Raw genomic sequence first — 56208 nt, forward strand, 5'->3', positions numbered from 1 at the left:
CGCCATGCTGCGTGACGGCACCATTTACCAACCCAAGTCAGCCCTTAACGCTTGACGAAGGACATAGGGGCACCCCCATCCCAGTGCTCGCACCCACGACATGGTCGATGCGAACCGTATGGGTTCCGGATGCAATGCCAGTAAGACGGCCCGCAAGGAAACGGTCTTGGTGAATTTCGATGACTTTCGCCGATGGGCAGGATTTATTGGCACATTTCGAGTCAAGTTGGCCGATTTCGAGTCAGCACCTTGTCGACTACTCACACGAAGACGCTGAAACCAACCCGCGCCGTGGTGGCTCCTCGAAACCAACGAAGCGCGCACGCGTGGCGCACCCCGTCCCAATCAACCCAAGAATCTCCCGCCTATGCTGGCTCCGAAAGCCATGTACTGGGCGTTGATTCACACGGCGCCCAGCGCTAGGTGACCCGCTGATGGACGCCGAGCTGTACCGAGGGTATTCGATTTGGGGACATGCCATCCGGCAGGGCGACGGATATGCTGCCAGCGGCACCGTCACGCGAAACAACAAGCTCGTTGAAACCTCGGGCGTGCTCGGCAGTTTTGAGACTGAGAATGAAGCTGAACTCGCTGGCCTCAGATGGTGCCGAGCGTGGGTGGACAGCCACGGTTGAAAGGGCATCCATCTCTGCGCGCGGGCGCCCCGCAAATCCTCTTCAGCTATGCACGCCTCCGGCGTTTAGCGTTAAACGATGAGCGCCAGTACCCGGGCTTCTCGAATAGCCGGAGTGGACTGAGCCGGTATCGCAACGACGTCATCGCAAACATCGCAAACAGCTACGAGAATTCCTGTCGCGAAGCCCTTGCCGTCGCTGAACGGAACGTCTCGGCGAACGAAAGTTGTGCCAACCAGTTTGCCGCAACGCGAGCAGATTGCTGTGCTCTTATTGCCTGCCTGAAAGCGTCCTGCGCTCATTGCGTTCCGAATCACTGGTGGTCGCGCTTTTCCTTTCGGCTCAGCCGAGCCTGCGCGGACGCAGTTGCCCGAGACTTGCCGAGCTCAACAGCCTCACGCACGTCCATCTCAAGTGCCCCCCTGTCTTTTTCTGGGGACGCCAGCTCGGTGAGAGCACCATCCCGTCCTATGAGCCATAAAGCCGTCGCGTAAAGACCGATACCAACGCCCGGTTCACCGGCCTCTATGCGCATCAGAGTCGGAACGGTCACTCCCAGTCGGGCCGCCCAGGAAGCGAGCGATTCCCTTCTGCGCAGACGGGCGACAGCCAGGTCCGCCCCTAGTCGCTCGAGGGCAGCGACGGTGGCGGGTGGCATCTGCGCTATTGCGCGAGGCATCTTCGGCATAAATTCTTTTTACGTGCGAAGCAGTGTCTCGTGCAAATCTTCTTTATGATTTGCGTCTTCCACTCATCGGCCAGGCGTCCGCGCCGCTCCGTTTTGTTGCGTCTTTGTCGCCCCACGACGTCGCTCATACATCTCGTCGCGCAACAGCTGCTTGAACTTCAATCCAAGTTCGAATGACGACATCGTCCGAGTATCAACATACTGTCGCGGCGTCAGCGCGCCAATGACTTGCATAAGACCGAGGTCCATAGCGTCCGCAAGAATGAGTTCGAGCGTCGGGTGCGCTCTGTTGGTCGAGTTTCTGCGCGACGTCTTGGTTCGCATCGTTCCTCCGATACCGGCGTGCACACTTTCAAGCATGCAGTGCGGCCGACCACAGTTGATTAGGCAAATCTCTCGTGTAGTCTGCGCCGCAGCAGCTCGACCACAGCTGGGTCTCCCAGCGCATACTCCGACTGACAATGCACAAGGCGCTCTCTACAACTCTCGAATCCGTCGTTGCGGTCATCAATCGCAATCCATTCGAGAGCGTCGCGTCCTTGTCGTCGAACATAGTCGAGGACTTGTGCGCCCCTCGACAGCATCGGCCAGAGTTGCTCGTCGAACTCACACCCCTCATACGTGGCACCGACCACTCTTGCGCGCAGCGAGGGTGACGGCAACTGCGAGCACGTATAGTCGACGCCAAATCGGAATGACCAGTCCGAGGAAAGGACGACCGCCACATTCGGATAAGAACTCAAAAGCCCATCTAGTACCGGCAGGTACTCAAACAATTCGATGTGCCCCGGCGCACTGCTAACGATGCGGCGTCCGGCTACATACGAGTTCCCCCGGTGCAGCACACCGTCGATGTCGAGAAAGAGAATCTGACGCGTCATCGTCAGTGACCGTTGTGACGGTATATCGCAGGCTGGCGAGAAATCCGCAGTGTCGGGCAGTCGCCTCCCATTACCGCCTGCCAATGGGAAAATTGAGGAAGCATCGCGCGTAGTAGTCGCAACGCAATGTACCAGATTCCATCAGTGTCTCTGCACTCGATAGGGCCTATTTCACCTATGGCGGCGTCGGCGTCCCAAACGGTTGCCGAAACCAGGCAGTCTTCATAGGTAACGCTCATCCAGGCTGCTGATGTAGCAGGGCTAGCCGAGTTCTTGGTAACCCAGTCGATAAAAATGGTCATCGAACTCCGAGGCTGCACACGTGGCTCGAGATGGGGGTAGTCGAGCCTTGCAGCGAATGCGAGGCTCGCGAGCATCGCAGACAGGCAACGGTGCGCCTCTGAAGACTCGCTCGCTGCAGCTCCCAGCACGCTCGCTTGGCCTTCAATCATAGACAGCAGCGCAAGCGATTCCGCCGGGCACTCTGATTCGCCTGCGTATGCGCGGGCACACCACAATATCGGAGCGTCAAGTGGCTCCATTATCAATCGCTTCCTGCCCCTGGAATGCGCAACCTCTCCGTGTCCGTGTTGAACATTCGAAAGTTCCGCTGCCTGCTATGCGCCAGGTAGCTTTGTACACGCCGCATCCACGGATTTCCCGAGGTCGCTCGCATAACGTCGTCAGTAGAGGCGGGACTTCTGGCTGCGTCACCGTATTCCTCCAGAAGCACTCGCAGGCGGTCGGCCGCTTCGTCGTCAAAACCTGCGTCCACACTGACGTCGATGCGCCTTCTCGCCGTCTCTTCGCTGAACTCGAAATCCGTCGACGCGACAACAACGTACTCGACGGACCTGGAACCCATGAATGTCAATATGGCGTCCTCTTTCGTTCCGCCCAAGACCCTCACCGAGTTCACGATGCGCTGCGCGAACGGTGCGCATTCATGCCGGACAAACTCGGGGTCGTAGAGCAGTGGCCAGTCGTTTGCAATGACGACGAGAGCTCCAGGGAACGGCTCGATTGTCCGTGTGAACAAGCGCGCGTCCGATTCGAGTGAACGCCTAGCCGCAGGCTCGTTTTCGCGAGTCGTTATGGACGGATGTCGGTCAATCGCGCCCAAGACACCGCTGACGCAGAAAAATATTAGAACCATCTGAGCCTCAAGTACTGATGGTAGTAGTCGGCCCACTACCGGAAAGCGTCAAACTCTCTCGACTGACCAGCAGGTCATGCCGAGACCACGGGCTTATCAATTGCGCGCGCCCCTTCGGTGGCCTCGCTTCACTGCGCCGCAAAACTCGCCCAAAAGTATTGCTAAGGAGCGCTTGGACCGTAGCCAACATGGTCTTCGAACGGACATCATCGGCGCCTGAGTGTAGATGTAAACGCAGTAGATGTAAACACGGTAGAGGCTGAAGGAGTAGACGGTCGTACGGGGTTCGGCCAATCTCCAGCAATGGACGAAATTGATAAGAAGGAAATCGACCTCTGGCTTCGTCGGAGGCTTGCAGAGAACGTTCGCCGCATGCGTATGGCAAAAAAATTGTCGCAGGAGCGCCTTAGCGAGCTCTGCGGCTTCCATCGCACCTACGTCAGCCAAGTCGAGCGCTCGGTCACGAACATTAGTGTGGATAACTTGCAGCGAATTGCTGAAGCTCTGGAAGTGGACCCGTCCGCTCTGCTGAAGGCTCGGGTCGTTCGTACCCACCAGGCGGAGTCAGCACCCAAATAGGGCGGGCGGGCCGCCCCGTTTCTCGGCAACACGCTTAGTAGCCATGCCGCCGAAGACTAGTGGATTCGCTCGATGGCTCTAGGGCCATCATTGCGCCCAGCCAACTTCTCTGATTACGAACCCCGCAGCGTGAAGCGCAAGCTCAGCGTCTTCGTTCAACACTTCCCGCAATCCGTACCGTTCACGCTCATTCTCCTTCCCACGAGGATGAAGAAGGTTGATTGTTTCAAGTGCGGCGCGGACGAGGCGTTGGTTTTTATCCCCGAAATGCTCTCGGATTGCGCTTATACATGGGCCAAGGTCATCCTCGAGTTTTTTCTTGTTCCCAGTAAGGTGAAACAACCATCGATTGCCAAGAACTGCCCCGAGATTTCGACATTGGTCCATAACGGACGTCGGCGAATCGCGATAAGCGACATTCATTACCCGTTGGTAGGCCTCCGTTACCGATTTCTCGTTCTCCTGGGGAATTTTGGTCAGGTCGAGAGCAGGCAGGAGACCAAAAGGCGATTCGGCTCTCAGAGTTACAACCACGTCTTGGTTGACGGTCACCTCTGTCTGCAAAATCCGCCAAAGCGAGTACCCGCCGACACCGTCGATGGCGAGTTGCTGCCCTTCCCCTCGTTCCGGCCGATTCAAAAGCCGAGTGCAATGTATAAAAACACTCATTTCCTTTCTAACCCTTCCATCAGTTCGTCCTACAGCAAAATCTGAAGATGCGAATGGGTGAGCATTTACTGTTACCGACTCCCACGAGATGTTGCTGAATGACTGGAATACACGTCCTCGCCGGACCCTAGATACCGGGTCAAACGAATCCTCTCTAAATATCCACCGAAACGGGTCGGCACTCACTCCCGCCCGTATCGCTATCCGCGTGACCAAGCCTAATTCGTCCGGGCCGGCAATTTCGACCTTTCGGATTATCCCCGTGTGCACAACTTGGCTGCCCACATCACAAGGATGTGGACAGCCGCCCTTCGGGCGGTCCCCAAGTTGCACACACTCGAACCTGACGCGCCGTCTTACAGACGGCTTGCCCAACTTAAATTTATTTTTTCGTTCGATACCTCCGTTTTCGGCCAACCTCGAGGTACACCTACAAAAAGGGGATACCGGCCAAGAACAGCGGCTGACAACATGTGAGCTCTTAAGATGCCAGAAAGCTAACTGCCCGAATTCGACCGGCATGTGCTGGAAATGCTGCGCGAGCCGCTGGAAGTCGGCCGCATCACGATCTCGCGTGCGGCGCAGCAGGCCGACTTCCCCGCCGCGTGCCAGCTCATCGCCGCGATGAATCCGTGCCCGTGCGGCTGGCACGGCGATCCGTCCGGCCGCTGCCGCTGCACACCCGACGTCGCGGCGCGCTATCTACGCAAGCTGTCGGGGCCGCTGCTCGACCGTATCGACATCCAGATCGACCTGCCCGCGCTGTCGCCAGCCGAACTCGCGTCGCGCGCGACCGCGCCCGGCGAACCGAGCGCCGCGGTCGCCGCACGGGTCGCGCAGGCGCGTGCGCTGCAACTCGGCCGGCAGGGCAAGACGAACCACATGCTGAGCGGCCGCGAGACCGACGACCTGTGCCGGCCGACCGATGACGGCGAGCGGCTGCTGCGCGAGGCCGGCGAGCGCTTCGGCTGGTCGGCGCGAGCGTATTTCCGCGTGCTGAAGGTCGCGCGGACGATCGCCGACCTGGCCGGCGACCCGTTGCCGACAGCCGCACAGATCGCCGAGGCGATCCGCTACCGGCGTGCGCTCACGGCGCTTTGACCGCGCTCGGAGGACAAAATACGACTGTCAAGACTTGACTTATGCACAATTTCACGAATCCGTCCCCGAATCACCATGCGCGAGCAGCCTTTCATCTCGAAATTCGCATCCCTTTGTTTTCATTGATCTTTCCCAAATGGAGCGCGGGCGGTCAAATGCGCCGGAAGGCCGTCCGGCGCGGCTTTGCGGGAGATTCGGTCAACTTTTCAACAAAGTTATCCACATGCGCTGTGGATAGCCGAAAAATCCCCGCAAAATCCGGCGATTAGCGTCGAAAGCTGCGAATGAACCTTCAATTGTCACAGCGGGTCCGAGCGCCCTCGGCGGCCGCTGTCAGTCGAGTTTGAACGAGCCGAAAAACTGGTCGAGCTGTTCCTGCGCGAGCGGCCCGTCGGCGATCGCGACAGCCTGGTACGCATGCCGGCCGCGCGCCACGAGCCGCGCGACGATCGTCTTGTGCGAGTGGTCGCCGCCGCTGGCCGCACCCGCGATGCGCAGCTCGAGCCCGTTCACCGCGCCGCCGGTAGCGAGCGGCACCGGCACCGACGCCGTCTGCGGCACGCCGTCGAGATTGCGCGACAGGCCGGACCGCAGGAACTCGAGCGCCGCGCGGTGCGTGTCGTCGCGGTCGTCGGGCAGCGTCAGCGTGCCGACCGCGAACACCGCGCCGTCGACGTGCGCGGCCTGCATCCGCATCGGCATCGACGCGCCGCCGACCGCCACCGGCTGGTCCTCGACGGTCGGCTTCGCCGGCAGGTCGATCGTGTAGCCGGCGTCGTTGTGCAGCGTACGCCAGTCATATGACGGCGAGCACGCGGCCAGCGCCGCGCTCACGCACGCGAGCGCGGCGAAGTGTCGCAGCGGACGGAAAAGGGGGCGCAACGAATCGATGACTTCCTTCGGCATGGCAATGATGGGGACAGGCAAAATGCCCATTATCCGCCGAAGCTGACACCCGGGATGTGTGGCGGCCGCCGGTGCGTGCGCCGCATTCGCGCTAAAATAACCGCCGAATTTCGATGTCCTTTGCATCGATCCGCGTCATCGACCGACTCCGAGAGCACCGCAGATGAACACCACGCCTCCCGCCCAGCGCCGCACCGGCCCCGTCCGCTATATCGTCGCGGCCGTCGTCGTCGCGGCCATCGCCGTTGCCGGCTTCTTCGCGTTCAACGGCAAGTCCACCGTGCCGGACGCCACGTTCACGCTGCTGTCGGGCCAGAAGGTGTCGACAGCCGGCGATCTGAAGGGCAAGGTCTACCTCGTCAATTTCTGGGCGACGAGCTGTGCCACCTGCATGCAGGAAATGCCGCAGATGGTCGATACCTACAATCGCTTCAAGGGCCAGGGGCTGGAATTCGTCGCGGTCGCGATGAACTACGATCCGCCGATGTACGTCGCGAACTACGCGCAGACGCGCCAGTTGCCGTTCAAGGTTGCGCTCGACGACGGCAGCGTCGCAAAGCAGTTCGGCAACGTGCAGCTCACGCCGACGACCTTCGTCGTCGACAAGGACGGCAAGATCCTGAAGCGCTACGTCGGCGCCCCGCAATTCGCGGAACTCGACGCGCTGCTCAAGAAGGCGCTCGACGGCAACGCGGCCTGAGCGCCGCACGCAAGACTCGCCGGGCCGCCCCCCGCGCCCTGCTCAGCACCACGGACCGCACGACCGGCCAACCCGGTTCCGCGGTCCGTTTCATTTTCAGCGCTCGGTTTCGCCTTTCGCCGACAACCCGTAGCGCTTCATCTTCTCGTACAGCGTCGCCTTGCCGACATGCAGCCGGTCGGCCGTCGCGGCGACCGCGCCGCCCGTCTGGTTCAGCGCCTCGGCGATCACCGCGCGCTCGAACTGCTCGATGCGCTCCTTCAGCGTCTGGTCGCTCTCGGCATCGTCGCCGCTCGCACCGGCTTCCTGCGGCATGTCGGCGACGCCGAGCACGAAGCGGTCGGCCGCGTTGCGCAGCTCGCGCACGTTGCCGGGCCAGTCGCGCTGCATCAGGCTCGCGCGCTGCCGGTCGGTCAGCACGGGGGCCGGCCGCCCGTAACGCACGGCCGCGTCGAGCATGAAGTGCTCGAACAGCGGCACGATGTCCTCGCGGCGCTCGGCGAGCGGCGGTAGCGCGATCGTCACGACGTTGAGCCGGTACAGCAGGTCGCGCCGGAACGTGCCGGCCGCGACGAGTTCGCTCATGTCGCCTTTCGCGGCCGCGACCACGCGGCAGTTCACGCGGATCGGCTGGTTCGAGCCGAGCCGCTCGAGCACGCCGTCCTGCAGCACGCGCAGCAGCTTCACCTGCAGCGCGAGCGGCATGCTTTCGATTTCGTCGAGGAACAGCGTGCCGCCGGACGCATATTCGAGCTTGCCGACGCGGCGCTTCGCGGCGCCGGTGAACGCGCCGGGCTCGTAACCGAACATCTCCGACTCGAACATCGGCTCGGGCAGCGCGCCGCAGTTCACCGCGATGAACGGCTTGTCACGACGCGGCGACAGCTCGTGCAGGCTGCGCGCGATCAGCTCCTTGCCGGCGCCCGTGTCGCCGTTGATCAGCACGGATGCGTCGGTCGGCGCGACGTTCGCGATCAGCTTGCGCACCTGTTCGATCGCCGGGCTGCGGCCGATGATGCGCGGCGCGACGATGTTCTGCCCGGCGAGCTCGCGCCGCAGCGCATGGTTCTCGAGCACGAGTTCGCGTCGCTCCAGCGCACGGCGCACCGTCTCGATCAGCCGCTCGGCCGCGAACGGCTTTTCGATGAAGTCGTACGCGCCGTCGCGCATCGCCTGCACGGCCATCGAGATGTCGCCGTGGCCGGTAACGAGGATCACCGGCACGTCGGGCACGCGCTCGCGGCACTGCGCGAGCAGGTCCAGCCCGCTCGCGCCGGGCAGCCGGATGTCGCTGACGATCACGCCGGCGGTTTCCGCGACGATCGCCTTGTCGGCCGCTTCGGCCGACTCGAACCCGACGACGTCGAAGCCCGCGAGCTGGAGGCTCTGCACGCTCGCCCGGCGAACGAGCGCATCGTCTTCGATATAGATCACTTGCAGCCGGTTGGCCATCGTAGTCACTTGCTCCTGGCGGGCCGCGCGGCGACGTTGCGCGCGGCTCTCGTTGATGCCGGTCGTGCGGCAGAACGGGTCTGCGGCGGGCCCTAGTGCGAGCCCGCCGGCTCGGACATGGAGTCCGGATGATGCGTGCGCGCGCGCCGCAGCGTCAAGACGAACGACGCGCCGCCGGACGGCGCGTTGCGCGCGGTCAGCGCGCCGCCCGCGTCGCTCGCGATCGACGACGAGATCGCAAGGCCGAGCCCGAGCCCGCGCCCCATTTCCTTGGTCGTGAAGAAGGGTTCGAACAGCCGCGGCAGCAGGTCGGGGGCAATGCCTGAACCGTTATCGCGCACCTCGACCGAGAGCGTCGCGACCGACACCGCGATCGTCACTTCGATCGCCGGTGCCGCGACGCCCGCGACCGCGTCGAGCGCGTTGCCGAGCAGGTTGATCAGCACCTGTTCGAGGCGCAGGTCCTCGCAGCGGGCGACGAGTTCCGGATAATCGCGCGCCAGGTCGAGCGACGCGTCCTGCGCGGGCGACACGGTCGCATCCTGCAGCGTCAGCGTGAGCGTGACGCCGCGCAGCCGGTCGCCGAGCAGCGCCAGCACGCTGCGCAGCGCGCGCACGACGAGTGCCTGTTCGTTGCGCGGCTTCGCGCGGCCGACGAACAGCTTCAGCTGGTTGGTGATCTTGCCCATCCGCTCGGTCAGCGCGGCGATCGCCTCGAGATTCTCGCGCGCGGCCGCCTGCTCGCCGCGATCGAGCAGCACGCGCGTGTTGTCCGAAAAGCTGCGCAATGCCGCGAGCGGCTGGTTCAGTTCGTGCGTGATGCCGGCCGCCATCTGGCCGAGCGCGGCGAGCTTGCTCGCCTGGATCAGTTCGTCGTGCGCGGCGCGCAATTCCTGTTCCGCGCGGATCCGGTCGCCGACTTCCTTCTGCAATTGCGCGTTCGCTTCCGACAGGTCGGCCGTGCGTTCCTCGACGCGCCGGTTCAGCTCCGCATACGCCTGCTGCAGCAGCGCACGCCCACGGATCATCTCGCGCACGCGTGCGCGGCGCATGCGCCAGTAGAACGCGAGCAACGCGACCGACACGAAGCCGAAGCCCGTGACGATCGTCGCGTTGCGCGCGTCGGCGTCGATGGGCGCGATCGGCGCGAGCGTGACGAGCAGCCAGTCGGGCTCGCCGATCCGCCGCTTGCTGGCGAGGAAGCGCGGCGCGCGCAGGCCGGGACCGAGACGCACGATCTCCGCATCGGCGCCGAGCACCTGCTCGACGCGCAGCGGCAGCGGCGTGACGGGCAGCTGCGCGTACTGGCGCGTCTCGTAAATCGACGCGGCGACGGGCCCCGTCAGCGGATGCAGCGTGTGGTATTTCCATGCGGGCACGGACGACAGGAACACGACGCCGTGATCGTCCGCGACGACGAGCGGCTCGGACGCATCGGCGCCCTGGAACCATTCGAGATTGAGCTTCACGACGACGACGCCCGCGATCCTGCCGTCGCGCCACACCGGCTGCGAAATGTAGTAGCCGGGATCACGCGAGATCGTGCCGATCGCAAAGAAGCGGCCGACCCGGCCGTTCATCGCGTCGATGAAATACGGTCGAAACTGATATCCGATCCCGACGAAGCTGTCGGGCGCGCGCCAGTTGCTGGCGGCGACGCATAGGCCGTCCGCGCCGATCACGTAGGTGACGGTCGCGTGTGCGTGTTCGTTGAGGTCTTCGAGATAGCGGTTCGCGCGCGCGGTGAAATCGGCGCGCTTCGGCTCGCCGAGCAGGTCCAGCACGTACGGATGGCTGCCGAGCAGATAAGGCAGCGATTCGTAGCGGTCGAGCGTGCTCTTGAGCGCGTTGGTGGTGCGGTCGACGCGCACCGCGGCGTTGCGCTGCAGCTCGGCGACGCCGCGCTGCCACGTGATGGTCCACGTCAGCGCGCATGCCGCCGCGAGCGCGGCGGCAAGCACGACGAGAATGAGCAGGCGGCGCTTCACGGACGTGACTTCCTGGCGATGCGGATCGCCTATTGTGTCATAGGGCTCCTCGCCGCCGCGCGGCGGGCCGCCTGCGGGCGGTGCCGCCGCCTGCTCCATCATGATGTCAGACGCCGGCCGTCTCGGTCGTCTTGACCTCGCCGCCGCCCTGCAGCGCCTGGCGCAGCTTGTTGCGGTCGAGCTCCTTCTCCCACGCCGACACGACGACGGTCGCGACACCGTTACCGACGATGTTGGTCAGCGCGCGGCATTCGCTCATGAAGCGGTCGATGCCGAGGATCAGCACCATGCCCGACAGCGGGATCGTCGGCACGACGGCGAGCGTCGCGGCGAGCGTGATGAAGCCCGCGCCCGTGACGCCGCTCGCGCCCTTCGACGTCAGCATCGCGACCGCGAGCAGCGTGAGCTGCTGCATCCACGTCAGTTCGATGTTGGTCGCCTGCGCGATGAACAGCACGGCCATCGTCATGTAGATGTTGGTGCCGTCGAGGTTGAACGAATAGCCGGTCGGCACGACGAGGCCGACGACCGAACGCGAGCAGCCGGCCTTTTCCAGCTTTTCCATCAACTGCGGCAGCGCGGCTTCCGACGAGCTCGTGCCGAGCACGATCAGCAGCTCTTCCTTGATGTAGGACACGAAGCGGATGATCGAGAAGCCGGTGGCGCGCGCGATCGCGCCGAGCACGACCAGCACGAACACGACCGACGTCAGGTAGAACGTGCCGATCAGCTTGAGCAGCGGCACCAGCGAGCCGACGCCGTACTTGCCGATCGTGAACGCCATCGCGCCGAACGCGCCGATCGGCGCCAGCTTCGTGACGATGTGCACGATGCCGAACAGCACGCGCGTAAGGCCGTCGATGAAGTCGGTCACGACCTTGCCGCGCTCGCCGAGGTGCGCGAGCACGCTGCCGAACAGCAGCGCGATCAGCAGGATCTGCAGGATTTCGCCCTGCGCGAACGCATCGACCATCGTGTTCGGGATGATGTGCATCAGGAAGTCGACCGTCGACTGTCCGTGCGCCTTCGCCGCGTACGATGCGACGGCCTTGCCGTCGAGCGTCGCCGGATCGATGTTGAAGCCGACGCCCGGACGCAGGATGTGCGTGGCCGCGAGGCCGAGCAGCAGCGCGAAGGTCGACACGATCTCGAAGTACAGCAGCGCCTTGCCGCCGACGCGGCCGACCTTCTTCATGTCCTCCATGCCGGCGATGCCGGTAACGACCGTACAGAAGATGATCGGACCGATCACCATCTTGATCAGCTTGATGAAGCCGTCGCCGAGCGGTTTCATGTCCGTGGCGAGCGCCGGGTAGAAGTGGCCGAGGATCACGCCGACGATGATGGCGAAGATCACCTGCACATAGAGCACTTTGTAGAAGGGTTTCTTCTTCACGATGGTTCCTGCTGAAGTAGATGAGCCGGTGGAAACGGCGTCACGCGCGCGGACGAATGTCACAGGGGAAGATTCACTCGCCCGCGCGGCTGCCGTGCCGCAACAAGCGATGCCTCACGACGTCCGGAGGGGATGGAAGGCAGTGGTCATCGATTGTCTCCTTGGTTTAATAGTCGGCCGGGGGGGATGGCCGTGCTCTTTATATCGCAAGGTCGATGCCAGGTTTCCGGAACCCCTCAAGCCATTGTTTTCATTGTATTTCTCATAATGCGGCAAGCAAGGAAATCCGGAATTCCGGATTTCCGGAAAATATCCGTCCGGCGATCCGGACGGATGGGCAATTTCATCCGACGAATCAGTGCTGGACGGCCCGGCTCGCCAGCACGCCCGTCTGCGCGTAGAACTCCTGCTGCGCGAACGCGTCGCGCTCGCGCCGCGCGCGCTCGCCGCGGTCCGCGAGCGAGCCGACGATGATCCCGACGAACGCGAGCGGCACCGACACGAGTGCCGGGTTGTCGAGGAACACCGGCGCATGCGCGTGGTGCAGCACGTCGACCCACACCGACTTCGACAGCACCGTGAGTGCCACTGCCGACGCGAGGCCGAGGCCGCCGCCGAGCACCGCGCCGCGCGTCGTCATCCCGCGCCAGAAGATCGACATCGCGAGCACCGGGAAATTGGCGCTGGCGGCCACCGCCGCGACGAGGCCGACCATGAACGCGACGTTGACGTGCTCGAACAGGATCGACAGCGCGATCGCGACCGCGGACAACCCGATCGTTGCCGCGCGCGAGATGCGCATCTCCAGCCGTTCATCGGGCTTGCCGCGCGCCCACATCTGCGCATACAGGTCGTGCGAGATCGTGGTCGCGCCGGCGAGCGTCAACCCGGCGACCACTGCGAGGATCGTCGCGAACGTGACCGCTGCGATGAACCCGTAGAACCAGTTTCCGCCGACCGCCTGCGCGAGCTTCACCGCGACCATGTTCGAGCCGCCGAGCAGGTCGTGCGTCAGGTTGAACGTGCCGTTCGCGCCGAGCCGGAAGAATTCCGGATGCTGCGCGAGCAGCACGATCGCCGAAAACCCGATCACGAAGGTCAGCAAATAAAAATAGCCGATGAAGCCGGTCGCGTAGAGCACCGACTTGCGTGCCTCCTTCGCGTTCGGCACCGTGAAGAAGCGCATCAGGATGTGCGGGAAGCCGGCCGTGCCGAACATCAGCGCGATGCCGAGCGACAGCGCGTTGGCCGGATCGCGGATCAGCTTGCCGGGCCCCATGATCGACAGCGCGCCCGGATGCACGGCCACCGCGCGGCGGAACATCTCGTCGACGCTGAAGCCGAACTCGCCGAGCGCGAGCAACGCGAGCAGCGTCGCGCCGCACAGCAGCAGCACGGCCTTGATCACCTGCACCCAGGTGGTCGCGGTCATCCCGCCGAAGAACACGTACACGACCATCAGCACGCCGACGATCAGCTCGGCCGTGCCGTACGACAGCCCGAACAGCAGCTGGATCAGCTTGCCCGCGCCGACCATCTGCACGACCAGGTACAGCACGACGATCGTCAGTGCGTTCGCGGACGTCAGCAGCCGGATCGGCCGCTGCGCGAAGCGGTACGCCACCACATCGACGAACGTGAACTTGCCGAGGTTGCGCAGCGGCTCGGCGATCAGGAACATCACGAAGGGCCAGCCGACCAGGAAGCCGATCGAGTAGATCAGCCCGTCGAAGCCGAACATGAACACCATCCCCGACAGCCCGAGGAACGACGCGGCCGACATGTAGTCGCCCGCGATCGCGAGCCCGTTCTGCAGCCCGGTGATGCCGCCGCCGGCCGTGTAGAAGTCGCGCGTCGAGCGCGTGCGGCGCGCGGCCCAGCGCGTGAGCGCGAGCGTCGCGAACACGAACGCGAAGAACATCGCGATCGCGACCGGGTTCAGCTCGACCTTGTCGGGCATCGGGCCCGCGACGGAGGTCGCATGGGCGGCGGAGGAAACGAGAACGGCCAGCGCGCCGAGCGCGCTCGAAGTGCGTCGCATGTCGGCCTCCGTCACGAACGCTGCAGGATCGCGTCGACGCGGCGGTCGAACGCACGGTTCGCGCGCAGCACGTAGCACGCGGTCAGGCCGATCGCGACCAGGATGATCGCGACGCCCGCGGCGATCCCGACCGTGGTCGTCGCGCCGCGATATAGCGGCGCGGCCAGCACGTGCGGCGCGAGCGCGACGAGCAGGATGAAGCCGTAGTAGGTGGCGATCATCAGCGCCGTCAGCGTGAAGCTGAAGCGGCGCCGCGCGCGCACGAGCTGCTGGTAGTCACGGCGCGCCGTGACCGATTCGATGACGGAAAGCTCCATTGTGTCTCCTGTCGATCGGAGTTAGCGCTTTAGCGCTTAATCCGATCCCATGCTTCGCGGTCGATCGGAGTTAGCGCTTTAGCGCTTAATCCGATCCCATGCTTCGCGGTCGACCGGAGTTGGCGCTTTAGCGCTTACTCCAGTCCCCGCAGGGCGACCGACTCGTCGTTGCGAGGGGTGTTTTGTGGAATGGTCGGCGCGCGTCGACTCCCCGCCCGCGCCGCGGCGGCAAAATCGATCTACACGACGCGGTCCGCACGCAGCCCTGCCAACTCGTCCGCCGACAGCCCGAGCCAGTCGCCGAGCACCTCGTCCGTATCGGCGCCGAGCACCGGCGGCGCGCCGCGCACCGGCAAGCGCGCGCCGTCGAAGCGGTACGGCGGTGCGAGCACGTCGACGCCGCCCGCGACCGGATGCGGCTGCCGCGTGACGAGCCCCGCACGGGTCGCGCGCTCCGACGTCAGCGCGTCGTGCAGCCCGAGCACTTCGCCGCACGGGATGCCGGCACCGGCCAGCGCCGCGAGCAGCATCGCGCGCGGCCGCCGCGCGAGTTCGCGGCGGATCTCCGGCAGCAGCGCGGCGCGGTTCTCCGAGCGGCCGAGGTTGGTCTTGTAGCGTTCGTCCGCGGCGAGGTCGGACCGCTCGATCGCGTCGCAGAAACGCGCGAACTGCGTGTTGTTGCCGACCGTGATCACGAGCGGGCCGTCGGCCGCATCGAACACGCCGTACGGCACGATCGACGGATGCGCGTTGCCGTAGCGCGGCGGATCCTCGCCCATCAGCAGCGCGTCGAGCCCGTAGTACGCGGTGATCATCAGCCCGCAGTCGAACAGCGCCATCTCGATGCGCCGTCCGCGCCCCGTCGCATGGCGCTCGTACAGCGCGGCGAGGATCGCCTGCGCCGAATACATGCCGGTGAACAGGTCGACCGCCGCGACGCCGAACTTCAGCGGCGGCTGGCCGGCCTCGCCGTTCAGCGCCATCAACCCCGCCTCGCCCTGCACGACGAGGTCGTATCCGGGCCGCGCGGCCTCCGGGCCCGACCGGTCGTAGCCGGAAATCGCGCAATGCACGAGCCGCGGATTCAGCTCGGCCAGCACGTCGTAGCCGAGCCCGAGCTTTTCCGCGCCGCCGAACTTGAAGTTGTGGATCAGCACGTCGGCCTGCGCGGCCAGCTCGCGCGCGATGCGCTGCCCTGCTTCCGTCTGCAGGTCGACGCAGATCGACCGCTTGCTGCGGTTCACGCTGTTGAAGTAGGTCGTCTCGGTCGCACCGATCCGCAGCCCCCAGTCGCGCGTGTCGTCGCCGCGCGCCGGATGCTCGACCTTGATCACGTCCGCGCCGAAATCGGCGAGCACCATCGCGCTCCACGGACCCGCGAGCACGCGCGAGAAATCGAGCACCTTCACGCCGGCCAGCGGCAACGCGCGCGCGTCGTTCGTCATCGTTGTCTCCTCCATTCGCGTGTTCGCCTTTATTGTCTCGACAGCGCGATGTAGCGCGCGAGATGGTGATCCTCGTCGCCGAGCTGGTGATCGATCATCACGAGCCGCTTCGCGTAGTGCGACAGCGGCAGCTCCCACGTCATCCCGATCCCGCCGTGCAGCTGGATGCTTTCCTCGGCGACCAGCGTGCCTATCCGGCCGATGCTGTACTTGGCCGCCGCGAGCGCGCGCTCGCGCACCGCACGCGGCGCATCGAGCTGCGCGGCCGCGTTGATCACCGCCGAGCGCGCCTGCTCGACTTCGAGCAGCAAGTCGGCCATCCGGTGCTGCAGTGCCTGGAAGCTGCCGATCGGCAGCCCGAACTGCTTGCGCGTGCGCAGGTAGTCGAGCGTCGCTTCCTTCGCGACGTCCATCGCGCCGAGCGCCTCCGCCGACAGCGCGAGCAGGCCGTAGCCGAGCACGCGTTCGAGCAGCGCGGCGCCCGCGTCTCCGTCATGAGCATCCGCCGCGCCGAGCGCGGCATCGGCCGGCAACGCGACGCGCTCGAAGCGCACTTCGGCCGCGCGGCCGCCATCGATCTTCCTGTAGTCGCGCAGCGACACGCCCGACGCGTCGGCCGGCACGACGAACAGGCCGATGCCGGCCGCGTCGTCGTCATTGCCCGCCGTGCGTGCGCTGACGACGAAGAACGCCGCCCGCGCGGCCTGGTCGACGACGCCCTTCGCGCCCGTCAGCACCCAGCCGTCGCCGGCACGCTCGGCGCGCGTGCGCACGGTCGTCAGTTCGTAGTGCGAGCCCGGTTCGTCGTGCGCGAACGCGGCGCTCGCGCTGCCGTCGATCAGCGCAGCCAGCCGCTCGCGATGCGCGTCGCCGCCGGCGAGCGACAGCGCGCGGCCGGCGAGCAGCGCGCCGAGGAACGGCTCGACGACGAGCCCGCGGCCAAGGCATTCGAACACCACGGCGATGTCGAAACCCGCGCCGCCGAAGCCGCCGTCGACTTCGGCAAACAGCGCGCCGACCGCGCCGAGCTCGGCGAAGCGCTGCCACATCGTGCGATCGAATCCTTCGGCCGACTGCGCGATGCTGTCGCGCACCGGGAACGCGTACTGTTCGGCGATGAAGCGGTTCAACGTGTCCGCCAGCATCCGGCGGTCTTCTGTGTGCTGGAAATCCATCGTCGCGTCCCTCGTTACAGCCCGAGCATCATCTTCGCGATGATGTTCTTCTGGATCTCGTTCGAGCCGCCGAAGATCGACAGCTTGCGATTGTTGAAGTACTGCTGCGCGGCGCTCGCGGCTTCGTCCGGGCCGACCGGCTCGCCGTCGTAGTCGGCGTCGAGCGCGGCGTCGACGAACGGCTGCGCGTACGGCCCCATCGCGCGCCGCATCAGCGCGGTGATCTCCTGGCGGATCTGCGTGCCGCGGATCTTCAGCATCGAGCTTTCCGCGCCCGGCACGCCGCCGCCCGCGACCGCGGCCAGCACGCGCAGGTTGGTCGTGCGCATGTTCTCGAGTTCGATCTCGACACGCGCGACGCGCGCCGCGAAGAACGGATCGTCCGCGAGCGGCCGCCCGTTCTTCGTCACCTTCGCGGCGACCGCGCGCAATCGCTCGAGCGCGGCCGTCGAGAAGCCGATGCCGGCGATGTTGGTGCGCTCGTAGGTGAGCAGGTATTTCGCGCAGGTCCAGCCGCGGTTCTCTTCGCCGACCAGGTTCTCCACCGGCACGCGCACGTCGGTGAAGAACACTTCGTTCACCTCGTGCTCGCCGTCGAGCGTGATGATCGGGCGCACTTCGACGCCCGGCGTGTTCATGTCGATCAGCAGGAAGCTGATGCCCTCCTGCTTGCGCACGTCAGTCGCGGTGCGCACGAGGCAGAAGATCATGTTCGCGTAGTGGCCGAGCGTGGTCCACGTCTTCTGGCCGTTCACGACGTAGTGCCCACCGTCGCGAACGGCACTCGTCTTCACCGACGCGAGGTCGGAACCGGCGCCGGGCTCCGAATAGCCCTGGCACCACCAGTCGGTGCCGTCCAGGATGCGCGGCAGCCAGTGGCGCTTTTGCGCTTCGTTGCCGTACTTGATCAGCACGGGCCCGAGCATGTTGACGCCGAACGGGACGATGCGCGGCGCGCCGGCAAGCGCGCATTCGTTGTCGAACAGGAACTTCTGCGCGACGCTCCAGCCGGGGCCGCCGTATTCGCGCGGCCAGTGGCTCGCGAGCCAGCCGCGCGCATTGAGGATCGCGTGCCATTCGCGCATGTCGTCGCGCGTCAGGTGCAGGCCGCCCTTCACCTTGCGCGCGGTGCGCGCCGGCAGCTCGGCGGCGAGGAAGCGCTGCACTTCGGTGCGGAACGCTTCCTCTTCGGGAGTGAAATTCAGGTCCATCGTGGGTCCGTTGCGAATGCGGTGGCGTTCAGTCGATATGGTTCAGGCTCGCGAAGTTCGCGCCGCGCTCGACCAGCTCGACGATCAGCGGCGACGGCTTCCAGAACAGCGGATCCTCCTGCGCGAACGCGTGGATGTCGGCGAGCACGTTCGCGAGGCCGACCGTGTCCGCGTAGTGCATCGGGCCGCCGCGATGGCGCGGGAAGCCGTAGCCGTACAGAAACACCGCGTCGACGTCGAGCGGGCGCAGCGCGATCTTCTCGTGCACGACGTTCGCGCCTTCGTTGATCATCGCGGCGAGGTAGCGGCGCAGGATCTCGTCGTCGGTGAACGTGCGCGGCGCGATGCCCTTCCTCGCGCGCTCGTCGGCGACGATGGCCTCGACTTCCGGGTCCGGCGTGCCGACGCGCGCGCCGTCCGGGTACAGGTAGTAGCCGCGCGCGGTCTTCTGCCCGAACCAGCCGCGCTCGCACAGCCGGTCGGAAATCTCCACGTATCGCGCGCGCGGGTCGCGCGTCGCCGCGCGGCGCTTGCGGGTCGCCCAGCCGATGTCGCCGCCCGCGAGGTCGACGACCTGGAACGGCCCCATCGGGAAGCCGAATTCGCGCACCGCGCGATCGATCTGGTACGGCGACGCGCCGTCTTCCATCAGGTAGTCGGCCGCGGTGCGATAGACCGCGAGGATCCGGTTGCCGATGAAGCCGTCGCACACGCCGGCGCGCACCGGCGTCTTCTTCAGCTGCTTCGCGAGCGCGAACGCGGTCGCAACGACGTCCGCACTCACGCGCGCCGGCACGACGATCTCGAGCAGCTTCATCACGTTCGCAGGCGAGAAGAAATGCAGGCCGATCACGTCGGCCGGCCGGTCGATGCTGGCGGCCAGCGCGTCGATGTCGAGATACGACGTGTTGGTCGCGAGCACCGCGCCCGGCTTGCACACCCGCGCGAGTTCGGAGAACACCGCCTGCTTCACTGCCATGTCCTCGAACACGGCCTCGATCACCACGTCCGCCTGCGCGAGCGCGTCGTACGACGTGCTGCCCTTGAAGCGCGCAAGGCGCGCCGCGTGCGCGGCCGGCGTCATCCGCCCCTTCGCGACGAGCCCGTCGTACACCTTCTCGACATGCGCGCGGCCGCGCGCGAGCGACGCTTCGTCGCGCTCGATCATCGTCACGGGCAGCCCGGCATCGAGCGCCGCGACCGCGATGCCCGCGCCCATCGTGCCGCCGCCGACCACGCCGATCCGCTCGACCGGACGCGCGCTCGCGCGGCGCGCCTCGGGCGCCTTCGCGGCTTCGCGTTCCGCGAAGAACGCGTGCACGAGGCCCGCGCGCTGCGGGCTGTCGATGCATTGCAGGAACAGGCTGCGTTCGAGCTTCATCCCCGCGTCGAACGACAGCGTGAGCGCTGCCTCGACCGCGTCGACGATCTTCGCCGGCGAGAACAGGCCGCGCGACTTCTTCGCCAGATCGGCGCGTGCCGCGTCGATCGCGGCCAGTGCGGCCGCACGATCGGCGAGCCCTTGCGCATCGCGCGTGCGCCGCGCCGGCGCGCCGAGCGACACGAGTTCCTGCGCATAGGCGAGCCCTTCGGCGAGCGTGTCGTCGCTGTGCGCGACGCGATCGACGAGGCCGAGCGCGAGCGCTTCGTCGGCGCTCGCGTGACGCCCCGTCAGCATCAGGTCGAGCGCGGCCTTCGCGCCGATCAGGCGCGGCGCGCGCTGCGTGCCGCCCGCGCCGGGCAGCAGGCCGAGCGTGACTTCGGGCAGGCCGAGTTTCGCGCCGGGCACCGCGAGCCGGTAGTGCGCGGCGAGCGCGACCTCGAGGCCGCCGCCGAGCGTCGCGCCGTGCAGCGCGACCACGACCGGCTTCGCGCTCGACTCGATCCGCTCGCACACGTCGGGCAGCGACGGCGGCACCGGCGGCTTGCCGAATTCGCGGATGTCGGCGCCCGCGATGAAGTTGCGGCCGGCGCCGACGATCAGCACCGCGCGGATCGCGTCGTCGGCCCGGGCGGCGTCGAGCGCGTCGGCGAGACCGCGCCGCACGTCGGCGGACAGCGCATTGACGGGCGGATGGTCGATCGTGACGACGAGCACCTTGTCGCGCCGTTCGCGCGCGACGGTGCCGGCCTGGGAGGGTTCGGGGGAAACGGGTAAATTCATGGTGTCTCCAGTGCGATGCGCCGGGCGGGCGGGAACGGTCGCCGGGCCGGCGAGCGGTGCCGGTTCGCGAGCCTGATCCCGCGCGGCGGGAAACGATCCGGCGTATTTGCCGGGCATGACTCGATTCTCGATTGATCGAGATTCATTGACAATTCCTGCACGCCTTTACAAGCTGTCAAGTCTGACTTGACATTGAATGCTTTCGGACCGCTTCGGGTCCTTAAGCGGGACGGATCAGGAGACACCGGGCATGGACCTGAACGCGCTGACGCTGCTCGTCGAGATCCTCGACGCGGGCAACCTGAGCAAGGCCGCGCAGCGGCTCAAGATGAGCCGCGCGAACGTCAGCTACCGGCTGAACCAGCTCGAGCGCTCGATCGGCCAGCAGCTCGTGCGCCGCACGACGCGGCGCATCGAGCCGACCGAGATCGGGCTGAAGCTGTACGAGCACGGCCGGCGCATCCGCAACGAACTGCTCGCCGCGCAGGAATCGGTGACGACGCTCGGCCAGGACCTGCAGGGCCGCGTGCGGCTGTCGGTGCCGAGCGGCTATGGGCAGATGGTGATGTCCGACTGGCTGCTCGCGTTCAAGCGGCTGCATCCGGGCATCGTGCTCGACGTGGTGTTCGAGAATCGCGTGGAAGACCTGATGCGCGACGAGATCGACATCGCGGTGCGCGTGATGCCGGAGCCGCCGCAGAACCTCGTCGCGCGCGACATGGGCGCGGTGCGCTACGTCGCGTGCGCGTCGGCCGCGTTCGCGGCCGCGCACGGAATGCCGGCGAGCCTCGGCGCGCTGGCCACCGCGCCGGTCGTCACCGCGACGGTGCTGGGCCGGCAGCTGCGAATCGCCGCGTATCTCGGCGACGAGCGCCACGAGGTGCTGCTCGAGCCCACGCTGATTTCGGAGAACTTCCTGTTCCTGCGCCAGGCGATCCTCGGCGGGATCGGCGTCGGCATCGTGCCCGACTACGTGATGCAGGACGACATGCGGCGCGGCACGGTCGTCACGTCGCTCGACGCGTACCGGCTCAGCATCTTCGGCACGCACATGTACATGCTGTACATGCCGAACCGGCACCACACGCGCGCGACCGCGACGTTCATAGAGTTCATCCTCGAACAGGCCGGAAAGGCCGGCCGGGGCGGGCCCGGCGGGACGCGTCAGGGTTTCTTGTCTGATGACAATCCGCCGGCCGCGCGGCGACAATAGCGCGCCGCGAGCGCACGGCGCGTGCCGCGCCAGCGCCGCCGCCCCCTTCGATTTCACAGTTGCCGAGGGTTCAATGTTCGACCGGATTCGTCCGCATTCGCGTCCCTGGACGCCTGTCGCCGCGCTCGCGCTCGTCGCGCTCGTCACGTTCAGCGCCGGCTGCACGTCCCCGTCCGCGCCGTCGGGCGCCGTCGTCCCGGTCGCCGCCGCGTCGGGTGCCGCGGTGCCGCTGCCCGGCGTTCACGCGCCGGAGCTGTCGTCCGGCTGGACCGACAAGCCGGGCTGGACCTCGCAGCGCTTCATGATCGCGGCCGCGAACCCGCTCGCGACGCAGGCCGGCTACGACATGCTGAAGGCGGGCGGCACCGCGATCGACGCGGCGATCGCGACGCAGATGGTGCTCGCGCTCGTCGAGCCGCAATCGTCGGGGCTCGGCGGCGGCGCGTTCATGCTGTATTTCGACGGCAAGGCAACGCAGGCGTACGACGGCCGCGAGACCGCGCCCGCCGCCGCGACCGATCGCCTGTTCTACGGCCCGACCGGCCAGCCGATGAGCTTCTACGAAGGTGTCGTCGGCGGGCGTTCGGTCGGCACGCCGGGCGTGCTGCGGATGCTCGACGCCGCGCACCGTGCGCATGGCAAGCTGCCGTGGCGCCGGCTGTTCCAGCCCGCGATCCGGCTCGCCGAGCACGGCTTCACGATCAGCCCGCGGCTCGCGATGCTGATCGCGAACGACTCGTACCTGACGAACGACCCGGCCGCGCGCGCGTACTTCTACAACAAGGACGGCACGCCGAAGGCCGCCGGCACGGTGCTGAAGAACCCCGCGCTCGCGACCGTGCTGCGCCAGGTCGCCGACCGTGGCGCAAATGCGTTCTACACCGGCGCGATCGCGCGCGACATCGTCACGAAGGTGCGCAAGCACCCGACCAATCCGGGCCTGCTGTCGCTGCAGGATCTCGCGCGCTACAAGGCGAAGGTGCGTGCGCCGCTGTGTACCGACTACCGGCGCTCGGTGGTGTGCGGGATGCCGCCGCCGTCGTCGGGCGGCCTCGCGATCGCACAGATGCTCGGCATCCTTGAGGCGATGCCCGACTGGCAGCAGATCGGCGCGCAGAAGCCGGTGCGCAACGAAGTCGGCTACGAGCCGACGCCATTCGCCGCGCACCTGTTCAGCGAAGCCGGGCGCCTCGCGTTCGCGGATCGCGCGCGCTACGTCGCCGACCCCGATTTCGCGCCGCTCCCGGGCGGCAGCTGGGCAAGCCTCACCGACAGGACCTATCTCGCGCAGCGCGCGCGCCTGATCGGCGACACCAGCATGGGCGTCGCGCAGGCCGGCACGCCGCAGGGCGCGACGCTCGCGCTGGCCGACGACCGCAGCCCCGAATTGCCGTCGACATCCGACATCGCGATCGTCGACCGCTACGGCCAGGCGCTGTCGATGACGACCAGCGTCGAGGACGCGTTCGGTTCGCGGCTGATGGTGCGCGGCTTCATGCTGAACAACCAGCTCACCGATTTCTCGTTCGTAGCGAGCGAGAACGGCCGCCCCGTCGCGAACCGCGTGCAGCCCGGCAAGCGGCCGCGCTCGGCGATGTCGCCGGAGCTCGTGTTCGACCAGAAGACGAAGCAGGTGACGATGATCGTCGGCTCGGCCGGCGGCCCCGCGATCATCAACCACGTCGCGAAGACGATGATCGGCGTGCTCGACTGGGGAATGACGATGCAGCAGGCGATCGCGCTGCCGAACTTCGGGTCGATGAACGGGCCGACGCAACTCGAGCGCGGCCGCGTGTCGGATGCGCTCGTCGACGGACTGAAGGGGCGCGGGCACGACGTGCAGGTCGTCGAGATGAACTCGGGACTGCAGGGTATCCAGCGGCTGAACGTGCAGGGGCAGACGGTGTGGTTCGGCGGCGCGGATCCGCGGCGGGAAGGGATGGCGATGGGAGAATGACGCGACCGGCAGGAGCGGCGCCCCCGCGCCGCCCGCTTCGCGTTACCCGCGCCCCTTCCACGGCACGATCCGCCGCTCGACCCAGCGCATCGCGAGATCGAACAGCCATGCGATCGCGCCGATGATCAGGATGCCCATCACGACGATATCGGTGCGCAGGAAGCTCGATGCATTGAGCACCATCTGCCCGAGCCCGGCCGTCGCGGCGACCATCTCGGCCGCGACGAGCGTCGTCCAGCCGAACCCGATCGCGATCCGCAGGCCCGTGAGGATTTCCGGCAGCGCAGCCGGCAGCACGACATGGCGCACGATCTGCGCGAAGCTGCCGCCGAGCGAGTACGCGGCGTTGATCTGCTCGACGGTTGCCGCGCGCACGCCCGCGCGTGCGGCCATCGCGATCGGCGCGAAGCACGCGAGGAAGATCACGACCAGCTTCGCCGTCTCGTCGATGCCGAACCAGATCACGACGAGCGGCAGGTATGCGAGCGGCGGCAGCGGCCGGTAGAACTCCAGCAGTGGATCGAGCACGCCGCGCGCGGTCCGGCTCACGCCCATCAGGATGCCGGCCGGCACGCCGACCGCGGTGGCGAGCACGAACGCGCCGAACACGCGCGCGGCGCTCCACAACAAATGCTCGGACAACGGCAGGCCGCCCTGGATGCGGCCGTGCCATGCGTCGACGAACGCGGTCCACACCGCTTCCGGCGCAGGCAGGAACAACGGCGGCAGCCACTGCCAGTGCGTCGCGACCCACCACAGCGCGGCCAGCGCCGCGACCGTCGCCGCGCTGAGCGCGGCCGTCTTCCCCTGCCCCGGCAACCGGTAACGATGCGAAGCGCGCGCCGGACGCGCCGCATGGCGCCCTTGCGTTGCGCGTTGATCCTGCCCGAACTCCGCGGCCGCTCGATCGGCCGCCCACGAATCCTGCGTGCTCATGGTGTCCTGCCTGTGCAAAGTACTGATCCGGCCGCGCCCGACGGACGCGCCCTGCCGCGCGAACTCATGCATCACGCGGTCTCCGCGGCCGCCTCGTCGCGATGCAGATACGCGATCAGCCGCTCGCGCCACGCGATGAATTCCGGCGACGACTTCACCGCGCGCGCATCGCGCGTTTCGACGTAGCGCCGCGCAAACGGCAACTCGAACGTTTCCGCGATGCGGCCGGGGCCGGCCGTCATCACGACGAGACGCGTCGCGAGGAACAGCGCCTCCTCGACGTCGTGCGTGATGAAGAACACCGTCTTGCCGGTGCGCGCCCACACGTCGAGCACGAGCGCCTGCATCGTGCCGCGCGTCATCGCGTCGAGCGCGCCCATCGGTTCGTCCATCAGCAGCACGCGCGGATCGCTCGCGAGCGCACGCGCGATGCCGACGCGCTGCTGCATCCCGCCCGACAGTTCGTACACGCGCGCCTGCGCATGGCGCTCGAGGCCGACGAGCGCGAGCATCTCTCTCGCACGCGCTTCGCGTTCGGCCTTCGACACGCGTGCGAAGCGCAGCCCGAGCGCGACGTTCTCGAGCACGTCGAGCCACGGCAACAACGCATATTTCTGGAACACGACGCCGCGATCGGCGCCGGGGCCCGTGACCGGCACGCCGTCGACGCGCACATCGCCCGTCGTCGGCGCGACGAAGCCGGCCATGCAGTTCAGCAGCGTCGTCTTCCCGCACCCGGACGCGCCGAGCGCGACGACGAATTCACCGGAATCGATGCGCAGGTCGACGCGTGCGAGTGCCTGCGTCGTCGGCCGACCGCGCTCGCCCGGATAGGCGACCGATAACTGACGGACTTCCAGCGTGCTCATGATCGAGGGCTCCGCGATGAGTGGCCTGGGTTGCCCGAGTTGGCGCGCTCAGCGCGCGGCCTTCTGCACGAACTGCGGATCGACGCCGACCGAGTAGTCGGCGAGCACCGTCTGGATCGTGCCCTGCGATTTCAGGAACGCTGCGGTGGCCGCGAGCGACTTCGCGGCGCCCGACTGCGCGCCGCCGCCGAGCCATGTCGGCGACGCCTGCTCGGCCGGCGTCGGGAACGCGTAGAGCGCGAGGCTCGCCGGCACGTCCTGCGCGTCCGCGCCCGACACCTTCGCGACCGCCGCGACCTGCGGCGAGCCGACCTTCCACGCGGCGGCATGCGCGCGGTAATCGGCATCGGCGGACGCCAACACCTTCACGAAGCGTGCGACGAACTCGGGGTTCTCGCGCGCGAACTTGCGGCTCACGACGAAGCCGTCGAAGGTCGCCTTGCCGCTTGCCTTCGCGACCTGGCCCGACGTCGTCAGCACGGTGCCCGACTGCTTGACCTTCGCGAGCACCGGATCCCAGATGTAGGTCGCGTCGATGTCGCCGCGCGTCCACGCGGCCGCGACCTCGGGCGGACGCAGGTTGACGATCTTCACGTCGTTCGGATTCACACCCGCGGCCTGCAGCGCGACGAGCGTATGGAAATGCGACGTCGACACGAACGGCACGCCGATCTTCCTGCCCTTCAGCGCGGCGACGCTGGTCACGCCCGAACCGTTGCGCGCGACGAGCGCCTCGGCATCGTTGATGTTGTCGAGCACCCAGAACAGCGAGATGTCGAGCCCCTGCGACAGGCCGGCCGCGATCGGGCTCGAGCCGGCCTCGCCGAGCTGCACGGAGCCCGACGCGAGCGCGCGAATCACGTCGGCGCCGCTGTCGAGCTTGCGGAACCTGACCTTGTAGCCGGTCGCCTTCTCGACTTCACCGCTCGCCTGCGCATAGCGCCACGGCACGACCATGTCCTGGTACGCGATCACGACTTCGCGCGATTCGGCGTGCGCCGCGCCCAGCACGGCAAAGGCGGTCAGCGCGACGACGGCGCGGCGGATGAAGCTGAAACGGGACATGCGGCTCTCCTTCGAATGCGGGCAATGCTGGGAGAGCCGACTTTACGGGCTTTGCGCGCGGCGGGAGCGAACTTATCCTGCGAAGCTATCGATGATGTTTCAGCTTTGCTTTTCGCGCTGGATTGAATGGGATCGACGATCGAGCGGCGATCGGTGTGCGAAAACCTGCCGTCACCGCTCTCCCTTGAGCGCCGACGAAAGCGATCACCAGTGTTTCAACATTGCTCTCATTCGCGAGCGTGAATTCCGATGCCACGCGTTGTCATGCGTCGCGCGGACCAGCCACGCGGAAGCGCAAGCGGCGTCATCCGGCGTACGAACGCGGTAAGTCCGCGTGCTATCGGGTTTCGCATGCGCCTTTACGCGGACAACATTTCATACGAGTCCCATATCAATTCTTCAAAGCGAACGTTAGCGTTCCATATCGAACGCAGAAGCTCTGATCCTCAATTTCGATCAGTTATAAACTCATGAAGACCAAGTACGATTTATTGGAAATGAGAGATGTTTGGATCGATGCCTATATGAGCGGCGATGTCGATCAACTGAATTTTGTTGAGAGCGCTCATTTCTTCGTGAAGCGAGGAGGCCGGATACTGACTAAGCTCCAGCAAATATCCTCTATAGAACGGCACCTGTCCGAAAAAACCGGATTCAATTTGGGTCTGCATGTCCATACCGAGATCACGGTAATCGCAGAAGACCGCCACTGGGCATCGATCTCCGGAACTGGCTCGATGCGACGTGACGGACGAACACTTACCCGGTTTGATTTTCTAGAACTATGGCTGGTCAACGACGATCGATGGCAGATCGCAGCGCTTTGCTACGACGAGAAAGAATGCGAAGACGAAGTGATGGCAGATCATCCGGATGACGAATAGTGTCACCTATTTCAGGACGGGTCACTCGATACGAAAAAGCCCGCATCGCTGCGGGCTTTTTTCGACTGCCTGACTACTGCAGAGAAGCGAATGCGGTGCTCAGACCACCCCGGCCCCATGCGCCTGCAGATCGGCGTGATAGCTCGACCGCACCATCGCGCCGACGGCCGCGTGCGTGAAGCCCATCTTGTACGCCTCTTCCTCGTACATCTTGAACGTATCCGGATGCACGTACGCACGCACCGGCAGGTGGTGCTCCGACGGCTGCAGGTACTGGCCGATCGTCAGCATGTCGACGTCGTGCGCGCGCAGGTCGCGCATCACCTGCAGGATTTCCTCTTCGGTTTCGCCGAGGCCGACCATCAGGCCCGACTTGGTCGCGACGTCCGGATGCTGCGCCTTGAAGTCCTTCAGCAGCTTCAGCGAGTGCGCGTAGTCCGAACCCGGGCGCGCTTCCTTGTACAGGCGCGGCACCGTTTCGAGGTTGTGGTTCATCACGTCGGGCGGTGCCGCGTTCAGGATCGAGATCGCGCGGTCGAGACGGCCGCGGAAGTCCGGCGTCAGGATCTCGATGCGCGTTTCCGGCGACTGCTCGCGCACTTCGCGGATGCACTCGACGAAGTGGGCCGCGCCGCCGTCGCGCAGGTCGTCGCGGTCGACGCTCGTGATCACCACGTACTTGAGCTTGAGCGCGGCGATCGTGCGTGCGAGGTTCTTCGGTTCATCCGTGTCGAGCGGATCGGGACGGCCGTGGCCGACGTCGCAGAACGGGCAGCGGCGCGTGCACTTGTCGCCCATGATCATGAACGTCGCGGTGCCCTTGCCGAAGCATTCGCCGATGTTCGGGCAGCTCGCTTCCTCGCACACGGTGTGCAGGTTGTGCTCGCGCAGGATCGTCTTGATCTCGTTGAAGCGCGAGCTGCCGGTGGCCGCCTTCACGCGGATCCACTCCGGCTTCTTCAGCTTCTCGATCGGAATGACCTTGATCGGGATGCGCGCCGTCTTCGCCTGCGCCTTCTGCTTGGCGGTCGGATCGTAGGCAGGGGTCGCGGCCGAATCGGCCGGTGCGGGGGAAGCGGTAACGTCAGTCATTCGAATGTTCCAGTGCCTGCGGCTTGTCGGCGGCCGCGGATTCGCCATCGAGGTTGGCAATCAGACGACCCACCAGCGTGTGGGCGACGTCGTTCCAGTCGGCGGCAACCTCGAGGCTCGCCATGTCGACGGTTTCCAGTCCGGCATAGCCGCACGGGTTGATCGCAAGAAACGGGCGCAGATCCATCTTCACGTTCAGGCTCAGCCCGTGATAGCTGCAGCCGTTGCGGATCTTCAGGCCGAGGGCCGCGATCTTCGCGCCTTCGTGCACGCCGGATGCCACGTAGATTCCCGGCGCGCCCGCCTTGCGGACCGAAGCGAGATTATACGCCGCGAGGGTTTCGATCACGGCCTCCTCGATCTTCGTCACGAGCGTGCGCACCATCAGCTTGCGCCGGCGCAGGTCCAGCAGCAGATAGACGACGATCTGGCCGGGGCCGTGGTAGGTGATTTGTCCGCCGCGGTCGACCTTGACGAGCGGCACGCCGCTGTCGGCCACCAGCAGGTGGGCCGGGTCGCCGGCCTGGCCGAGCGTGTAGACGGGCGGATGCTCGACGACCCAGATCTCGTCGCCGGTGTCGGCCGTGCGCGTGTCGGTGAACGCGCGCATCGCGTCGAAGCTCGTCTCGTAGGCCTCGCTGCCCCGCCAGCGCACGGTGACCGGCGCGACAGGCTGAACCGGAGACCCGGCGGGCGATTCGGAAACAGCGACAGGCGTGGACACGATGGCAACCGGCGAGACGGACATGGGCGGTAGTTTACCGAAAACCCATGGGTCTCGCCGGCGTTGGAAGGGGACGGATCCGGGGTATCCGTCAGAGGAATGGCCTGTCAGACGGTGCGCCAGCCGTCGTGGAGCAGCGCATTCACGCGGTTGCGCAGCCGCGCGAGCACGCCGCGTGCGACTTCCCCGGCCGGCCGCGACACCGAGAACGCGACGTGCGCGCCCTGCCGGCCTTCCGCGCTGAGCCACAGCCGCTCGCCGCGACGCAGCCGGAGCGTCTCGCCGTCGACCAGGAAGTAGTCTTCGACGTCGTTGCTGCGCGTCGCCCACACCGGCCCGCATTGCACCGTCAGACGCGTGCTGCGTTGCACCTTCATCGGCACGGTCTCGCCCGCGGGGATTTCGAACGTGATGCTTGAAGAAATTTCTTGCATGATCGACTCCGCCAATAAATGCTTCGATGGCTACAATCGTAATCACTTCAAGGCACCCGACCAAACGACCAATTTTCACGTCGATGTGAGGAAAATTAGCAAATGGACCTCCGCCAGCTGCCTGCGCTGAACGCGATTCGCGCGTTCGAAGCCGCCGCCCGTCACGAGAATTTCTCCCGCGCCGCCGACGAGCTGTACGTCACGCACGGCGCGGTCAGCCATCAGGTTCGCGCGCTCGAGGAGGAGCTCGGCGTGCAGCTGTTCACGCGCAACGGCAAGCGGCTGTGCCTGACCGACGCCGGCATGCGCTACGCGCAGCAGGTCCGTACCGCGCTGATGGTGATCGCCGATGCGACGCGCGAGGTACGCGCCAGCGACCGCGGACGGCGGCTGGTGGTGTCGATGCTGTCGTCGTTCGCCGCGCGCTTCATCACGCCACGCATCGGCACGTTCATCGAGCGGCATCCGGAAATCGACGTCGAACTCCAGTCGACCAACTCGCTCACCGATTTCGCGCGCGACGACGTCGATCTCGCGATCCGCTTCGGCTCCGGCAGCTATCCGGGGCTGCATGTCGAGCCGTTGTTCGAAGAGGTGTTCTTTCCGGCGTGCTCGCCGACGCTGAACGGCGGCAAGCTGCCGCAGACGCCCGCCGATCTCGTGCACTACAACCTGCTGCGCTCGGACGACGAGCTGTGGCGGCCGTGGTTCGACGCGGCGGGGCTCGATACGCTGACCGAGCCGAAACGGGGGATTCTGTACCAGGATTCGTCGAACCTGCTGCTGGCCGCGATCGACGGTCAGGGCATCGCGCTGGTGCGCCGCTCGCTCGCGGTGCACGACCTGCTGGACGGGCGCCTCGTGCGCCTGTTCGACATCGACGGGCAGAGCCCGTGGCACTATTTTTTCGTGTGTCCGCCGCCGCTCCTGAACACGCCGCGCGTGCAGGCGTTCAGGACCTGGCTGCTTCAGGAAGTCGCCGCGTACCAGCTGCTGTGCGACGAACTGGACGCGCGGCGCGCGGCGGGGAAGACCGCCGCCGAGTGCGCGCGGGAAGGAGGATGGAAAGCGGCGCTCAGAGCACGACCTTGACCATCGGATGGCCGGTCAGCGCGCGATAGATGTCGTCGAGCTGTTGCTGGCTCGTCGCGCGCACGGTGATCGTGAGGCCGGTGTAGTTACCGCCGCTCGATGCGCGCTCCTCGATCTTCTCGACGTCGATCTCGTTGTCGTGGACGGACACGACCTTGAAGATCGTGTCCTTGAATTCCGGGTGCGCCTTGCCCATGATCTTGATCGGGAAATCGCACGGGAACTCCAGCAGCGACTCCTTCCGGGTATCGATCGCGCCGGTCACCTCGATGGTTTTGGTCGGTTCGCTCATCATTTTCTCCGGGTTAGGTCAAACTGTTCAAACTCGCGTGCCTTCGCACGCTGGTACGCGTCGTACAACGCCGCGAATACGGGGCCCGGCTTGCCGCCCTGCACGGGCAGGTCGTCGAGCGACGTGACGGGCAGAATTTCCTTCGTGGCCGACGTGATCATGATCTCGTCCGCCGAGCGCAGCTCGACTTCGCTGATCTCGCGCGCGACGAACGGAATGCCGCATTCGTCAGCCAGCTGCTCGACCAGCGCGTAGCGGATCCCTTCGAGGATCTTGTTGCTGCGCGGCGGCGCCGCCAACTCGCCGTTCTTCACGACCCACACGTTCGACGACGAGCCTTCGGTCACGTTGCCGTCGCGCAGCTGGATCGTCTCGAACGCGTCGCGTTCGGCCGCATGCTGCGCCATCAGCACGTTGCCGAGCAGCGAAATCGACTTGATGTCGCAATGCAGCCAGCGGCGATCCTCGGCCGTCACGCAACGCACGCCCTGCGCGCGCTCCGCTTCCGACGGCAGGCGCAGCGGGCTCGTCATCGCGAACACCGTCGGCACCGTATTCGCCGGGAACGCGTGGCCGCGCTTCGCGACGCCGCGCGTCACCTGCAGGTAGACAAGCGCATTGCCGTCGCCGAGGCCTTCCGCATTCGCGGCGACCACGCGCTCGATCAACGCGCGCCAGCCGGCCGCGTCATGCGGATTCTCGATGCCGATCTTCTTCAGGCTGCGCGCGAGCCGCTCCAGATGCTGTTCGATCCGGAACGGCACGTGCGCGCCGTCGTGCGCATACACGGGGACGACTTCATACACGCCATCGCCGAAGATGAACCCGCGGTCGAGCACCGGGACCCGGGCTTCCGACAGCGGCACCATTTCCTCCTGCGACGACACGCTGAGGTAGACGATCGGTTCGAATTCGGCTTGGCTCATGGCTATACCAGATGGGGATGAAGTCGTGAAAACAAAGGCCCGTCGCGCTTACTTCTTCTTGCTGAACATCAGCAGGATCGAGTCCCAGATACGGCCGAAGATACCCGCTTCCGGCACCGCCTGCAGCGCGACGACCGGGAACTCCGACAGCGTCTTGCCGTCGGCGACGATCTTCACGGTACCGACCTGCTGGCCTTCCGCGAGCGGCGCGATCAGCGGCGCGTTGACCTCGACTTCCGGCTTGACCTTGTCGCCCAGGCCGCGCGGCACGGTCACCCACTGGTCGCCCTTCACGCCGACCTGCACGGTGTTTTCCTTGCCCTTGTAGATGCGCGGCGTCGACATCGCCTGGCCGCCCTTGAACAGGCGCACCGCGTCGAACGCGCTATAGCCGTAGTTCAGCATCTTCATGCTGTCCTGCGTGCGCTCGCCTTCCTTCTGCTCGCCCATCATCACCGACACGAGACGGCGCTGGCCGTCGACACCCGGGATCGCGCGCTTGGCCGATGCGATCAGACAGTAGCCGGCCGCCTGCGTATGGCCCGTCTTCAGGCCGTCGACGGTCGGATCCAGCCACAGCAGCCGGTTGCGGTTGCCCTGGCGGATGTTGTTGTACTTGAATTCCTTCTCCGAGAAGATGCTGTAGTACTGCGGGAAATCGCGGACCAGGTGCGCGGACAGCTTCGCGAGGTCGCCGGCCGTCGTGTAGTGGTTCGGGTCGGGCATGCCGTTCACGTCGGCGAAGTGCGTGCCCTTCATGCCGAGGCGCGCCGCCTCGTCGTTCATCATCGTGACGAACTGCCCTTCGCTGCCGCCGACCAGTTCGGCCAGCGCGATCGCGGCGTCGTTGCCCGACTGGATGATCATCCCGTACACGAGGTCGTGCACCGACACCGGCTTGTCCGCCTCGATGAACATGCGCGACTCGTCGGTGCCGACGCGGCGCACGGCGGCGCTCGGCGTGACGATCTGCTCCATCGAGATCTTCTTCTTGTCGAGCGCCTCGAACACCAGGTAGGCCGTCATCAGCTTCGTCAGCGAGGCGGGCTCGACGCGCTCGTCGGCGTTGCCCGATGCGAGCACCGTGTTGCTCGTCGCATCGACGAGCACCCACGAGCGCGCGTTCACGCCCGGCGGCGGCACCGCGCCCGGCATGAAGGTCGCGGGCGCGCCGGTGAACTGCTCGGCGGCGGCGGCCGGCGCGGCATGCGCGGCCTTGGCCTTGGCGGCTGGCTTCGCCTCGGCGACGACGATCGTCGACGCGAGCGCGACGGGCAGCATCACGCCCAGCGCGACGTTGCGCGCGGCGGTGCCGAAGGCGATGGAAGAAGCGAGGGACTTGAGGCCTTGGGGAGACAGACGCATGATCGATTCAGGCTGGTGGCAGAAAGTGCGGCGCGAAACGCGCAGGGGTTGAACGGCAAGGCGGCGGGCGTTCCGGCGTTCGTCCGACTGTGTCGGACGGCGCGAAACGCGCCGGTTGGACTCGTGCGGACGCGTTCGGTTCGCGGCCGTCGCGAGCGGGCGGACAGGCGCGAAACGAGCGCCGCATGGGCCCAGCCGGGCCGCGGGCGACGCGAAATGCGGCCATTATACGTGGCCGCGAATGGCGTTTTCGCGAACCGTGGCCCGGGTGGCCGCACACCGGCTTCGAGAGGATAGCGCGGCTTCGCTGCGGGGAATCGTGCTCGAAGCCGCGCGAAAGGCGTGCGCAGGCGCTCTGCAAGTCGGGTTGCGCCGCGCGAGAGCGGGCCATGTGCGACCGTGCCGTGACACGATGCGGCGCGATGTCGCGCGAGCGGCGACATCGCGGTCGTGCGGCAGCGACGCCGCACGCCGGGTTCAGCGAATCAACGCCACGCGTCGACGATGATGCGCTTCAACACGTGCAGCTTGCGATGGAAGAAGTGCTCGGCGCCGGGGACCACGACGACCGGCAGTTCCTGCGGCCGCGCCCAGTCGTAGACCGATCCGATCGGCACCGTGTCGTCGGTTTCGCCGTGGATCACGAGCGTGTTCTCCGGCACGTCGGCGACCTGCCAGCGGCTCGCGGCGGTGCCGACGAACACCATCCGCTCGATCGTCTCGCCCGCGTCGCGCAGCCGCTTCGCGACATGCGACAGCACGAAGGTGCCGAACGAGAAGCCCGCGAGCACGAGCGGAAGATCCGCATACGCGGGCTGCGCGCGCATGTGCGCGAGCACGGCAAGCAGGTCGTCGGCCTCGCCGATGCCGTTGTCGTGCACGCCCTCGGTCGCGCCGACGCCGCGGAAGTTCGACCGGAACACCACATAGTCGAGCTGGACCAGCGTGCGCGCGAGCGTTTGCGCGACCTTGTTGTCCATCGTGCCGCCGAACAGCGGATGCGGGTGTGCGACAAGCGCGATGCCGCGCGGTGCGGCGCTGCCTTCGCGCACGGCGTCCGGCAGGTCGACCGCAATTTCGATCTGCCCGACCGGGCCGGCGATCAGCGACTTCTGCGTATGAACGTTCATTCGGCCGGCCCGCTCAGATCTTCAGGCGGTCGACGACCTTGCCGTCGCGCAGGTGCGATTCGACGATCTCGTCGATGTCGGCCTGGTCGACGTACGTGTACCACGTGCCTTCCGGGTACACGACCATCACGGGCCCTTCCTCGCAGCGGTCGAGGCAGCCGGCCTTGTTGATACGGACCTTGCCGGGCCCCGCGAGGCCGAGTTCCTTCACGCGCTTTTTCGCATATTCCTGCATGGTCTGCGCATCGCATTGCGCGCAACTCGGACGCTCGGCGCCCGGTTCGCGCTGGTTCAGGCAGAAGAAGACGTGGTGCTGGTAGTAGGAATCCATGATGGTGACGAGCAGCCCGGCGCGGTGCCGGGCGAAAAGAGAGGCGATTGCCGTTGCGCGCGGCAACGGAGGTGCGGACGATTATAACGAGCGGCGCGCGCCGCTGCCCGCGATCGAGACGTGGCCGCCCTGCCCTGCCGCGTCAGCGCCGCGGCGCGGCCGGCAGCCACGCATGCTCGACGCGCTGGCCGAGCCAGATCAGCGCCGCGTAGGGCCAGATCCACGCGAGCCAGCGCGCGATGCTGTTGAAGTGCACGTAGCGCCCCTGCCGCCAGCCCGACAGCGTGAAGTCGAAGAACGGGTTGACGGGCAGCAGGTTGACGAGCGCCACGCCGGCCAGCAGCGCGAGCGCCGCGAGCAGCGCGCGCCACGCGGCCGGCACGCGCAATGCGAGCAAGGCCGCCGCGAAGCCGAGCTCGATGCCGAGCCGCGCGCCGGGCGTCGCCCACACGACGACGAGGCCGGTGGTCGACTGCATGAAGGTCGCGGCCGCCTTCAGCGCGAGCGTCGCGGCAACGAACGCGATCAGGAGCCGCACGCGCGGCGCGCCGGCGCGCATCGCGAGCGACGCGATCGCCAGCGCGGCGAACAGCATCAGCCCGCCGAGCGCGGCTTCCCACGCGGAGTCGGACAGCCAGCCGTCGACGCGCTCGGGCCATTCGCTCACGCGCCACGCGGCCGGCAGCCAGGCGAGCAGCGCATCCTGCATCGACCCGTCGGCGCGTTCCCACAGCGCGGCCGGCCAGTCGCCGATGCCGAACAGGAACGGCGACGGAAACAGGATCGCGAACGGCCACAGCCCGGCGAGCAGCAGCGGCGTCGCGCCGTCGGTCTCGAACCACGCGAAGCGCAGCCGGCGCAACGCGCCGCGATCGAGCAGCGCGCCGGTGGCCGGTGCCGCGAGCGCCGCGCCGAGCAGCGCGCCGAGCGCGTTGGCCGCGAGGTCGAGATTCGATGCGACGCGCGTCGGCAGGTAGGTCTGCAGTGCCTCCATCGACCCCGACAACAGCACGCCGAGACCGCCCATGATCAGCGTCGCGGCCACGCCGCGCCAGCGCGGGTGCAGCGCGAGCACGCCGAGTGCGCCGAACGGCATGTACCCGAGCACGTTGGTGACCACATCGAACGCGGTCACATAGCGCTGCATCGGCGCAAACAGATAGTCGAACGGCCCGATGCCGAGCGACACCCAGCCGTCGAACGGATACAGCGAGGCATAGACGATGAGCGCCGCATACGCGGCGAACGCCTGCCGCGCCAGCGACGACACGCGCGACGTACCCGGCACGCTCATCGCGGCTGCGCGCGGTGCGTCACGGGTTGCCCGCGTACGCCTGCACGCCGACCCATGCGGCGATCTGCGACACGAGCTCGTCGCTCGCGGCCGCGAGCGCACGCGCGCCGCCGGCCGCATCGGGCGTGCTGGACGGTGCGCGCGCGACGAACGTGCGCTGTCCGAGCACCTTGCCGTCCTGCATCAGCGTCGCGCGCGCGGTGACCGCGCCGTGGCTCTGCGACTGCCCGTCGAACACCTGCTCGAATTCGTTCAGGTCGACCTTCAGCGTCGGCGCGCGCACGCCGTCGGAGCCTTCGAGCACCGCGCCGTGCGACGACAGCGCGCCGCGCAGCCGCTGCGTGAGCAGTTGCGCGGGCGGCGCGGTCCAGCGGCTGTCGCGATAGACGGCCGTGCGCTGCGCATCCGCATACGCGAGGCGGTAGACGAACTTGTCCGTGTCGAGCGCGTCGGGCGCGGCGACGTCGAGCACCTTCAGCGCGGGGCCCGTGCCGGCCGTGGCGACCGACGCGGCCGGCCCGAGGTCGTAGTGGACGTTCGACAGCGCCGCGCCGTTGCCGGCGCAGCCGGCGGCGAACACGAGCGTCAGCATCGCGAGCGCGGTCGCGGCCGGACGCAGCGCGCGATCAAGGATTCGTGGCATGGCATGTTCCTGCATGATGTTTCCGGTTTCGATGGCGTCATGGCCCGGTCTCGCGCCGGGGCGGTCGATCGACGGGCTGGCGATACGCTTCATTTCCCGGCCGCCGCACCCGGCCAGACGAAGCCCGCCTCGCCGGGTCCGGGCGCGGAGCCCGGGGAGCCGAACAACAGACTGCTCGGGTTGCGGCCGAGTTCACCGGCGACGTCCTTCAATTGCCGCGACGCATCGCCGACGCTGCCGGCCAGCGTGTTGAAACGCGGCAGCGTGTCGTACTGGACCCGCGCGTTCAGGTCGTTCAGCGCGACGCCGACCTGCTCCGCGGCCGAGCCGGCCTTGTTCAGGTTCGATACGAGCGGCCCGTTCGGCTGCAGCAGCGTGTTCGCCGACGCCATCGCGCGATCGACCTGGTGCATCGTCTCGGGCAGCGCGGCCACCGCCGGCGCGAGCTGCTTCGACAGCGTCGCCGCGCCGTCCGCCGCGTGCTGAAGGCTTTCGGCCGTCGCGCGCAATTGCTCGCGCATCTCCGGCGACATCAGCGCGTTCGCGCTTTTCGCCGCCTGCTCGAGCTGCCGCAGCAGCACGTCGCCGCGCTCCTGGAGCTGGTCGAACAGGCTCGGCCGCATCGGGATCTGCGCGATCGCCTTCGGCGACGACGGCAGCGGCGCCAGGTCGCGGCCGGTGTCTTCGAGCTGCACGAACGCGATGCCCGTCACACCCTGGAAGCCGAGGCTGCCGTAGGTCGACTGCGTGATCGGCGCGTCGTGGTCGACGAGAATCCGGATCCGGATCTGGCCCGGGTGCGTGCGATCGAAGCCGATCGACTGCACCTTGCCGACGTCGAGGCCGCGAAAACGCACGGCCGCATCGGGAAACAGGCCCGTCACGTTGGTGCGCGCGAGCAGGTCGTACGGCACGCGCACGGTACGGTCGACGTTGAACCAGAACACGGTGCCCGCGATCGCCAGCGTCAGCGCGATCGTGAACAGGCCGGCCCAGAACGCATGTGATTTGTTTTCCATCGGAGGGTTCCTTGTCCTTGCCTGTTACAGCTCGACGCTCGACGGCGCCGGTTCGAGGGCCGCCTTCGGCAGCTTCGCGCGCCGCTCGGGCGGCAGCGCCTGCAGCGCGCGGCGCCCGCGCAGCCCCAGGAAATATTCGTGGATGAACGGATGGTCGACGTTCGCGGCTTCCTCGACAGGTGCCGCGACCAGCACCTTGCGGTCCGCCAGCACCGCGACGCGCGTCGACAGCGCGACCATCGTGTCGAGATCGTGCGTCACCATCACGACCGTCAGCCCGAGCGTGCGGTGCAGCGTCGCGATCAACTCGACGAATTCGTCGGACGCCTGCGGGTCGAGGCCGGCGGTCGGCTCGTCGAGGAACAGCAGCTCCGGCTCGAGCGCGATCGCGCGCGCGATGCCGACCCGCTTCACCATCCCGCCCGACAGCGCGGCCGGCATCTTCGACGCGTGCTTGCACGGCAGCCCGACCATCTCGAGCTTCAGCATCACGATGTCGTGCAGCAGGTCGGGCGGCACGCGGCCGAGCTCGCGCAACGGCTGCGCGACGTTGTCGAACACCGTCATCGACGAGAACAGCGCACCCTGCTGGAACAGCATCCCCGAGCGCGTGCGCATCATCCGCGCGCTCGCGTCGTCGATCTTCGACGTGTCCTCGCCGAACACCTTGATCGTGCCCGACGTCGGCCGCTCGAGGCCGAGGATCTGCCGCACGAGCGTCGTCTTGCCCGAGCCCGAGCCGCCGACGATCGCCACGATCTCGCCGCGCCGCACGTCGAAATCGAGCTTCTGGTGAACGATGTTGCGCCCGTAGCGCTTCGTCAGGTTGCGCACCTCGATCACGAGGTCGTCGCCGTGCGCGGCGGCCGGCCGCGGGTCGACGGCGCCTGCGCCGACTGCCGCGGCGTGTGCACTGGCGGCACCGCCCGCCGATTCGTTCGACGCGTTCATCCGAGCCCCACGTTCTGGAACAGGATCGCGAACACGGCATCGGCGAGGATCACGACCGTGATCGACGTGACGACCGAGGTGGTCGTGCCTTCGCCGAGGCTCTGCGAGTTCGCCTTGATCCGGAAACCGAAATGACAGGCGACCAGCGCGATCAGCATGCCGAACACGACACCCTTGCCGACGCCGATGTACAGGTTCGCGATCGGCACGACGCCCGGCAGCGAGCGCACGAAATAATTGACGTCGATCCCGAGCACCACCTTCGCGGCCAGCGCGCCGCCCGTCAGCGCGATGATGTTGGTCCACATCACGAGCAGCGGCATCGCGACGCCGAGCGCGAGCACGCGCGGCAGGATCAGCCGCAGCCCGTGCGGGATGCCCATCACGCGCATCGCGTCGAGTTCCTCGGTCACGCGCATCACGCCGATCTGCGCGGTGATCGCCGAGCCCGAGCGGCCCGCGACGAGGATCGCCGACAGCACCGGCCCGAGCTCGCGGATCACCGACAGCCCGAGGATGTTCACGATGTAGCGGTTCGCGCCGAACATCTGCAGCTGCTGCGCGGACAGGTAGCTGAGCACGATGCCGATCAGGAACGCGACCAGCGCGGTGATCGGCAGCGCCTGCGCACCGGCGCTGTAGATGTTCGCCGAGGTTTCCTTCCACGGCATCGTCTGCGGGCGGCGCAGCACCGACAGCGCATCGAGGATCACGAGGCCGAACATCGCGATACCGCCCTGCAGGTGTTCGCCGAACGCGAAGATCGCTTGACCGAGGCGCGTGACGGGATCGAACCGCACGACACGTTCGGGCGCCTCGCGCTGGCTGTCGAGGCGTTCGATCCGCTCGAAGATCGTGCGCTGCGTGGCGGTCAGCGCGACGCCGGCCGGCAGCTTGCGGCCCCACACGCGCCACAGCGCCTGGCCGCCGACGTGATCGAGCCGTTCGATGCCGGACAGATCCCATTCGTTCACGCGCCCGGACGCGATGCCCGCGATGCGGCGCGCGACCGCGCCGCGGTTGCGTGCCAGCGCGAGTGCGGTCCATTGGCCGTACAGGCGCACCGTCTGACCCTGGCCGCCGGCGTCGACCGACAGGCCGGGAGGAGTCTCGAAGTCCAAGGGCGGGCTGTTTGCAAAAGGATGACAGCGGCCATTGTAGCGAACCGCCCGGCGCCGCGACGTGACGATTGCCGTGGGGGCGGCTGCCCCGGGGGGCGCTGCCGGGGGCACCGGGCCGCGGGCGTCCGGTTGCGGGTGCCTGGCCCGCCACGGCGCGGCGCTCGCCACCGGTTCGGCGTGCCGGGTATGCGACCTTTCATTCTTCCGTCACGTTTCCTTTCGATACTCTCACGCGCCGCACGTCAGGCCGTCGGCGCCCGCGCCGCCATTTCGCTGCGCACCTCGCATTCCACAGAACAGAACACGAAACAGGACAACCGATGCGTCTCACCCCGCTTTCCCGTCGCCGCGCGCGCTCCGCCGCCGCGCTCGCCAGCCTCGCCTTCGCCCTCGCCGGTTGCGGCGGCGACGACGTCACCGCGCCGTCGCAGACGCAGGCCCAGGCGCCCGCCGGCACGAAGGCCACGCTCGCGCTGCTCGAAACGACCGACCTGCACACCAACGTGCTGTCGTACGACTATTTCAAGCTCGCCGCCGACAAGTCGCTCGGCTTCGAGCGCGTGTCGACGCTGATTGCCCAGGCGCGCGCGCAGTATCCGAACACGCTGCTGCTCGACAACGGCGACACGATCCAGGGCACCGCGCTGTCGGATTACCAGGCGCTCGTGAACCCCATCGGCTGCGACCAGACGCTCGCGATCTACAAGGTGATGAACGCCGCGAAGTTCGACGGCGGCGGGATCGGCAACCATGAATTCAACTACGGGCTGCCGTACCTGTCGCAAGTGACCGGCAACACGTTCGACGTCGACGGGCTGCCGGCCCCCGCCCAGCAGAAGAAGTGCGCGGGCCCGAACTTCCCGCAGGTGCTCGCGAACGTGATCAGCGCGAAGACCAATGCGCCGCTGTTCACGCCGTACACGATCCTGACCCGCACGGTGACGGCCGTCACGCCCGACGGCAAGACGGTCAGCGCGCCGGTGAAGGTCGGCATCATCGGCTTCACGCCGCCCGCGATCATGAGCTGGGACAAGCGCTGGCTCGACGGCAAGGTCTATACGACCGGCCTGAAGGAAGCGGCCGAGAAGTACATTCCGGAGATGCGCGCGAAGGGGGCCGACCTCGTCGTCGCGATCTCGCACGGCGGCCTCGACAACGCGACGTATTCGCCGACCATGGAAAACGGCAGCTGGTGGCTGTCGAAGGTGCCCGGCATCGACGCGATGCTGATCGGCCACTCGCATCAGGTGTTCCCGGACGCGAACAGCACCGTGGCGCAGTTCAACCTGCCGGGCGTCGACAAGGCGAAGGGCACCGTCAACGGCGTGCCGACCGTGATGGCCAACTACTGGGGCAAGCATCTCGGCGTGATCAAGCTCGGCCTCACGTTCGACGGCAAGGCGTGGAGCGTCGACAAGTCGCTGACGACCGTCGAGGCGCGGCCGATCCAGAACGCGGACAAGAGCTACGTCGCCGCCGATCCGTCGGTGTCCGCCGCGATCGCGGCCGAGCACCAGGCGACGATCGACTATGTGAAGACGCCGATCGGCTCGACCGACTATCGGATGAACTCGTACTTCGCGGACGTCGGCGATCCGGGCGCGATCCAGATCGTCAACGAGGCGCAGGCCGACTACGTGAAGACCTACGTGCAGGCGAACCTGCCGCAATACGCGTCGCTGCCGGTGCTGTCGGTCAGCGCGCCGTTCAAGAGCGGCTTCGGCGGCGGCAGCGACTACACCGACGTCGCGCCGGGCGCGCTCGCGATCAACAACGCGGCCGACTTGTACCTGTATCCGAACACCGTGTACGCGGTGAAGGTGAGCGGCAGCGACGTGAAGAACTGGCTCGAGACGGCCGCGAAACGCTTCAACACGATCGACCCGACCAAGGCGACCGTGCAGCCGCTCGTCGGCAGCTTCCCCGGCTACAACTTCGACATGTTCACGTCCGCGGATCTCGCGTACGAGATCGACGTCACGCAGCCGGTCGGCAGCCGGATCAAGAACCTGACGTACAAGGGCGCGGCGATCGACCCGAACGCGCAGTTCATCGTCGCGACCAACAACTACCGCGCGAGCGGCGGCGGCAACTTCCCGGGCCTCGACGGCAGCAAGACGATCTTCGCGTCGCCCGACGCGAACCGCGACGTGCTGATCGCGTTCATCAAGAAGCGCGGCGCGATCACGCGCGCGGCGGACGGCGCGCAGCGCAGCTGGCGCTTCACGAAGCTCGCGAGTTCGGTCGCGCACGTGCAGTTCACGTCCGCGCCGAACCGGCTCGGCGACGCGGCGGCGGCCGGCCTGACCGGCCTCGCGCAGGTCGCGGCCGACGACGGCTCGGGCAAGAACCTCGCCATCTACGAGATCGACCTGACGCAATGACCACGAGACCCGCGATGCAACCGATCCGGACGATGCGGCCGGCCGAGGCCGGCTTCACCGCCGCCGCACGGCGCCTGCTGCGCGCGAAACTCCCGCCGGCCGCGTTGCTCGCGGCGGCGGCCGTGACCGTCGCGGCCGTCGTCGCGGCGACCGGCTGGCGCGCCGCCGGCCCCGCGCCGAGCGCCGCGCAGCTCGACGAATGGCAGGCGATGGTCGCGCAGGCCGCCGAGCCGCACGCGCTCGCGCAGTTGCGCACCCTCGCACGCCGCGGTTCGGGCGACGCGCAGGCGGCGCTCGGCATCGCGCTCGTCGATGCGCGCGAGCCGGGGCTGCGCGACGAGGGACGCGGCTGGCTCGAGACCGCCGTGCAGGCGGACGCGAAATCCGGCGCGCCGGCCGCGCGGCGTGCGCAGCTGGCACTCGGCAAGGCACTGCTGCTCGGCAGCGGCGACATCCCGAAGGACTATGTGCGCGCCCGCGCGCTGCTCGGCGAAGCGGCCGGACAGGGCGATCCGGCCGCCGCGTATTACCTCGGGCTGATCTATCGCAGCGGCTACGGCACCGCCGCCGACCCCGCGCAGGCCGCGCACTGGTTCGAGCGCGCGTCGCGCGCGGACATCCCGGCCGCCGACTTCATGCTCGCGAACGCGTACCGCGACGGCAGCGGCGTGCCGCGCGACGAAGCGCGCGCGCTCGCGCTGTATCGCCGCGCGGCGGAACACGAGCTGCCGGAAGCCGTGCAGACGCTCGCGATGGCCTATCGCAACGGCGAGCTGGGGCTCAAGCCCGACGCGGATGAATTCCACGCACAGTGGATCGAGACCGCGCATGCGTTGAAGCATCCGGTCGTCGCGCCTTGATGGTCTCGCGGCGCGCGGCGCGCGGCCGAACCGCGACGGCCTGACGCGTACGGCATCCCGCAACCGCTCGCGGGATGCCGAGCCCGGCACGGAATGACAGACCGATCCGCGCCGGCGGGCGACACGGCACCTTCAAGCGCGGCGGCCGAAGCGCCGCTCGACACGCACCTGCGCCCCCTGTCGCTACAATAGGTGCCATGAACGCCCCCACCTCCTCCGACACGCCCGATTCCGGCGACGCGCACATCGCGCGTAACCGGCTCGAGGCACATCTCGATGCCGCGCCGCGCGCGTGGCCGCTCGACATCGTCGCCGCCACCGGCTCGACCAACGCCGACGTCGCGACGCGCCTCAAGGCGCTGCCGCGCACCGCGAACGCGCTGCCCGCGCCGCTCGTGCGCGTCGCGTTCGAGCAGACGGCCGGCCGCGGCCGGCAAGGCCGTCCCTGGTTCGCGCAGCCCGGCAACGCGCTGCTGTGCTCGGTCGGCTGCATCGTGCCGCGCCCCGTCGACGCGCTCGGCGGCCTCAGCATCGCGATCGGCGTCGCGCTCGCGGAAGGGCTCGCCACGCTGCCGCTCGACGCCCGCACGCGGGTCGCGCTCAAATGGCCGAACGACCTGCTGCTGACCGCCACCGACGACGGCACGCCGCGCATCGTCGGCAAGCTCGCCGGGATCCTGATCGAAACCGTCTGGACCACCGCCGACGCGACCGCCGTCGTGATCGGCTTCGGTATCAACGTGCGCGGCGCGGAAGCCGTCGCCGCGCAGGTCGACGCGCTGCGCGCGCGCGAAGCGACGCTCGCGAGCGGGCTGCCGCCGGCCGCGCTGTCGGCCGCGTGCGCATCGGCCAACCTCACCGATACGCTCGCCGCCGCGCTGAACGCGCTCACGCCCGCGCTCGCGCAGTTCGGCACCGACGGGCTCGCGCCGTTCCTGCCGCGCTGGCATGCGCTGCACGCGTACGCGGGGCGCGAAGTCGTGCTGCTCGAACAGGGCGTCGAACGCGCGCGCGGCATCGCGACGGGCATCGACGCAACCGGCCAGCTGCTGCTCGACACGCCCGATGGCGTGCAGGCGATCGCGGCCGGCGACGTGTCGCTGCGCGAAGCGCAATGAACGAACCGCATCTGCTGATCGACGCCGGCAACAGCCGGATCAAGTGGGCACTCGCCGACGCGCAGCGCACGCTCGTCGACACCGGCGCGTTCGGCCATACGCGCGACGGCGGCGCCGATCCCGACTGGTCGGCCCTGCCGCGTCCGCGCGACGCATGGATCTCGAACGTCGCGGGCGCCGACGCGGCCGCCCGGCTCGACGCGCTGCTCGACGCCCGTTGGCCGGGCCTGCCGCGCACGACGATCCGCTCGCGACCCGCGCAATGCGGCGTGACGAACGGTTATACGACACCCGAACAGCTCGGCAGCGATCGCTGGGCCGGCCTGATCGGCGCACGAGCGGCGTTTCCGGGCGAGCATCTGTTGATCGCGACGCTCGGCACGGCGACGACGCTTGAAGCGCTGCGCGCGGACGGTCGTTTCACTGGCGGGCTGATCGCGCCGGGCTGGGCGTTGATGATGCGCGCGCTCGGCACGCACACCGCGCAGTTGCCGACGCTGACCACCGACATCGCGAGCGGGCTGCTTGCGGGCGCGCAGGCCGAGCCGTTCCAGGTCGATACGCCGCGCTCGCTGTCGGCCGGCTGCCTGTACGCGCAGGCGGGGCTGATCGAACGCGCCTGGCGCGATCTCGCCGACGCGTGGCAGGCACCCGTGCGACTCTTGCTGGCAGGCGGTGCGGCGGACGACGTCGCGCGCGCGCTGACGCTGCCGCATACGCGGCACGATGCGCTGATCCTTTCCGGGCTTGCGCTGATCGCCACGGAAACGGCTGCGCAGGCAGGATGAAAAGCCGGCCGGCATCGCGCCGGCCGCGTCGACGATTGCCCGGCTGCAGGCTTCGTCGCGGTGAGGATGGAAAAACGGGCGCCGGTGTTGGCGCCCATGCAGACAGCCGGCCGCACACGCGGCCGGGCCGACGCGAACGATCGCCGGCTGCAACGACCCAGCCTGCCGTGCGGCCGGCCGGACTGAACGGTTGAACGACTGAACAACGACGAGGAGTGTCGACGATGCTGCGCTGGCTGATCGCTGTTCTCTTTCTCGCGAACCTGCTCGCGTTCGTCGCGGTGCGCGGCGTGTTCGGGCCGCCGCCGGCGGCCGGGCCGCGCGAACCGGGCGTGCTGTCCCGGCAGGTGCGGCCCGATGCGCTGCATGCGATGCCGCTCGCGCAAGCGAGCGATCAGCCCGTGATCGGTGGTCCGATCGGCGCGCCGGCCGTCACGGCCGAGCCGCTCGCGGCATCCGCGCCCTGACGGCGCGGCACCCGCGTCAGGACTGCTGCGCGCGCACCTTCCTCAGCAGCGCGGTGGTCGAGCGGTCGTGCTCGAACGGGATCGCGAGCGCCCGCCCGCCCCAGCCGCGCACGATCGCCGACTCCGGCAGCGCGTCCATGTCGTAGTCGCCGCCCTTCACGAGAATGTCCGGACGGACGGCCTCGATCAGCGACACCGGGGTCTTTTCCTCGAACTTCACGACCCAGTCGACGCTTTCCAGCGCCGCAAGCAGTGCCATCCGGTCTTCCTCGCGGTTGATCGGACGGTCGTCGCCCTTGCCGAGCATGCGCACCGACGCATCGCTGTTCACGCCGACGATCAGGCATGCGCCGAGCGCCTTCGCATCGGCGAGATACGTGACGTGGCCACGGTGCAGGATGTCGAACACGCCGTTCGTGAACACGACGGGCGAAGGCAGCGAAGCGCGCAGGGCAACCAGGGCGTCGCGGGTGATCAGCTTGCGTTCGAAGGTAGCGGACATGATGGATTTCGGATGGCGTGAGCGGCGCGCGGTGCACGTCGCGACGGAACACGGCCGCGCCAGATAAAAAGCCCGCCGGATGACCGGGCGGGCTTCATGCATGAATACGCCGCGGCGATCGCGACCAGCGGCGCATCACGCCGGCTGCGACACCGCGCGGCCTCAGGCCGGTTGCGCGGCCGACGACGGGCCGTTTTCGGACTGCAGGCGGCCGGTGACTTCCTTGCGGTAGCGGTTCAGTTCCTGCGCGGTCGCGAACGTGCGCTCGAACAGGATCGACAGGTTGTGCAGGATCCGTTCGACGACCTTCTTTTCCCACTCGCCGTCGAAGCGGATCTGCTCGTCGAGCCAGCGCTCGAGCCATTCCGGATCGGGCAGACGCGACTGCACGGTGTCGCGCGGGAACAGCGCCTGGTTCACGTGCAGGTTGGTCGGGTGCAGCGGCTTCTCCGTGCGGCGCGCCGACGCCATCAGCACGCCGATCTTCGCGAACGCCGCGCGCGCGACGTCGCCGCAATTGTTCAGCGCCTTCTTCATGTAGCGCAGGTAAGCGCCGCCATGGCGCGCTTCATCGCGCGAGATCGTTTCGTAGATGTGCTTGATGACCGGCTCGGTGTGCCAGTCGGCCGCGCAGCGATACCAGTGGTTCAGGCGGATCTCGCCGCAGAAGTGCAGCATCAGCGTCTCGAGCGGCGGCGCCGGATCGAACTCGAAGCGCACCGCGTGCAGTTCCTCTTCGGTCGGCACCATTTCCGGCCGGAAGCGGCGCAGGTATTCCATCAGCACGAGCGAATGCTTCTGCTCCTCGAAGAACCACACGCTCATGAACGCGGAAAAGTCGCTGTCGTGCTGGTTGTCGCGCAGGAACATTTCCGTCGCGGGCAGCGCCGACCATTCGGTGATCGCGTTCATCTTGATCGTCTTCGCCTGCTCGTCGGTGAGCAGCGAAGCGTCGAACTTGTCCCACGGAATGTCCTTCTCCATGTCCCAGCGGACAGCTTCGAGCGACCTGTAAAGTTCCGGATAAAGCATGGTGTTCATGATGGTCCCACCCCTGTTCTGCGCAATGCGACTTCTCTAAACGTGACTGTTGCCGCGTCGGCGCGCGAGCGCGCTTTTTGCAGCCAAGACTTTAATTTTACGCGTGAATCCAGCCCCCGGACGCAGATTCCACGTCCGGCAGCCGGGCGGCCGCGCCGCCGCCTTGAAGCACGCCGCCGCCCCGCTCCGCTCGAACGGAACCGGCCGCGCGTGCCTGATGTGGGGGCCGGCGCAGGCCGGCTCGGTGGCGAACCCGCCCGGCGCCACGCGGTTCCCGGACGGGTTCCCGTGCGACCGCCGGACCGGCGGGCTGCTCGATATGGTGTATACGGCGGCGGCCATGATAGCACGCGTGCATGACGGTTCCGAGACGCGAGCCCGGTCAGGTGCCGCCAACCACGATGCGGCGATCGGTCGCAGGCCGCCGTCGCGAAAACGCAACCGATATGTAATCTGCATCGCTTTCGGGCCAGTCATGAGCGCGTCAGACCCGTATTTCGCCCGTCGCGATACCGTCTTCCGGCGGCGTGCCGGCCGCCGGCGCGCTGCCGCCATCGGCCCGCGCGATCCAGTCCGCCAGCGTGTCGCGCTGCGCGCGCCCGTCGCGGTAGCCGAGCTCGATCAGCTCGCGCGTGAACGCTTCCTCGAACAACAGGTAGCTCGCGAACGACGCGCCGGTGGGCTGGCTGCCGCCGATCGCGCCGAGTAGCCCGCGCATCGTCGCCGGCATCTGCTTCAGGTGTTTCGCGGCGATCAGCTCGATGCGCTCGGACGGCGCGATCGCGAGCACGTCGACGTGCCGCCAGCCGCTGTCCACTTCGACCTGGTGCGGCAGGTGCTCGATCATCCGGTTGATGTGCTCGATGCGCTCGATGTCCGAGCCGATCGAGTCGAGAAACACGCTCGCGAGCACCTGCTGGCCGATCTGCGCCAGCGTCGGGTAACCGCGCGCGCGCCCCGAGCCGTTCGCGGCCGGAATCTCGGGCCGCGGGTCGGCCGCGCCGACGACGACGATCCGGTCCGCGCCGAAGTGGATCGCCGGCGACAGCGGCGCGACCTGCCGGATCGACCCGTCGCCGAAGTATTCGATCTGCCCGTCCAGCACGAGCGGCACGGCCGGAAACACGAATGGAATGGCCGACGATGCGAGCAGGTGCGACGCCGACAGGTCGACGAGCCGCGCGGTGCGCTGCGCGCGCCGCCATGCCTGGATCGGCTCGGCTGCCTGGTAGAACGTCAGGTGCCGACCGCTCGAATAGCTGAGTGCCGTCACCGACAGCGCATGCAGCAGGCGGTCCTCGAGCATCTGCTCGATCCGGTGAAAGCTCAGCTCGCGCTGCAGCAGGTGCGCGAGCGGCGCGTTGTCGAGCAGCCCGCGCGGCGAGCGGCGCGCCGCCCAGCCGAAGGTCATCGTCGCAAGCCAGCGTGCGCCCGCCGCCGCGATGCCGAGCCAGTCGGTGCGATACACGTAGTCCGCGCGCAGCGGCTCCCAGAATTCGAGCAGACGCCGCACGCCGTGCGAAAAATCGTCGGCATGGCTCGCGATCGACGTCGCATTGATCGCACCGGCCGACGAACCGCAGACAACCGTGAACGGTACCGTATGCCGGTTCGGATCGGCCTCGCGCGCGATCTCGGCCAGGGCCTTCAGCACGCCGACCTGGTAGGCGGCGCGGGCGCCGCCCCCCATCAGCACGAGCGCGAGCCGCATGATCGACCTGCTATCCCGTTCGCGTCACGTCGAGCGCTTCGGCGGACGCGTTTCGGGCGACGACGCAGCCGCCGCGCGTGCCGCGGCCGAGCCGGCCGGCTTCGCACGCTTCGCGGCCGGCTTGCGCGGCGCGGCGGCCGCGGCCGGTGCGGGCCGTTCCGCCCGCGCCGCCGGTACGGGCTGCTCGGGCGGCGCGGCGTCCGCCGCCGCGGGCTGCGCGCCCGGCTGCGTCATCGCGAGGCTCGCGAGCTGGTTGAACTGCGCCTGCAGCAGGTTCCACCAGCCGGCCGGGTCGAACGCCTGCTGCGCGGCGTCGCCGACCGGCGGCGCGTCGGCGGCGGCAGCGTCCGGTGCTTGCTGCGCGTCGGCGCGCGGCGCGGACGCCGCTTGCGCGGCCGCAACCGCGGCCTCCTCGGCCGCCGACATCGAGCTTTGCGCGAACGCGCCGAACGCGCGCAGCGTCGCGAGCGTCGCGCGCTGCACCTCGAGCGCCTGGATCGCGGACTGCAGCATCCCGAGATTGAGCTTGAGCCATTGCTCGACCGCGCGCAGATCGGTGATCCGCTTGTCGAGCTCCTCGACGCTCGTGAGCGGCGCCATCATGTCGGACATGCTCGACAGCGACGGCGGCAGCCCCGAGGCGGCGCCGGGAAACGACGCCATCCCGCCGAACGGCGTCATCCGCATCATGTCCCACATCCGGTCGAGCATGTCGGCAGGCTTGAAACCGGCAAAGCCGGCGAAAGGATTGGAGCCGGGGGCATCGGTCGTCATACGGGCATCCTGGTTGACTGGGTGAGCGAAGCGGCCGGCACGGGTCGCGCGGCCGCCTTTGGGTCGATCATAGCGCGCGTCAGAACGGTGCGTCGCCGGGGAAGTCGGGCGGGCGCCGCTCGCGCAGCGAGCGGATGCCTTCCTGCACGTCGGGCCCCGAGAAGCCCATGAATTCGAGTGCGAGCGACGTATCGAACGTCGGCCCGGCGCTACGCAGCCAGTTGTTCAGCGCGTACTTGGTCCAGCGGATCGCCGACTGCGACCCGTGCGCGAGCCGCTCCGCGACCTCGTACGCCTTCGGCAGCAGGTCGGCCGGCTCGACCGCGAGCGACACGAGGCCGATCCGCTCGGCCTCCTCGCCGCTCACCGGTTCGCACAGCAGCAGGTAGTACTTCGCCTTCGCCATCCCGCACAACAGCGGCCACACGATCGCCGCGTGATCGCCGGCCGCGACGCCGAGCCGCGTATGGCCGTCGATGATGCGCGCATCCTTCGCGGCGATCGAGATGTCGGCGAGCAGCCCGGCGACGAGCCCCGCGCCGACGGCCGGGCCGTGCATCGCGGACACGATCGGCTTGCTGCAGTTGATCACGTTGTAGACGAGGTCGCGCGCCTCGCGCCACACGCGGGCGCGCACGTCGAAGTCGTTGGCCATCGCCTCGACGAGCGCGAGATCGCCGCCCGCCGAAAAGCCCTTGCCCTCGCCGCGGATCACCGCGACGCGCGTGTCGGGATCGCGGTCGACGTCGCGCCAGATGTCGGCGAGCTCGCGATGCATGCGCTCGTTCGCGGTCGCGAGGCCGCTGCGGTTCGCGCCCTCGCCGCTCATCACGATGTCGAGCACGCCATGATCGCGGCGCGTCACTTTCAGTGCTTCGTAACCGCCGTATGCGGCGAGATTGGCCATGCGCAGCTCCCGGGTTCCTAAGACGCTTGAATCGAGTGTAGCCAAGCCCGCGCGGGCAAACATCAGGCGAAACCCGGCGCGCGGGCCGGGGCCGGGCTTCGCGCCTGCGTCAGGCCGCGCCGTCGGGCGGGGCGACCGCCTGCTCGATCGAGCCGAAGATCGACTTGCCGGCCGCGTCGAACATCTCGATGCGCACGGTGTCGCCGTAGCGCATGAATTCGGTCTGCGGCGCGCCGTGCTCGATCGTCTCGAGGCAGCGCTTCTCGGCGATGCAGCAGTAGCCGCGCTTCGCGTCCTTGTTCGACACCGTGCCCGAGCCGACGACCGAGCCGGCACGCAGGTTGCGCGTCTTCGCCGCATGCGCGATCAGCTGGCCGAAGTGGAACACCATGTCGGTGCCCGCGTCGGGCTGGCCGACCTTCCTGCCGTTCCAGTGGACGATCATCGGCCGGTGCACGCGGCCTTCGCGCCATTCGTCGCCGAGCTCGTCGAGCGTCACCGCGACCGGTGCGAACGCGGTGGCCGGCTTGCTCTGGAAGAAGCCGAAGCCCTTCGCGAGTTCGGCCGGAATCAGGTTGCGCAACGACACGTCGTTCACGAGCGTGACGAGCCGCACGGCCTTCAGCGCGTCGTCGGGCGACGCACTCATCGGCACGTCGCCGGTGATCACCGCGACCTCGGCCTCGAAGTCGATGCCCCACTCCTCGGACGGGCACACGATGTCGTCGCGCGCGCCGAGGAAATCGTCGCTGCCGCCCTGGTACATCAGCGGATCGGTCCAGAACTCGGGCGGCATCTCGGCGCCGCGCGCGCGGCGCACGAGCTCGACGTGGTTCACGTACGCGGAGCCGTCGGCCCACTGGAACGCGCGCGGCAGCGGCGCCATGCAGTTCGCCGGGTCGAACGCGAACGCATTGCGTGCGCGGCCGTGGTTCAGCGCGTCGTACAGGTCGCGCAGTTGCGGCGCGTAGAACGCCCAGTCGTCGAGGACGCGCTGCAGCGTCGGTGCGATCGCGTCGGCGATCGCCGCGGTGTGCAGGTCGCGCGACACGACGATCAGCTGGCCGTCGCGCGTGCCGTCCTTCAGCGATGCAAGTTTCATGGGGTATCTGCCGTTGTAGTGACGATGGAGGGAATCTATTTTACGATGGTGAATCCGTGCGGCGCGCCACGATCGTGCGTGCCGTTTTCGTCCCGACCCTTGCCGCCTTGTCGCGCACCCGTTGCCCATGCCTGCCAGCCCGCTTCCCGACGACGATCTCGCTGATTCCGACACCGACGACACCGGCTCCGGCGAGCACGGCGAAGGCGGCGAGAAGGTCCGCTCCGGCATCCAGTCGATCGAGGTCGGCTTCCGCCTGCTCGACGTGCTGACGAGCGAGCCGCGCGCGATGATGCTGCGCGATCTCGCGCAGCGCGCGGGCATGAGCCCGGCGAAGGCGCACCGCTATCTGGTCAGCTTCTCGCGGCTCGGCGTCGTGTCGCAGGATCCCGTGTCGGGCCGCTACGAACTCGGCGGCTTCGCGCTGCAGATGGGGCTCGCGCGGCTCGCGCGCGTCGACGGCGTCAAGCTCGCGCGGATCGCGCTGACCGAGTTGCGCGACCGCGTCGACCAGACGGTCGGCATCGCGGTGTGGGGCAACCAGGGGCCGACGATCGTGCACTGGATGGAATCGAGCCACCCCGCGAAGGCGTCGCTGAAGCTCGGCGACGTGATGCCGCTGCTCGGCTCCGCGACGGGCCTGCTGTTCGCCGCGTACCTGCCGCGCAGCAAGACCGCGGCGATGCTCGAACGCGAGCTCGCCGATACGCGTCGCTCGCCGCATCACGGCGGCCCGCGCACGCTCGACGAGGTCGACGCGGTGCTCGCCGACGTGCGCGCGCATCAGGCCGCGCGCGTCGAAGGGATGCTGCTGCCGACGATCCATGCGTTCTGCATGCCGGTGTTCGATGCGGTCGGCGAACTCGCGCTCGCGATCGTCGCGCTCGGCCAGGAAGGCATGTTCGACATCGCGTGGGGCGGCGAGATGGACACCGCGCTGCGCGCGTGCGCGCAGAAACTGTCTTACGAACTCGGCTATAGTCCGGACGCGCGCGACGCCTGACTCGCCGGGTGCGCGCCGCCCGCGCGATGTGCCGCGAACGCGCGGCGCGTCCGGCGGTCCGATGGCTGTGACGCGCGCTGCGCGCGGCGCACCACGACAGCCCCAACCCTGTTCCGACCGCCGATGCCGCCTGCCGACACCCGTCCTCGTCACGCCCCGCCCCGCCACTGGCTGCGCGTGGGCGTCGCGCTCGTCGTCGTGCTGGTGCTGCACGCGCTCGCGGCGTTGTGGCTGACGCGCAACCGCGATGCGTTCACGCCGCCCGCGCCCGCCGAGATACCGGTGCAGATCGAACTGCTGAAGCCCCGGCCGATCGAGCGCCAGCCCGCGCCGAAGCCGGCCGAACATCCCGCCGAGCCGGCGCCGGCGAAGCCGGCCGCCGCCGCACCGAAGCCCGCGCCATCGCCCGAGCCGGTCCTCACGTCGACGCAGACGGCCGAGCACGGCGAGCCGCCGCCGGCCGCCGCCTCCGCCGCGAGCGGCACGGCAGGCGCATCCGGCACGCAGGCGGCATCGGCCGGCGGTGCCAGCGATGCCGCGACGCCGGGCCCCGCGACGAGCGGCGTGAAGTTCGCGGCGCCGCCGCCCGGCGACCTGCAGTACGACACGTTCTACAACGGGATGCAGAACATGATCGGCACGATCCACTGGCGCACCGACGGGCGCACCTACGATCTGTCGGTATCGATGCCCGTGCCGTTCGTCGGCCCGTTCACCTACCGCAGCGAAGGCCGCATCGACGCATTCGGCGTCGCACCCGACCGCTATGTCGAAAAACGCGGCAAGCGGCCCGAGGACATCGCGATCTTCAACCGCGAGATTCACCAGGTGGTCTTCACGCGCACGCCGAACAACGCGCCGCTGCCCGACGGCGTGCAGGACCGCTTCAGCATGCTGATGCAGCTGTCGGGGCTCCTGCGCGGCAATCCGTCCGCTTACCAGCCGGGCGTCACGCAACAGTTCTTCGTGATCGACAACAACAACGGCGAGACCTGGCCGATCACCGTGATCGGCGACGAGGACGTGCAGACGCAGGCCGGCATCATCAGGGCACGCCACTTCATGCGGCTGCCGCGCCGCGAGGGCGACACGCGCCGCATCGACATGTGGCTCGCGCCGTCGCTCGGCTGGCTGCCCGCGCGTCTCGTACAATCAGAACCGAACGGCTCGCAGATCGAGCTGCTGTGGCACGGCCGGCTCGCCCCGCCGGATGCACCGGCCGATGGCGCGACGGAAGACGCAACCCACGCGCCCGCCAGCGCACCGGCCGCGGAGCTGGCACAACCCGCGCCGCCGGCCGCCGTGCAACCGCCCGCGCCAGCGGCTGCACCGCCCGCATCGTCGCCGTCCGCGCCGTGACGCTCGACCGATCGGCATTTTCGACCGACTAAAGTGCGCGCTAAAATGGCCGATGACACTCTTTAACAACTATTTCGGTACACCGGATCACAATAGGAAACGTTTGATAGACATCGGCTTCTAACCCGATACACCCCACGCGAACGGGAGAACGGGGTGTGCAGCGCAAGCCCCTTGAAACCGGCAAGGCCTGCCCCACCTACGGGACAACAAGGCCAGATGCCACTGCGAAGAGGAGTGCCGCCATGCAAATGATCTACAACAGCCCCAACTACTGCGTCGTCGAATTTGCGCCGCAGGCCGGTCACCATCTGATGAATGCCGGCGGATACGAAATCGTCGATAAGAACGCGCAGCGCGAGATCTTCATCGACGGCGAGCTCGCCGAGCGATTCCGCGCGCACGTGAAGCAGCTGATCGAGGATGAACCGTCGCTCGACGAAGTGGACGAATTCCTCGGACAGTTCGACAGCCTGATGATGATGCCCGTCGTCCTGCACTGACGACCCGCGGCCCGGCGATGCGCCGGGCCATTCGCCGCGATCGAGCGGCACCGCGAGCACTCCGATCCAAGCCCCCGTCCGGTTCGCCGGGCGGGGGTTTTCGTTTGGTGCCGCCGGTGCGCGGACACCGGTCGCAGGCACGCGTCACGCAGCACCGCTGCCCGCGCCGCGCGAGGCCGGGCGGCGCCCCGGCGCACCGGCTACAATGACGGTTTTCCCGTCCTCGCCGCTCTTCCGCCATGTCCGCGACCCCTCTCGCCGCTTCCGCCCCGCTCGACGCGCCCTACACGCGTGGCGCCGAACTACCCGCGCTGCTCAAATCGCGCATCCTGATCCTTGACGGCGCGATGGGCACGATGATCCAGCGCTACAAGCTCGACGAGGCCGCGTATCGCGGCGAGCGTTTCAAGGACTTCCCGCGCGACATCAAGGGCAACAACGAGCTGCTGTCGCTCACGCAGCCGCAGATCATCAGCGAGATCCACGACCAGTACTTCGCGGCCGGCGCGGACATCGTCGAAACCAACACGTTCGGCGCGACGACGGTTGCGCAGTCCGACTACGGGATGGAAGACCTCGTCGTCGAGATGAACGTCGAATCGGCGCGGCTCGCGCGCGAATCGGCCGCCCGCTACGCGACGCCCGACAAACCGCGCTTCGTCGCGGGCGCGATCGGACCGACGCCGAAGACGGCGAGCATCTCGCCGGACGTCAACGACCCGGGCGCGCGCAACGTCACGTTCGACGAACTGCGCGACGCGTATTACCAGCAGGCGAAGGCGCTGCTCGACGGCGGCGTCGACCTGTTCCTCGTCGAGACGATCTTCGACACGCTGAACGCGAAGGCCGCCCTGTTCGCGCTCGATGAACTGTTCGAGGACACCGGCGAGCGCCTGCCGATCATGATCTCGGGCACCGTGACCGACGCATCGGGCCGCATCCTGTCGGGCCAGACGGTCGAGGCGTTCTGGAATTCGCTGCGCCACGCGAAGCCGCTCACGTTCGGCCTGAACTGCGCGCTCGGCGCGGCACTGATGCGCCCGTACATCGCCGAGCTCGCGAAGCTGTGCGACACCTACGTGTCGTGCTACCCGAACGCGGGCCTGCCGAACCCGATGAGCGACACCGGCTTCGACGAGACGCCGGACGTCACGTCGGGCCTCTTGAAGGAATTCGCGCAGGCCGGGCTCGTGAACCTCGCCGGCGGGTGCTGCGGCACGACGCCCGAGCACATCGCCGAGATCGCGAAGGCGCTCGCCGACGTGAAACCGCGCCGCTGGCCGAGCCAGTACAGCGACGCCGCCTGACCCGACCGCCTCAACGCCCGCCCTACCTCACACGAATTCGCACCGCCATGACCGATCACATGATGCGCCTTGCCGGCCTCGAGCCGTTCAACGTCACGTCCGGGACGCTCTTCATCAACGTCGGTGAACGCACCAACGTCACCGGCTCGAAGGCGTTCGCGCGGATGATCCTCAACGGCCAGTTCGACGAGGCGCTCGCCGTCGCGCGCCAGCAAGTCGAGAACGGCGCGCAGGTGATCGACATCAACATGGACGAGGCGATGCTCGATTCGAAGGCGGCGATGGTGCGCTTCCTGAACCTGATCGCCTCCGAGCCGGACATCGCGCGCGTGCCGATCATGATCGACTCGTCGAAGTGGGACGTGATCGAGGCCGGCCTCAAGTGCGTGCAGGGCAAGGCGATCGTGAACTCGATCTCGCTGAAGGAAGGCGAGGACGCGTTCCGCCACCACGCGAACCTGATCCGCCGCTACGGCGCGGCCGCGGTCGTGATGGCGTTCGACGAGACGGGCCAGGCCGATACCTACGAGCGCAAGACCG

53 protein-coding genes and 1 pseudogene (1 of these 54 only partly in view) are annotated in these 56208 nt (G+C 67.7%); 19 read left to right on the top strand and 35 right to left on the bottom strand.

What is annotated here, in order from left to right; translation table 11 throughout:
- The first annotated feature begins 434 nt into the window (after nt 1–434).
- The gene (locus tag DIE23_RS27835; RefSeq protein WP_124615053.1) at nt 435–635 is read left to right on the top strand and encodes a hypothetical protein; all 201 of its coding nucleotides are present in this window, start codon (nt 435–437) and stop codon (nt 633–635) included.
- Nucleotides 636–1386: 751 nt separating this feature from the next.
- On the opposite strand, the gene DIE23_RS27850 is transcribed toward DIE23_RS27835, so the two are convergent.
- The 3 genes from DIE23_RS27850 to DIE23_RS27860 all read right to left on the bottom strand — a co-directional run bounded on the left by DIE23_RS27850 (nt 1387) and on the right by DIE23_RS27860 (nt 3360).
- Nucleotides 1387–1647 (bottom strand): hypothetical protein, encoded by a 261-nt coding sequence (locus tag DIE23_RS27850; RefSeq protein ID WP_124615055.1) that lies wholly within the window; start codon nt 1645–1647, stop codon nt 1387–1389.
- A 59-nt stretch (nt 1648–1706) separates the two neighbouring features.
- Nucleotides 1707–2204 (bottom strand): HAD domain-containing protein, encoded by a 498-nt coding sequence (locus tag DIE23_RS27855; RefSeq protein ID WP_124615056.1) that lies wholly within the window; start codon nt 2202–2204, stop codon nt 1707–1709.
- 544 nt (nt 2205–2748) lie between these two features.
- Nucleotides 2749–3360: a hypothetical protein gene (locus DIE23_RS27860; RefSeq protein WP_260436178.1), complete on the bottom strand. Its 612-nt coding sequence runs from the start codon at nt 3358–3360 to the stop codon at nt 2749–2751.
- A 303-nt stretch (nt 3361–3663) separates the two neighbouring features.
- Between DIE23_RS27860 and DIE23_RS27865 the strand changes: the two genes are divergently transcribed.
- From DIE23_RS27865 to DIE23_RS27875, 3 genes and pseudogenes are all read left to right on the top strand, one after another.
- Nucleotides 3664–3939 carry a helix-turn-helix domain-containing protein gene (locus tag DIE23_RS27865; RefSeq protein WP_124615057.1) on the top strand — a complete coding sequence of 92 codons (276 nt, stop codon included), beginning with the start codon at nt 3664–3666 and terminating at the stop codon, nt 3937–3939.
- 129 nt (nt 3940–4068) lie between these two features.
- A complete protein-coding gene (locus tag DIE23_RS39705; protein ID WP_185646547.1) occupies nt 4069–4653 on the top strand; it encodes a hypothetical protein in 585 nt (194 codons plus the stop codon).
- 456 nt (nt 4654–5109) lie between these two features.
- Nucleotides 5110–5709 (top strand): annotated as a pseudogene (locus tag DIE23_RS27875) (ATP-binding protein); the annotation flags it as partial.
- 333 nt (nt 5710–6042) lie between these two features.
- On the opposite strand, the gene DIE23_RS27885 reads toward DIE23_RS27875, so the two are convergent.
- Nucleotides 6043–6615, bottom strand: coding sequence for a hypothetical protein (locus DIE23_RS27885; protein WP_124615060.1), 573 nt, complete (start codon nt 6613–6615; stop codon nt 6043–6045).
- A gap of 163 nt (nt 6616–6778) precedes the next feature.
- Here DIE23_RS27885 and DIE23_RS27890 point away from each other — a divergent pair, with 163 nt between their 5' ends.
- Entirely contained in the window at nt 6779–7315 is a 537-nt protein-coding gene (locus DIE23_RS27890) for a peroxiredoxin (protein WP_059526269.1), read from the top strand.
- Between the two features lie 96 nt (nt 7316–7411).
- On the opposite strand, the gene DIE23_RS27895 is transcribed toward DIE23_RS27890, so the two are convergent.
- From DIE23_RS27895 to DIE23_RS27935, 9 genes are all read right to left on the bottom strand, one after another.
- Entirely contained in the window at nt 7412–8767 is a 1356-nt protein-coding gene (locus tag DIE23_RS27895; protein WP_124615115.1) for a sigma-54 dependent transcriptional regulator, read from the bottom strand.
- Nucleotides 8768–8859: 92 nt separating this feature from the next.
- The gene (locus DIE23_RS27900) at nt 8860–10857 is read right to left on the bottom strand and encodes an ATP-binding protein (RefSeq protein WP_124615061.1); all 1998 of its coding nucleotides are present in this window, start codon (nt 10855–10857) and stop codon (nt 8860–8862) included.
- 4 nt (nt 10858–10861) lie between these two features.
- A complete protein-coding gene (locus tag DIE23_RS27905) occupies nt 10862–12151 on the bottom strand; it encodes a dicarboxylate/amino acid:cation symporter (RefSeq protein ID WP_124615062.1) in 1290 nt (429 codons plus the stop codon).
- A gap of 355 nt (nt 12152–12506) precedes the next feature.
- On the bottom strand, nt 12507–14192 hold the full coding sequence (locus DIE23_RS27910; RefSeq protein ID WP_124615063.1) for a cation acetate symporter: 1686 nt from the start codon (nt 14190–14192) through the stop codon (nt 12507–12509).
- 11 nt (nt 14193–14203) lie between these two features.
- Nucleotides 14204–14509: a DUF485 domain-containing protein gene (locus tag DIE23_RS27915; protein WP_014895931.1), complete on the bottom strand. Its 306-nt coding sequence runs from the start codon at nt 14507–14509 to the stop codon at nt 14204–14206.
- A 239-nt stretch (nt 14510–14748) separates the two neighbouring features.
- Entirely contained in the window at nt 14749–15954 is a 1206-nt protein-coding gene (locus tag DIE23_RS27920) for a CaiB/BaiF CoA-transferase family protein (RefSeq protein ID WP_124615064.1), read from the bottom strand.
- Between the two features lie 29 nt (nt 15955–15983).
- Entirely contained in the window at nt 15984–17129 is a 1146-nt protein-coding gene (locus tag DIE23_RS27925) for an acyl-CoA dehydrogenase family protein (RefSeq protein ID WP_124615065.1), read from the bottom strand.
- A gap of 14 nt (nt 17130–17143) precedes the next feature.
- On the bottom strand, nt 17144–18340 hold the full coding sequence (locus tag DIE23_RS27930) for an acyl-CoA dehydrogenase family protein (protein WP_124615066.1): 1197 nt from the start codon (nt 18338–18340) through the stop codon (nt 17144–17146).
- Between the two features lie 28 nt (nt 18341–18368).
- Nucleotides 18369–20504 (bottom strand): 3-hydroxyacyl-CoA dehydrogenase NAD-binding domain-containing protein, encoded by a 2136-nt coding sequence (locus DIE23_RS27935; RefSeq protein ID WP_124615067.1) that lies wholly within the window; start codon nt 20502–20504, stop codon nt 18369–18371.
- 250 nt (nt 20505–20754) lie between these two features.
- Here DIE23_RS27935 and DIE23_RS27940 point away from each other — a divergent pair, with 250 nt between their 5' ends.
- Together DIE23_RS27940 and ggt are read left to right on the top strand one after the other, a co-directional pair.
- Complete coding sequence (locus DIE23_RS27940) at nt 20755–21717, top strand: LysR family transcriptional regulator (RefSeq protein WP_124615068.1); 963 nt, start codon at nt 20755–20757, stop codon at nt 21715–21717.
- A 73-nt stretch (nt 21718–21790) separates the two neighbouring features.
- Nucleotides 21791–23674, top strand: a complete 1884-nt coding sequence (ggt, locus tag DIE23_RS27945; RefSeq protein WP_124615069.1) for a gamma-glutamyltransferase — start codon at nt 21791–21793, stop codon at nt 23672–23674.
- 42 nt (nt 23675–23716) lie between these two features.
- On the opposite strand, the gene DIE23_RS27950 is transcribed toward ggt, so the two are convergent.
- The 3 genes from DIE23_RS27950 to tauA are packed head-to-tail and all read right to left on the bottom strand — an operon-like array spanning nt 23717 to nt 26544.
- Entirely contained in the window at nt 23717–24682 is a 966-nt protein-coding gene (locus tag DIE23_RS27950; protein WP_124615070.1) for an ABC transporter permease, read from the bottom strand.
- Nucleotides 24682–25479: a taurine ABC transporter ATP-binding protein gene (locus tag DIE23_RS27955; RefSeq protein WP_124615071.1), complete on the bottom strand. Its 798-nt coding sequence runs from the start codon at nt 25477–25479 to the stop codon at nt 24682–24684. The genes DIE23_RS27950 and DIE23_RS27955 overlap by 1 nt, the downstream gene beginning before the upstream one ends.
- Nucleotides 25480–25527: 48 nt before the next feature.
- On the bottom strand, nt 25528–26544 hold the full coding sequence (tauA, locus tag DIE23_RS27960; RefSeq protein WP_124615072.1) for a taurine ABC transporter substrate-binding protein: 1017 nt from the start codon (nt 26542–26544) through the stop codon (nt 25528–25530).
- A 470-nt stretch (nt 26545–27014) separates the two neighbouring features.
- Between tauA and DIE23_RS27965 the strand changes: the two genes are divergently transcribed.
- Nucleotides 27015–27428 carry a DUF4440 domain-containing protein gene (locus DIE23_RS27965; RefSeq protein WP_124615073.1) on the top strand — a complete coding sequence of 138 codons (414 nt, stop codon included), beginning with the start codon at nt 27015–27017 and terminating at the stop codon, nt 27426–27428.
- Between the two features lie 99 nt (nt 27429–27527).
- Here DIE23_RS27965 and lipA read toward each other — a convergent pair whose 3' ends face one another.
- The 3 genes from lipA to DIE23_RS27980 all read right to left on the bottom strand — a co-directional run bounded on the left by lipA (nt 27528) and on the right by DIE23_RS27980 (nt 29678).
- A complete protein-coding gene (gene lipA, locus DIE23_RS27970; RefSeq protein ID WP_124615074.1) occupies nt 27528–28520 on the bottom strand; it encodes a lipoyl synthase in 993 nt (330 codons plus the stop codon).
- Nucleotides 28513–29268: a lipoyl(octanoyl) transferase LipB gene (gene lipB / locus DIE23_RS27975; RefSeq protein ID WP_057928547.1), complete on the bottom strand. Its 756-nt coding sequence runs from the start codon at nt 29266–29268 to the stop codon at nt 28513–28515. The genes lipA and lipB overlap by 8 nt, the downstream gene beginning before the upstream one ends.
- 83 nt (nt 29269–29351) lie before the next feature.
- The gene (locus tag DIE23_RS27980; RefSeq protein ID WP_124615075.1) at nt 29352–29678 is read right to left on the bottom strand and encodes a DUF2917 domain-containing protein; all 327 of its coding nucleotides are present in this window, start codon (nt 29676–29678) and stop codon (nt 29352–29354) included.
- A 102-nt stretch (nt 29679–29780) separates the two neighbouring features.
- Between DIE23_RS27980 and DIE23_RS27985 the strand changes: the two genes are divergently transcribed.
- Nucleotides 29781–30770 (top strand): transcriptional regulator GcvA, encoded by a 990-nt coding sequence (locus DIE23_RS27985; protein WP_124615076.1) that lies wholly within the window; start codon nt 29781–29783, stop codon nt 30768–30770.
- Here the strand turns inward: DIE23_RS27985 and DIE23_RS27990 are convergent.
- From DIE23_RS27990 to DIE23_RS28035, 10 genes are all read right to left on the bottom strand, one after another.
- Entirely contained in the window at nt 30754–31062 is a 309-nt protein-coding gene (locus DIE23_RS27990) for a YbeD family protein (protein ID WP_124615077.1), read from the bottom strand. The two genes, DIE23_RS27985 and DIE23_RS27990, sit on opposite strands and share 17 nt — an antisense overlap.
- On the bottom strand, nt 31062–31988 hold the full coding sequence (locus DIE23_RS27995; protein ID WP_124615078.1) for a D-amino acid aminotransferase: 927 nt from the start codon (nt 31986–31988) through the stop codon (nt 31062–31064). The genes DIE23_RS27990 and DIE23_RS27995 overlap by 1 nt, the downstream gene beginning before the upstream one ends.
- 48 nt (nt 31989–32036) lie before the next feature.
- Nucleotides 32037–33353 carry a D-alanyl-D-alanine carboxypeptidase family protein gene (locus DIE23_RS28000; protein ID WP_124615079.1) on the bottom strand — a complete coding sequence of 439 codons (1317 nt, stop codon included), beginning with the start codon at nt 33351–33353 and terminating at the stop codon, nt 32037–32039.
- A 485-nt stretch (nt 33354–33838) separates the two neighbouring features.
- On the bottom strand, nt 33839–34483 hold the full coding sequence (locus tag DIE23_RS28005; RefSeq protein WP_124615080.1) for an alpha/beta hydrolase: 645 nt from the start codon (nt 34481–34483) through the stop codon (nt 33839–33841).
- 13 nt (nt 34484–34496) lie between these two features.
- Complete coding sequence (locus tag DIE23_RS28010; RefSeq protein ID WP_011694422.1) at nt 34497–34814, bottom strand: ferredoxin; 318 nt, start codon at nt 34812–34814, stop codon at nt 34497–34499.
- 142 nt (nt 34815–34956) lie between these two features.
- A complete protein-coding gene (locus tag DIE23_RS28015) occupies nt 34957–36108 on the bottom strand; it encodes a VanZ family protein (protein ID WP_124615081.1) in 1152 nt (383 codons plus the stop codon).
- A 19-nt stretch (nt 36109–36127) separates the two neighbouring features.
- Nucleotides 36128–36751 (bottom strand): ABC-type transport auxiliary lipoprotein family protein, encoded by a 624-nt coding sequence (locus DIE23_RS28020; RefSeq protein WP_124615082.1) that lies wholly within the window; start codon nt 36749–36751, stop codon nt 36128–36130.
- An 89-nt stretch (nt 36752–36840) separates the two neighbouring features.
- Nucleotides 36841–37770: an MlaD family protein gene (locus DIE23_RS28025; protein ID WP_124615083.1), complete on the bottom strand. Its 930-nt coding sequence runs from the start codon at nt 37768–37770 to the stop codon at nt 36841–36843.
- A 24-nt stretch (nt 37771–37794) separates the two neighbouring features.
- Nucleotides 37795–38721 (bottom strand): ABC transporter ATP-binding protein, encoded by a 927-nt coding sequence (locus DIE23_RS28030; RefSeq protein WP_124615084.1) that lies wholly within the window; start codon nt 38719–38721, stop codon nt 37795–37797.
- Entirely contained in the window at nt 38718–39842 is a 1125-nt protein-coding gene (locus DIE23_RS28035) for an ABC transporter permease (RefSeq protein WP_124615085.1), read from the bottom strand. The genes DIE23_RS28030 and DIE23_RS28035 overlap by 4 nt, the downstream gene beginning before the upstream one ends.
- A 320-nt stretch (nt 39843–40162) precedes the next feature.
- Between DIE23_RS28035 and DIE23_RS28040 the strand changes: the two genes are divergently transcribed.
- From DIE23_RS28040 to DIE23_RS28060, 5 genes are all read left to right on the top strand, one after another.
- Entirely contained in the window at nt 40163–42226 is a 2064-nt protein-coding gene (locus DIE23_RS28040) for a bifunctional 2',3'-cyclic-nucleotide 2'-phosphodiesterase/3'-nucleotidase (RefSeq protein ID WP_124615086.1), read from the top strand.
- Between the two features lie 14 nt (nt 42227–42240).
- Nucleotides 42241–43086, top strand: a complete 846-nt coding sequence (locus tag DIE23_RS28045; protein ID WP_124615087.1) for a tetratricopeptide repeat protein — start codon at nt 42241–42243, stop codon at nt 43084–43086.
- 197 nt (nt 43087–43283) lie between these two features.
- Nucleotides 43284–44204, top strand: coding sequence for a biotin--[acetyl-CoA-carboxylase] ligase (locus DIE23_RS28050; RefSeq protein ID WP_124615088.1), 921 nt, complete (start codon nt 43284–43286; stop codon nt 44202–44204).
- Nucleotides 44201–44992, top strand: coding sequence for a type III pantothenate kinase (locus tag DIE23_RS28055; RefSeq protein WP_124615089.1), 792 nt, complete (start codon nt 44201–44203; stop codon nt 44990–44992). Before DIE23_RS28050 ends, DIE23_RS28055 begins: the two co-directional genes overlap by 4 nt.
- Before the next feature lie 224 nt (nt 44993–45216).
- Nucleotides 45217–45459, top strand: coding sequence for a hypothetical protein (locus tag DIE23_RS28060; protein ID WP_124615090.1), 243 nt, complete (start codon nt 45217–45219; stop codon nt 45457–45459).
- 16 nt (nt 45460–45475) lie between these two features.
- On the opposite strand, the gene rfaE2 is transcribed toward DIE23_RS28060, so the two are convergent.
- From rfaE2 to DIE23_RS28095, 6 genes are all read right to left on the bottom strand, one after another.
- Complete coding sequence (rfaE2, locus tag DIE23_RS28065) at nt 45476–45961, bottom strand: D-glycero-beta-D-manno-heptose 1-phosphate adenylyltransferase (protein WP_124615091.1); 486 nt, start codon at nt 45959–45961, stop codon at nt 45476–45478.
- Nucleotides 45962–46123: 162 nt separating this feature from the next.
- Nucleotides 46124–47002 (bottom strand): ferritin-like domain-containing protein, encoded by an 879-nt coding sequence (locus DIE23_RS28070; RefSeq protein WP_124615092.1) that lies wholly within the window; start codon nt 47000–47002, stop codon nt 46124–46126.
- 484 nt (nt 47003–47486) lie between these two features.
- Nucleotides 47487–48713: a patatin-like phospholipase family protein gene (locus tag DIE23_RS28080; RefSeq protein WP_124615094.1), complete on the bottom strand. Its 1227-nt coding sequence runs from the start codon at nt 48711–48713 to the stop codon at nt 47487–47489.
- 24 nt (nt 48714–48737) lie between these two features.
- Nucleotides 48738–49487 carry a PhaM family polyhydroxyalkanoate granule multifunctional regulatory protein gene (locus DIE23_RS28085; protein WP_124615095.1) on the bottom strand — a complete coding sequence of 250 codons (750 nt, stop codon included), beginning with the start codon at nt 49485–49487 and terminating at the stop codon, nt 48738–48740.
- 79 nt (nt 49488–49566) lie between these two features.
- Complete coding sequence (locus DIE23_RS28090) at nt 49567–50394, bottom strand: enoyl-CoA hydratase/isomerase family protein (RefSeq protein ID WP_124615096.1); 828 nt, start codon at nt 50392–50394, stop codon at nt 49567–49569.
- Nucleotides 50395–50503: 109 nt separating this feature from the next.
- Nucleotides 50504–51496: a fumarylacetoacetate hydrolase family protein gene (locus DIE23_RS28095; RefSeq protein ID WP_124615097.1), complete on the bottom strand. Its 993-nt coding sequence runs from the start codon at nt 51494–51496 to the stop codon at nt 50504–50506.
- A 127-nt stretch (nt 51497–51623) separates the two neighbouring features.
- On the opposite strand from DIE23_RS28095, the gene DIE23_RS28100 reads away from it, so the two are divergent.
- The 5 genes from DIE23_RS28100 to metH form a co-directional block, all read left to right on the top strand.
- Nucleotides 51624–52499 carry an IclR family transcriptional regulator gene (locus DIE23_RS28100; RefSeq protein WP_124615098.1) on the top strand — a complete coding sequence of 292 codons (876 nt, stop codon included), beginning with the start codon at nt 51624–51626 and terminating at the stop codon, nt 52497–52499.
- A gap of 123 nt (nt 52500–52622) precedes the next feature.
- Nucleotides 52623–53858 (top strand): DUF3108 domain-containing protein, encoded by a 1236-nt coding sequence (locus tag DIE23_RS28105; protein ID WP_124615099.1) that lies wholly within the window; start codon nt 52623–52625, stop codon nt 53856–53858.
- 245 nt (nt 53859–54103) lie between these two features.
- A complete protein-coding gene (locus DIE23_RS28115) occupies nt 54104–54361 on the top strand; it encodes a DUF3567 domain-containing protein (RefSeq protein WP_006477667.1) in 258 nt (85 codons plus the stop codon).
- A 239-nt stretch (nt 54362–54600) separates the two neighbouring features.
- A complete protein-coding gene (locus tag DIE23_RS28120; RefSeq protein ID WP_124615100.1) occupies nt 54601–55668 on the top strand; it encodes a homocysteine S-methyltransferase family protein in 1068 nt (355 codons plus the stop codon).
- Nucleotides 55669–55715: 47 nt separating this feature from the next.
- Nucleotides 55716–56208 carry the start of a methionine synthase gene (gene metH, locus DIE23_RS28125; RefSeq protein ID WP_185646548.1) on the top strand. The gene runs 2225 nt beyond the window's last position, so 493 of the gene's 2718 nt are visible here — the first part of the coding sequence; its start codon is at nt 55716–55718; its stop codon lies off the right edge, out of view.

Origin of the sequence: Burkholderia sp. Bp9143 (genome assembly GCF_003853645.1) — a bacterium.
Classification (GTDB): Bacteria; Pseudomonadota; Gammaproteobacteria; order Burkholderiales; family Burkholderiaceae; genus Burkholderia.

What these genes read in the sequence shown, in the direction of transcription:
- DIE23_RS27835 (WP_124615053.1), top strand. Translation starts at nt 435, where the DNA reads ATGGACGCCGAGCTGTACCGAGGGTATTCGATTTGGGGACATGCCATC.
- DIE23_RS27850 (WP_124615055.1), bottom strand. Translation starts at nt 1,647, where the DNA reads ATGCGAACCAAGACGTCGCGCAGAAACTCGACCAACAGAGCGCACCCG.
- DIE23_RS27855 (WP_124615056.1), bottom strand. Translation starts at nt 2,204, where the DNA reads ATGACGCGTCAGATTCTCTTTCTCGACATCGACGGTGTGCTGCACCGG.
- DIE23_RS27860 (WP_260436178.1), bottom strand. Translation starts at nt 3,360, where the DNA reads ATGGTTCTAATATTTTTCTGCGTCAGCGGTGTCTTGGGCGCGATTGAC.
- DIE23_RS27865 (WP_124615057.1), top strand. Translation starts at nt 3,664, where the DNA reads ATGGACGAAATTGATAAGAAGGAAATCGACCTCTGGCTTCGTCGGAGG.
- DIE23_RS27885 (WP_124615060.1), bottom strand. Translation starts at nt 6,615, where the DNA reads ATGCCGAAGGAAGTCATCGATTCGTTGCGCCCCCTTTTCCGTCCGCTG.
- DIE23_RS27890 (WP_059526269.1), top strand. Translation starts at nt 6,779, where the DNA reads ATGAACACCACGCCTCCCGCCCAGCGCCGCACCGGCCCCGTCCGCTAT.
- DIE23_RS27895 (WP_124615115.1), bottom strand. Translation starts at nt 8,767, where the DNA reads ATGGCCAACCGGCTGCAAGTGATCTATATCGAAGACGATGCGCTCGTT.
- DIE23_RS27900 (WP_124615061.1), bottom strand. Translation starts at nt 10,857, where the DNA reads ATGATGGAGCAGGCGGCGGCACCGCCCGCAGGCGGCCCGCCGCGCGGC.
- DIE23_RS27910 (WP_124615063.1), bottom strand. Translation starts at nt 14,192, where the DNA reads ATGCGACGCACTTCGAGCGCGCTCGGCGCGCTGGCCGTTCTCGTTTCC.
- DIE23_RS27915 (WP_014895931.1), bottom strand. Translation starts at nt 14,509, where the DNA reads ATGGAGCTTTCCGTCATCGAATCGGTCACGGCGCGCCGTGACTACCAG.
- DIE23_RS27920 (WP_124615064.1), bottom strand. Translation starts at nt 15,954, where the DNA reads ATGACGAACGACGCGCGCGCGTTGCCGCTGGCCGGCGTGAAGGTGCTC.
- DIE23_RS27925 (WP_124615065.1), bottom strand. Translation starts at nt 17,129, where the DNA reads ATGGATTTCCAGCACACAGAAGACCGCCGGATGCTGGCGGACACGTTG.
- DIE23_RS27930 (WP_124615066.1), bottom strand. Translation starts at nt 18,340, where the DNA reads ATGGACCTGAATTTCACTCCCGAAGAGGAAGCGTTCCGCACCGAAGTG.
- DIE23_RS27935 (WP_124615067.1), bottom strand. Translation starts at nt 20,504, where the DNA reads ATGAATTTACCCGTTTCCCCCGAACCCTCCCAGGCCGGCACCGTCGCG.
- DIE23_RS27940 (WP_124615068.1), top strand. Translation starts at nt 20,755, where the DNA reads ATGGACCTGAACGCGCTGACGCTGCTCGTCGAGATCCTCGACGCGGGC.
- ggt (WP_124615069.1), top strand. Translation starts at nt 21,791, where the DNA reads ATGTTCGACCGGATTCGTCCGCATTCGCGTCCCTGGACGCCTGTCGCC.
- DIE23_RS27950 (WP_124615070.1), bottom strand. Translation starts at nt 24,682, where the DNA reads ATGCATGAGTTCGCGCGGCAGGGCGCGTCCGTCGGGCGCGGCCGGATC.
- DIE23_RS27955 (WP_124615071.1), bottom strand. Translation starts at nt 25,479, where the DNA reads ATGAGCACGCTGGAAGTCCGTCAGTTATCGGTCGCCTATCCGGGCGAG.
- tauA (WP_124615072.1), bottom strand. Translation starts at nt 26,544, where the DNA reads ATGTCCCGTTTCAGCTTCATCCGCCGCGCCGTCGTCGCGCTGACCGCC.
- DIE23_RS27965 (WP_124615073.1), top strand. Translation starts at nt 27,015, where the DNA reads ATGAAGACCAAGTACGATTTATTGGAAATGAGAGATGTTTGGATCGAT.
- lipA (WP_124615074.1), bottom strand. Translation starts at nt 28,520, where the DNA reads ATGACTGACGTTACCGCTTCCCCCGCACCGGCCGATTCGGCCGCGACC.
- lipB (WP_057928547.1), bottom strand. Translation starts at nt 29,268, where the DNA reads ATGTCCGTCTCGCCGGTTGCCATCGTGTCCACGCCTGTCGCTGTTTCC.
- DIE23_RS27980 (WP_124615075.1), bottom strand. Translation starts at nt 29,678, where the DNA reads ATGCAAGAAATTTCTTCAAGCATCACGTTCGAAATCCCCGCGGGCGAG.
- DIE23_RS27985 (WP_124615076.1), top strand. Translation starts at nt 29,781, where the DNA reads ATGGACCTCCGCCAGCTGCCTGCGCTGAACGCGATTCGCGCGTTCGAA.
- DIE23_RS27990 (WP_124615077.1), bottom strand. Translation starts at nt 31,062, where the DNA reads ATGAGCGAACCGACCAAAACCATCGAGGTGACCGGCGCGATCGATACC.
- DIE23_RS27995 (WP_124615078.1), bottom strand. Translation starts at nt 31,988, where the DNA reads ATGAGCCAAGCCGAATTCGAACCGATCGTCTACCTCAGCGTGTCGTCG.
- DIE23_RS28000 (WP_124615079.1), bottom strand. Translation starts at nt 33,353, where the DNA reads ATGCGTCTGTCTCCCCAAGGCCTCAAGTCCCTCGCTTCTTCCATCGCC.
- DIE23_RS28005 (WP_124615080.1), bottom strand. Translation starts at nt 34,483, where the DNA reads ATGAACGTTCATACGCAGAAGTCGCTGATCGCCGGCCCGGTCGGGCAG.
- DIE23_RS28010 (WP_011694422.1), bottom strand. Translation starts at nt 34,814, where the DNA reads ATGGATTCCTACTACCAGCACCACGTCTTCTTCTGCCTGAACCAGCGC.
- DIE23_RS28015 (WP_124615081.1), bottom strand. Translation starts at nt 36,108, where the DNA reads ATGAGCGTGCCGGGTACGTCGCGCGTGTCGTCGCTGGCGCGGCAGGCG.
- DIE23_RS28020 (WP_124615082.1), bottom strand. Translation starts at nt 36,751, where the DNA reads ATGCCACGAATCCTTGATCGCGCGCTGCGTCCGGCCGCGACCGCGCTC.
- DIE23_RS28025 (WP_124615083.1), bottom strand. Translation starts at nt 37,770, where the DNA reads ATGGAAAACAAATCACATGCGTTCTGGGCCGGCCTGTTCACGATCGCG.
- DIE23_RS28030 (WP_124615084.1), bottom strand. Translation starts at nt 38,721, where the DNA reads ATGAACGCGTCGAACGAATCGGCGGGCGGTGCCGCCAGTGCACACGCC.
- DIE23_RS28040 (WP_124615086.1), top strand. Translation starts at nt 40,163, where the DNA reads ATGCGTCTCACCCCGCTTTCCCGTCGCCGCGCGCGCTCCGCCGCCGCG.
- DIE23_RS28045 (WP_124615087.1), top strand. Translation starts at nt 42,241, where the DNA reads ATGCAACCGATCCGGACGATGCGGCCGGCCGAGGCCGGCTTCACCGCC.
- DIE23_RS28050 (WP_124615088.1), top strand. Translation starts at nt 43,284, where the DNA reads ATGAACGCCCCCACCTCCTCCGACACGCCCGATTCCGGCGACGCGCAC.
- DIE23_RS28055 (WP_124615089.1), top strand. Translation starts at nt 44,201, where the DNA reads ATGAACGAACCGCATCTGCTGATCGACGCCGGCAACAGCCGGATCAAG.
- DIE23_RS28060 (WP_124615090.1), top strand. Translation starts at nt 45,217, where the DNA reads ATGCTGCGCTGGCTGATCGCTGTTCTCTTTCTCGCGAACCTGCTCGCG.
- rfaE2 (WP_124615091.1), bottom strand. Translation starts at nt 45,961, where the DNA reads ATGTCCGCTACCTTCGAACGCAAGCTGATCACCCGCGACGCCCTGGTT.
- DIE23_RS28070 (WP_124615092.1), bottom strand. Translation starts at nt 47,002, where the DNA reads ATGAACACCATGCTTTATCCGGAACTTTACAGGTCGCTCGAAGCTGTC.
- DIE23_RS28080 (WP_124615094.1), bottom strand. Translation starts at nt 48,713, where the DNA reads ATGCGGCTCGCGCTCGTGCTGATGGGGGGCGGCGCCCGCGCCGCCTAC.
- DIE23_RS28085 (WP_124615095.1), bottom strand. Translation starts at nt 49,487, where the DNA reads ATGACGACCGATGCCCCCGGCTCCAATCCTTTCGCCGGCTTTGCCGGT.
- DIE23_RS28090 (WP_124615096.1), bottom strand. Translation starts at nt 50,394, where the DNA reads ATGGCCAATCTCGCCGCATACGGCGGTTACGAAGCACTGAAAGTGACG.
- DIE23_RS28095 (WP_124615097.1), bottom strand. Translation starts at nt 51,496, where the DNA reads ATGAAACTTGCATCGCTGAAGGACGGCACGCGCGACGGCCAGCTGATC.
- DIE23_RS28100 (WP_124615098.1), top strand. Translation starts at nt 51,624, where the DNA reads ATGCCTGCCAGCCCGCTTCCCGACGACGATCTCGCTGATTCCGACACC.
- DIE23_RS28105 (WP_124615099.1), top strand. Translation starts at nt 52,623, where the DNA reads ATGCCGCCTGCCGACACCCGTCCTCGTCACGCCCCGCCCCGCCACTGG.
- DIE23_RS28115 (WP_006477667.1), top strand. Translation starts at nt 54,104, where the DNA reads ATGCAAATGATCTACAACAGCCCCAACTACTGCGTCGTCGAATTTGCG.
- DIE23_RS28120 (WP_124615100.1), top strand. Translation starts at nt 54,601, where the DNA reads ATGTCCGCGACCCCTCTCGCCGCTTCCGCCCCGCTCGACGCGCCCTAC.